The organism is Mesorhizobium sp. USDA 4132 (assembly GCF_056279545.1).
Window position 1 is genome coordinate 1931758 of record NZ_JBWCCP010000001.1, and the last position, 56016, is coordinate 1987773.

Sequence of the window (56016 nt, forward strand, 5' to 3'; positions counted from 1 at the left end):
GCGATCGAAATCATGAAGGGCCTGAAGCCCTATTTCGAGGAATACCACAAGCTGCGTTACACCAACGACGCGATCAAGGCGGCTGTCGAGCTTTCGGCGCGCTACATTTCCGACCGCAAGCTTCCGGACAAGGCGATCGACGTGATCGACGAGACCGGCGCGGCCCAGATGCTCTTGCCCGCTTCCAAGCGCCGCAAGCTGATCACCGAGAAGGAAATCGAGGTGACGATCGCCACGATGGCGCGGATCCCGGCAAAGACCGTCTCCAAGGATGACGAGATGGTTCTCGCCAACCTCGAAAAAGAGCTGCGTTCGGTTGTCTATGGCCAGGATGCGGCGATCGAAGCCCTGTCGACCGCGATCAAGCTTGCCCGTGCGGGCCTGCGCGAGCCGAACAAGCCGATTGGCTCCTACGTCTTTTCCGGCCCGACTGGCGTCGGCAAGACGGAGGTCGCCAAACAGCTTGCCGCCTCGCTCGGCGTCGAGATGCTGCGGTTCGACATGTCGGAATATATGGAGCGCCACACGGTCTCGCGGCTGCTCGGCGCACCTCCCGGTTATGTCGGCTTCGACCAGGGCGGTCTCCTGACCGATGGCGTCGACCAGCATCCGCACTCAGTGGTCCTGCTCGACGAAATCGAGAAGGCGCATCCGGATATCTACAATATCCTGCTGCAGGTCATGGACCATGGTTCATTGACCGACCACAACGGCAAGAAGATCGATTTCCGCAACGTCATCCTGATCATGACGACCAATGCGGGCGCGTCGGAAATGGCCAAGGCCGCCATCGGCTTCGGTTCGTCCAAGCGCACCGGCGAGGACGAAGAGGCGATCAACCGCCTGTTCACACCGGAATTCCGCAACCGCCTCGATGCGATCATCCAGTTCGCACCGCTGCCGACCGAGGTCATCCATCAGGTCGTTCAGAAGTTCGTCATGCAGCTCGAGACGCAGCTCTCGGAACGCAACGTCACCTTCGACCTGCATCAGGATGCAATCGCCTGGCTGGCGGAAAAGGGTTACGACGAGAAGATGGGTGCCCGCCCGCTCTCACGCGTCATCCAGGAATACATCAAGAAGCCGCTCGCCAACGAGATCCTGTTCGGCAAGCTGCGTAAGGGTGGTGTGGTCCGCGTCACTGTGGGCAAGGGCGAGGATGGCAAGGACAAGCTCATCCTCGACTCGATCTCCGAGGCGACCCCTGTGAAGCCGAAGCCGGAGGCCGAGGTGGAAGAGGCCGCCGAGGAAGCCGAAACCAAGGTCGTCAAGGCCAAGGCGCCGAAGAAGTCGGCGCAGAAGGACAAGGACGGCGGCCCGGCCAGGGCTCGCGCCATGGTCGATGCGGACGTGATCGCCTCGGATGACGCGCCCAAGACGCCGCCCCGCAAGGGCACCACGGTGCCGCGCGTGCCGAAGAGCAAATAACTCCTTCGGATGGAATTTTGGCGATGCCGGGCTTGTCCCGGCATCGCTGTTTTCATGACTGACCGTTTCCCATACCCGCCGGAATACTTATGTCTCCAGACAGTGACGATCGCAGCGCCCTATCCTGGTTTTTTACCGGCATGCGGGGCCTGCTTTCGCTTCCGGCCCTCATTCTTCTAACCTCGATCGTCGGCTTCAGCGCCTTTGCGCTGGAATCGGGCCTGACGCGTGGCGAGGCGGTGTTCATGTCGCTGGCGATCTGGGCGCTGCCGGCGCAGGTCATCCTGATCGGGACAATGGCGAGCGGCGCCAATATTGCCGCCTGCTTTCTCGCGGTGACGCTCTCCTCGATCCGCATGACGCCGATGGTCGCCTCGGTCGTCCCGGAGATGCGAACAAGGCGCACGCCGATCTGGCTGCTGCTGATCCTGTCGCATTTCATCGCCATCACGTCCTGGGTCTTCGCGATCACCACGCTTCGCAACGTGCCGCGCGAGCACCGGGCGATCTATTTCGCCGGTTTCGGCGTGACGCTGACGTTGACCGGCACACTGGTCGTCGCGGTCTTCTACGATATCGTTTCGGCCTTTCCGCCGGCCGTCGCGGGCGTACTCTTCTTCCTGACGCCCGTCTATTTCAACGCCTCCATCTGGGCGAGCGCGCGCCAGCCGGTGGTGCAGATAGCTTTCGTCATGGGGGTGATCCTCGGCCCGACGCTGGCGCTGGTGACCCCGCAATTCGACGTGCTGTGCGCTGGCCTTGGCGGCGGCACGGCCGCCTATCTGATCGACAGGGCACGCCGCAAGAAAAAGCGTGCCGGGCAGGAGACCAGGCGATGATTGCCGAATACTGGACCTTCATCGTCATCGCAGTCGCCGGTTTCCTGGCGACCGATATCTGGCGGTGGCTCGGGGTTTTTACCGGCAACCGGCTGAACGAAGACTCCGAAGCGCTTTATTGGGTGAGGGCGGTGGCGACCGCGCTGGTCATGGCCGTCACCGCAAAACTGATCGTTTTCCCGAACGGCACGCTCGCCGGTTCGCCGCTCTGGCTGCGGCTGGCGGCGGCCGGCATCGGTTTCGCCATCTTCCTGGCGACCGGTCGCAAGGTCTGGATCGGCGTTGCGGTGCCGATGACGCTGCTTGTCGCTGGTCTCTGGTGGGTTGGTTTCTGAAGCTTAATTGCCCAATTCGCCGATGATCTTCTCGGCATTCGCCGCGAGTACGTCGTTATTCTCCATCTGGCCCGAATGGGGTTTCAACGGCTGTCCCTCGTAGCGCGGGACGACGTGGAAATGCAGGTGGTAGACAGTCTGTCCGGCGGCCGGTTCGTTGAACTGGATGACCGTGATGCCGTCCGCCTCGAAAGCCTCCTTGGCAGCTCTGGCGAGCTTCTGCACCACCGGGATGACCTTCGAAAGCACGGCAGGATCGGCATCGAGAATGTTGCGCGATGGAGCTTTCGGGAGCACCAGCAGGTGACCGGGCGACTGCGGCATGACATCCATGAAGGCAAGGGTGTCGTCATCCTCGTAGACGCGGTGGCACGGGATCTCGCCGCGCAGGATTTTTCCGAAGATATTGTTGCTGTCGTAAGCCTGGCCGCTCATTGCGATGTCCTCTCCTTGTTTTGCCGGCCCGATCTTTCCGGCCCCTAATCCTGTTCTTGCTGGCGCTCGCCCTTGCGGAACGGGCTGTGCTCGGCAAGATATTCCGTCATCTGCTCCACGTCTTCGCGCTCGTGTTCCAGATAGTCGGCGATCGCGCGCCTCAGCCCCGCATGGGCGATATAGTGCATCGAATGGGTGGTGACAGGCAGGTAACCGCGCGCCAGCTTGTGTTCCCCTTGCGCGCCCGCTTCGACGCGCTTCAGGCCCTTGGCGAGCGCGAAATCGATCGCCTGGTGGTAACAGACCTCGAAATGCAGGAAGGGATGGTCCTCGACACAACCCCAGTGGCGGCCGTAGAGCGCGTCCCCGCCGATGAAATTGATCGCGCCGGCGACGTATTTTCCCTCGCGTTTGGCCATCACCAGCAGGATGTCCTCGGGCATACGCTCGCCGATCAGCGAATAGAATTTTCGCGTCAGGTAAGGCCGGCCCCATTTGCGACCGCCGGTGTCCATGTAGAATTCGAAGAACTGGTCCCAGATGTCCTCGGTGAGGTCCTTGCCGGTCAGCCAGTCGATCGAAATACCGTTTTCCAGGGCCGAGCGCCGTTCCTTCTTCAGGGCTTTGCGTTTGCGCGACGCGAGCGTTTCGAGGAAGGCGTCGTGGTTCTCGTAGCCTTCGTTGATGAAATGGAACTGCTTGTCGGTGCGGTGCAGGTAGTCCGCCTCTTCGAAAGCAGCGACCTGGTCTTCCGCGACGAAGGTCACATGTGCGGAAGAGATGCCGAGCTGGCGTGTCACCTCCTGGAGACCGGCCGCCAGCGTCAGTTCGGTCGAATCCCGGTCGTAACCTTCGCAGACGAGCAGGCGCGGCCCGCTCGCCGGCGTGAACGGCACGGTGCACTGCAGTTTCGGATAATAACGCCCGCCGGCGCGCTCGAACGCGTCGGCCCAGCCGTGGTCGAAGACGTATTCGCCCTGGCTATGGCTTTTCAGATAACCAGGAACCGCGCCGATCAGCGTGCCCTTGTCGTCTTCGAGGAGAAGATGATGGCCGAGCCAGCCGGTCTTGGCGGTAGCGGAGCCCGATTCCTCCAGCGCCGAGAGAAAGGCATGCGACAGGAACGGATTGTAGGGCGTTTCCGAAAAGGAGGACTTGGACGTGCCCGAAAGGCGCGACCAGCTTGGCGGGCTGATCGCGCAGAAGGATTTTTCGATGCGGATGGTGAGATTGCCGGTCATACTCTGCTTTACAGGGAGGGGGAGGAAACCTCCCGCGGATCAAAACCTTCGAAGGTCATCTGGTCAGCATATTTATAGGTATGTTCGCGGCCGTTTGCATCCCTTACGGTCCAGGTAATGACCGGAATTCCGGTCGCCCTCTGGGCTGTGATGAACGTGTTCGGCAGGTGGGGGTAGTGGTAGGAAATGAAGTCGAGGCCGAGCTGCATGGCCTCGTCGTGCTCGAAGAATTCCTCCGGCTTGTCGCCCATGGCGGTGAGGCCGAGTGGGTAGGGCGAACCGGCATTTTTTAGGTCGCGCAGGATGTGGTAGTCGAAGCTCATCAGCGCCACCTTGCCCTGATAACCTTCGAGGACCTCGAGCACCGCCTCGGCGAACCCGTCGTCGTCGCCGTCGCCTTTGCGTCCCTTGACCTCGATCACCAGAGGCACCTTGCCGGCGACGAGGGCAAGCATCTGCTTCAGCGTCGGCACCTTGTCCTTGGTCGCCCCGACCGAAAGCATGCCGAGTTCGACTGAGGTCTTTTCACGGATATCGCCCTTGATGCCGCAGAGCCGTTCGAGATCGTGATCGTGGAAGATCACCGGCACGCTGTCGGCGGCAAGCTGCACGTCGCATTCGATCGCAAAGCCGGCCTCGACAGCGCGGGAAAACGCCGACAGGGTGTTTTCCCAGACTTGGTGGTTCATATCGTGATAACCGCGATGGGCGACCGGAAGGTCCTTGATCCAGGTGGCGTCGGTCATGCTTCGATCTCGATAATGGCTTCGATTTCGACGGAGGCGTTGAACGGCAGCGCCGCCATGCCGACGGCAGCCCGCGCATGCTTGCCCGCGTCGCCGAGAACGTTGGCGATCAGGTTCGATGCGCCGTTGGTGACGATATGCTGTTCGAAGAAGCCGGGCGCCGAGGCGACGAAGCTCGAAAGCTTGACCACCCGCTTGATCCGGCCGAGATCGCCGCCCAATGCCGCTTTCGCCTGGGCGAGGATATTGATGGCGCAGAGTTCGGCCGCACGGCTCGCTGCCGGCACGTCGACACCCGCGCCGACAAGGCCGGTGACGGCCACCTTGCCGTTTTCATTCGGCAGCTGGCCGGAGATGAACAGCAGGTTGCCGGTAATCACGTAGGGCACGTAATTGGCGGCGGGTGCGGCCGCGACGGGGAGTTCGATCCCCAGTTCCTTCAGGCGGCCTTCGATGGCTTCGGTCATTTTCGACTCCCGTTTTGTTGTAAATTCTTCAAAAATCCTGCATCAAGGCCTTAGCTTGGTCAGATGGCGTTCTTATAACATCCCCGACTGAGTCCAACAGGAGAATGTGAATGTTGCGAATGAGCCTCGGGGTGATCCTTGCCGGCGGTCTGAGCCTTGCGGCTGCCACCTCCGCGGACGCGACGACCGACGGTGCCGCCCGGCTGCTCGTCCCGCATCGCGCCATTTACGACCTGAAGCTCAAGAATGCCTCTGAACGTTCGGGCATCGAAGGCATGTTCGGCCGCATGGTCTATGAGTTCACCGGCTCGGCCTGCACCGGTTTTTCCACCAATTTCCGGCTGGTCACCAAGATCGACACGGGCGAGGAGACGCGCCTCAGCGACCAGCAGACCACGACCTTCGAGGACATGGCCGCAAACCAGTTCCATTTCGAGACCAAGTCCTTCACCGACGAGCAGCTCGACAAGCAGCTGACCGGCGATGCGTCGATCGCCGACAAGGGCGTCAAGGTGGCAATTACCCAGCCCGACGGCCGCGAGATCGACCTGCCGGCGAGCGATTTCCCGACCAGCCATATGCTAGACGTCATCGCGAATGCCAAGCAGGGTAAGAACTTCTTCGAGGCGCGGGTCTTCGACGGTTCGGAAAACGGCGACCAGGCGCTCCTGACGACGACGGTGATCGGCAAGTCGCAGACGGTGCAGAAGGACGATGTGGATGCCGACAAGGCGGGCGAGTTCGCAAAGACGGCCTATTGGCCGGTGACGATCGCCTATTTCAACGAAAATGCCGCCGGCGATCCCACCCCGGTCTACAATATGTCGTTCAAGCTCTACGAAAACGGCATCACCCGTGATCTCACCATGGATTACGGCGACTTCGTGCTGTCCGGCAGCCTGGTCAAGCTGGAGCTCCTGAAGCCGCAGGATCCGTGCCCCGCGCCGACGAAATAGCCGTCCTCTGTCAATTGCGGTCACTGGCTGGCCCGCTGAGGCAATTTCCGGCAAAAGCACTTGCTTTTGCGGCAAATCGAATGTATGGCCAGCCGCATTCCACACGTAAGGCATGGGATTGTCCGGGAGAAATCCGGACTGTTCCGCCCGGTGGCATTCTCGAAGAGGGTGCTGTTCGCCTTGCGGAGGTTCAACCGGAAAAGGATAACAAGGCATGGCATTGCCCGATTTCTCTATGCGCCAGCTTCTCGAAGCAGGCGTTCACTTCGGCCACCAGACTCATCGCTGGAACCCGAAGATGAAGCCGTATATCTTCGGCGACCGTAACAACATCCACATCATCGACCTGGCCCAGACCGTCCCGATGCTGTCGCGCGCCCTTCAGGTCGTGTCCGACACCGTCGCCCGCGGCGGCCGCGTTCTGTTCGTCGGCACCAAGCGCCAGGCGTCTGAACTGATTGCCGACTCGGCCAAGCGTTCGGCCCAGTATTACGTCAACTCCCGCTGGCTCGGCGGCATGATGACCAACTGGAAGACCATTTCGAATTCGATCCAGCGCCTGCGCAAGCTCGATGAGATCCTGAATTCGGAACAGTCCGGCTATTCCAAGAAGGAACGCCTGAACCTCGAGCGCGAACGCGAAAAGCTGGACAAGGCTCTCGGCGGTATCCGCGACATGGGCGGCACTCCGGACCTGATGTTCATCATCGACACCAACAAGGAAAAGATCGCTATCGACGAAGCCAAGCGCCTGGGCATCCCGGTCGTTGCTATCATCGATTCGAACTGCGATCCGGACCTCATCGACTACCCGATCCCGGGCAATGACGACGCCTCGCGCGCCATCGCTCTCTACACCGACCTGATCGCCCGCGCTGCCATCGACGGCATCGCTCGCCAGCAGGGCGCTTCGGGCCGCGACATCGGTGCCTCTGCAGAAGCTCCGATCGAGCCGGCGCTCGAAGGCGAAGCAGAAGCAGAAGCTTAAAGCCCGGATGGAGCGGCCCGGCCGCTCCTCCTTTCTGAAATTCGATCGAGGCCAGAGATACCGATCCCTGGCCTTGGTCGTTTCAAGGCGAGCCGCCACCGCTTGGTCGTCGAGGCGATCGCTTTCGTGATGTCTTCATCACGCTGTCACACTTCCGGGTACATTCGTCCCAAAACTTTTGAGTCCGCCGACGTTTTTCCGGCGAGAAGCACTTGAACCGACAAGAGGCAAAACAATGGCTGAAATCACCGCTGCACTGGTAAAGGAACTGCGCGAAAAGTCCGGCGCAGGCATGATGGACTGCAAGAAGGCGCTGACCGAAACGAACGGCGACATCGAAGCGGCGATCGACTGGCTGCGTGCCAAGGGCATTTCCAAGGCCGACAAGAAGTCCGGCCGCACCGCGGCTGAAGGCCTGATCGGCATCGCGAGCGCCGGCCACAAGGCTGTCGTCATCGAGCTCAACTCGGAAACCGACTTCGTTGCCCGCAACGATGCCTTCCAGGACCTCGTCCGCGGCGTTGCAAGCGTCGCCCTGACGACCGACGGTTCCGTCGAAGCAATCTCGGCTGCCACCTATCCGGCTTCCGGCAAGCCGGTTGCCGACACCATCAAGGACGCGATCGCCACGATCGGCGAGAACATGACGCTGCGTCGCGCCGCCCTGCTGCAGGTCGAGCACGGCGTCGTTGCGACCTATGTCCATAACGCTGCCGGCGACGGCATCGGCAAGCTCGGCGTTCTGGTCGCCCTGAAGTCGGTCGGCGACAAGGAAGTCCTGAGTTCGATCGGCCGTCAGGTCGCCATGCACATTGCTGCCACCAACCCGCTCGCCATCCGCGCCGAAGAAGTCGATGCGGCTGTGGCTGAGCGCGAGCGCAACGTCTTCATCGAGCAGTCGCGCGCTTCCGGCAAGCCGGAAGCCATCATCGAAAAGATGGTCGACGGCCGCATGCGCAAGTTCTTCGAAGAAGTTGCCCTTCTGTCGCAGGCCTTCGTCGTCAACCCGGAAGTGACCGTCGGCCAGGCCGTCAAGGACGCTGAAAAGCTCGCCGGCGCTTCGATCGAAGTCGTCGGCATGGCCCGTCTTCTGCTTGGCGAAGGTGTCGAAAAGGAAGAAACGGATTTTGCCGCTGAAGTCGCGGCAGTCGCCAAAGGCTGATATTCGTTAGCTAAAGCTGTCGAAAGCGCAAGGGCACCGGTGACAAGCCGGTGCCCTTCGTGTATCCGCAACCCGTTTGACCCTCCGCATGCATTTCGATTTCAAGGAGCCTCCATGTCGCCTCAGCCCCTCTACAAGCGTGTCTTGCTCAAGGCCTCCGGTGAAGCTCTGATGGGCAGCCAGGGTTTCGGCATCGATGTCGCAGTTGCCGATCGAGTCGCCTCCGATATCGCCGAAGCGCGCGCCATGGGCGTCGATGTCGGCGTGGTCGTCGGCGGCGGTAATATCTTTCGCGGCGTCGCGGTCGCTTCCAAGGGTGGCGACCGGGTGACCGGCGACCATATGGGGATGCTCGGCACCGTGATCAACGCGCTGGCGCTCGCCACCTCGCTGCGCAAGCTGAACGTCGATACCGTGGTTCTGTCGGCGATCTCGATGCCGGAGATCTGCGAGAGCTTTTCGCAGCGCCAGGCGCTGCATCATATGGCGCAGGGCAGGGTGGTGATCTTCGCCGGCGGCACCGGCAATCCGTTCTTCACGACCGATTCGGCGGCAGCGCTACGCGCGGCCGAAATCGGTGCGGAGGCGATCTTCAAGGGCACCCAGGTGGACGGCATCTATTCGGCCGATCCCAAGAAGGACCCGACGGCGACCCGCTTCGAGACGCTGACGCACGGCGAAGTGCTCGAAAAGGGTCTGGCGGTGATGGACGTGGCGGCGGTGGCGCTCGCCCGCGAAAATTCCATCCCGATCATCGTTTTTTCGATCCATGAGAAGGGCGGCTTCGCTCAAATCTTGACCGGCGGCGGCCGCAAGACCATCGTAGCGGACAATTGAGGCGCGGCGTCGCGGGCCGCCCAGACAACATACGGGAGTAGACGGATGAGTGGAATCGACCTCAACGACATCAAGCGCCGCATGGAAGGCGCGATCAACGCCTTCAAAAGCGATATCGCCTCGCTGCGCACCGGCCGCGCCTCGGCCAATATTCTCGATCCGGTGATGGTCGAAGCCTATGGTTCGCGCGTGCCGCTCAACCAGGTGGCCAACATCACCGTGCCGGAAGCGCGCATGCTCGGCGTGTCCATCTGGGACAAGTCGATGGTCGGCGCCGTCGACCGGGCGATCCGCGAATCAAACCTCGGCCTCAACCCGATCGTCGATGGCCAGAGCCTGCGCATTCCGCTCCCCGAGCTCAATGAAGAGCGCCGCAAGTCGCTGGTCAAGGTCGCGCATGATTATGCGGAAAAGGCGAAGGTTGCTGTACGTCACGTCCGCCGCGATGGCATGGACGGCCTGAAAAAGGCCGAAAAGGACGGCGACATCGGCCAGGACGAAAGTCGCTCGCAGTCGGAAAAAGTGCAGAAGATGACGGATGATACGATTTCCGAAGTCGACCGCTTGCTTGGCGACAAGGAAAAGGAAATCATGCAGGTCTAATTTAGGCCTGGTTTGCCGCCATATTCCCGGCGGCCAAAGGAGCCGCATAGAATATGGTGAACCCCGAGCTTGCAATCATCCCTCAACACGTTGCCATCATCATGGATGGTAATGGACGCTGGGCCAACAAGCGCGGGCTTCCTCGTACGGTCGGACACAGCAAGGGCGTCGAAGCGGTTCGCGAAACGGTACGGGCTGCCGGCGATGCGGGCGTCAAATATCTGACGCTCTTTGCGTTTTCTTCGGAAAACTGGAGCAGGCCTGAAACCGAGGTGAGGGATCTCCTCGGTCTCCTCCGGCGCTTCATCCGCCAGGATCTGGCCGAACTGCACCGCGAGAACATCCGCATCCGGGTGATCGGCGAGCGCGAAAAACTGCGCAGCGACATCCTCCCGCTTCTTCTTGAAGCCGAGGAAACCACAAAGTTCAATACGTCGCTGACACTGATCATCGCCTTCAACTACGGTGCCCGCGATGAGATCGCCCGCGCCGTCGCGATGCTCGCGCGCGACGTCGAGGCCGGCATCCTCAAGGCATCCGAGATCGACCCGGACAAGATCAGCGCAAAGCTGGACACCGCCGGCATTCCCGATCCGGATCTCATCATCCGCACCAGCGGCGAGGAACGGCTTTCGAACTTTCTGCTGTGGCAGGCGGCCTATTCCGAACTTGTCTTCCTGCCGGACTACTGGCCGGATTTCGATCGGAAGCTCTTCCTCGACGCCCTGAAGATCTATGCCTCGCGCGACCGCCGCTTCGGTGGCCTATCGGACAAGACGATAGCGGTGGGCGGTTGATGAGCGCTGAACTGAAGCGCCGCATTGCATCCGCATTGGTTCTGGCGGTCGTGGTGCTGACGGCCACCTGGTATGGCGGCCTGACATTCCGCGTCGTGGCGGCCGTCATGGCGGTGCTGATCTATTACGAGTGGTCGACGATCACGCGGGCGGCCGAGCGCGATTTTCGTGCCAACGCCTTTGGCTGGCTCTCCATTGTTCTGATCGCCATTGATCTCGTCGCTGACGAAGGCGAGCTCTCTGTGCCGATTCTCGGCGGCGCGATGATCACCGCCATTCTTTTCGTGCTGCTGCGCAAGGGAAGCTGGTGGCTGCCGGGTGGCATCTTTTACGCAGGCTTGAGCGGTATCTCGCTCGCCGCTATCCGCGCCGAGGACCAGGCGGGGTTGGTCGCGACGCTTTTCATTTTCGCGGTCGTCTGGGCGACCGACATTCTCGCGTATTTCGTCGGCCGTGCCCTGCAGGGGCCAAAACTGGCGCCGCGGATTTCTCCCGGCAAGACCTGGTCGGGCGCGATCGGCGGCACCGTATCGGGCGTGATCGCAAGCTCGGCCCTGACGCTCGGCGTGTTTTCCCGGCTGTCGATCTGGACGGTGGCGATCGCATTTCTGCTCTCGGTCGCAAGCCAGATAGGCGACCTGTTCGAATCGTTCATCAAGCGCCGGTTTGGGGTGAAGGATTCCAGCCACCTCATCCCGGGGCATGGCGGCGTCATGGACCGCGTCGACGGCCTCGTTTTCGCCTGTTTCGCAGCGTTCCTGCTGACGCTTGTTTATGCGGCCACGACGGGCCATCTTGATATATCGGTTGCAGGCTTTCTCTTCGGCTTTTGAGGACTGGGCGACCGCTACAATGTTGAAACGGAAACTTTGATGGCCATCCTCAGCTTCTTCACCGGCTACATCATCCCCTTCGTGCTGGTCTTGTCCCTGCTCGTCTTCGTGCACGAGATGGGACACTATCTCGTCGGGCGCTGGTGCGGCATCCGGGTAACCGCCTTCTCGGTCGGCTTCGGCCCGGAACTCATAGGCTTCACCGATAGTCACGGCACCCGCTGGAAGATCTCGGCGATCCCGCTTGGCGGCTACGTCAAATTCTTTGGCGACGAGGATGCCGCGAGCATGCCTGATGCGAGCGGCCTTGCGGGCATGAGCGAGGAAGACAAAGCCAGGACTCTCGCAGGCGCCAAGCTTTGGAAGAGGGCCGCCACTGTTGCGGCCGGCCCGATCGCCAATTTCATTCTGGCAATCGCGATTTTCGCCGTCCTCTTCAGCGTCTATGGCAAGGTGGTCGCCGATCCGGTGGTTGCCGAGGTTCAGCCGAATAGCGCCGCCCTTGCCGCTGGCGTGCAGCCCGGCGATCGGCTCGTGGCTCTTGACGGGTCGCGCATCCGGACTTTCGACGACGTGCGGCGTTATGTCAGCATCAGACCGGAGACCCCGATCATCGTGACGGTCGAGCGCAACGGCCAGGATCTCGATCTGCCGATGGTGCCGAAGCGCTCCGAGGTGACCGACCAGTTCGGCAACAAGGTCGAGCTCGGCCTGATTGGCATCGTCACCAACGAACAGCGCGGCAATTTCCGCATCGAGACGTTCACGCCGCTGCAGGCCGTTGCCGAAGGCGTCACCGAGACCGGCCATATCGTCACCGGCACCTTCCGCTATATCGGAAATCTGGTGACCGGCCGGATGAAGGCCGACCAGCTCGGCGGGCCGGTCAGGGTCGCCCAGGCATCGGGGCAGATGGCGTCGCTCGGCTTTGCAGCAGTGGTCCAGCTGGCAGCCGTTCTTTCGGTCTCGATCGGGCTTTTGAACCTCATGCCTGTGCCAGTTCTGGACGGCGGCCATCTCGTCTTCTACGCAATCGAGGCCATCCGTGGCCGGCCGCTTGGCGCGGGAGCGCAGGAGATCGCCTTTCGTATCGGGCTTGCGATGGTTTTGAGCTTGATGGTGTTCGCGACCTTCAACGACATCAGCAATCTGATCGGCTGATGTCCTTCAAATCGTAAAAGAAACCGTTTATTCACCATGTTTCCAACAGTTGCGTGGCCATTGGGTCACGCAAGGGAAGTAAGTAAACAGAAATTAACGCGATGCCTTGCTTGTAGGTCAAAAGAAGGTAAAACGACACACGTGGCCGGAGTCGGGCACCACCCGCCGAGGGACAACGGGAAAAGGTAAGAATTGAAATGAAGGCTGGTTCAAAGTTTTTGAACGCAGTGTCGGCGTTTGCGCTGTCTGCTAGTGTTGTTGCATCGGGCGCAGGTGTACTGGTACTTGCTTCCGCACTTTCTGCCGAAGCGGCGGTTATCCGGAACGTTCAGGTCCGCGGCGCACAGCGCGCCGGCGAGGAGGCCGTCCGTTCCAACCTGACCATCCGTCCGGGTGTCAACTTCTCCAACAACGACATCGATGAATCGGTCCGCAAGCTCTATTCGACCGGCTATTTCTCGGATGTCAAAATCAGTGTTTCCGGCAGCACGCTCGTCGTGTCGGTGAGCGAAAATCAGCTCATCAATCAGGTCGTGTTCAACGGCAACCGCAAGATCACCGACGAGAAGCTTCAGGCCGTGGTGCAGACCCAGCCGCTCGGCCCGTATAATCAGGCCCTGATCGATGCGGATATCCAGCGTCTGCGCGAAGCCTATCGTGCGATCGGCCGCAGCGACGTCCAGATCACCACCCAGACCGCTGACGTCGGCCAGGGACGCGTCAATCTCGCCTTCGTCATCAACGAAGGCGACCGCACCAAGATCGCCGACATCAATTTCGTCGGCAATCAGGCTTATGGCGATGGCCGCCTGAAGTCGGTGATCGTCACCAAGGAATCCGGCCCGCTGTCCTTCCTGACCCGCAAGGACGTCTATAGCGAGGACAAGCTGCGCGCCGACGAAGAAGCGTTGCGCCAGTTCTATTACAATCACGGTTATCCGGACTTCCGCGTCATCTCGTCGGAAGCTGTGCTCGACGCATCGGGCAACAAGTACAATATCAGCTTCACGGTCGAGGAAGGCCAGCGTTACGAATACGGCAACGTCTCGGTCGAATCCACCGTCCAGGGGATCAGCAGCCAGGACCTCGAAGGTCTGGTTAAGACCCGTGCCGGCAACGTCTACGACGCCCGCGAAATCCAGAAGACCATGGAAGCGATCTCCAAGCGCGTCGCCGCGGCCGGTTATCCGTTCGCCCGCGTCACGCCGCGCGGCGACCGTAATATGCAAAACCACACGGTCGGTGTTTCCTACCTGGTCGACCAGGGCGAGCGCGCCTACGTCGAGCGTATCGAAATCCGTGGCAACACCCGCACGCGTGACTATGTCATCCGCCGCGAATTCGATTTCAGCGAAGGCGACGCCTTCAACCAGGAAATGATCTCGCGCGCCAAGCGTCGCCTTGAAGCGCTCGGTTACTTCACCTCAGTCAACATCTCGACTTCGCAGGGCTCGTCGCCCGATCGCGTCGTCATCGTTGTCGATGTCGAAGACCAGCCGACCGGTTCGTTCGGTATCGGTGCCGGTTACTCCGCTGGCGGCGACGGCTTCCTGCTCGAAGCTTCGATCGAAGAAAAGAACTTCCTCGGCCGTGGCCAGTTCATCCGCGTCGCAGTCGGCGGTGGTCTTGACGAAGCGCGCAGCTACAATCTTTCGTTCACCGAGCCCTACTTCCTCGGTTATCGTCTGGCGGCCGGTTTCGACCTCTTCAAGAGCAAGACCTCGTCGAACAGCTATTACGATTACAACGAGCAGGGCGTTACCCTGCGCGTTACGGCGCCGATCACCGAAGATCTGGCGACGACGTTCCGCTACACCTACAAGGAAATCGAGTACTCCAACGACGGTGCCTTCGGCGCTGACGGCGTTCCTGGCACCGTAGACGACAATCTTTCGTCGCCTTACATCTCGATGATCGACAACGGCAAGTTCGTTCAATCGTCGATTTCGCAGACGCTGACCTACAATACGCTCGACAGCCAGACGCTGCCGCGCGAAGGCATCTACGCGACGATCACGCATGAATATGCAGGTCTCGGTGGCGACTCCGACTTCTACAAGATTTCCGGTCGTGCCCGTTACTTCCAGCTCCTGTCGACCGAAGCTGACCTGATCGGCTCCATCGCAGTCGGCGCCGGCCATGTGGTTTCCACCGGCGACAATCTGCATGTCTTCGATCAGTTCACGATCGGCGGTCGTCAGGTCCGCGGCTTCGAGAACGACGGTATCGGTCCGCGTACGACTGATCACGGCGACGCGCTCGGTGGCACGACCTACTTTACGGCCTCTGCCGAAATGACGATGCCGATGCCGGCTGTTCCGGAAGACTTCGGTCTGCGTGCTGCTGTCTTTGCCGATGCCGGTACACTTTACGGCAACGATGTTCCGCTCGGCACCAGCACCGCGCAGGGCACCAGCATGAACTGGCGTGCTTCGGTCGGTGCGGGTATCATGTGGGCGTCGCCGTTCGGCAACATCCGCTTCGACTACGCGCATCCCGTCATGAAGGAAGACTTCGACGAAACCCAGGAATTCCGGTTCAGCATGGCGAACCAGTTCTGATCATCTCCGCTCGCGATTGCGGGCGGAAATCTGTTCTGGAGCTTTAGCTTTATGGACCACAATGAATTCTTTCCGCCCCATGATGGCGTGAGCCTGCGCGAGTTGGCCGCCCTTCTTGGGGCCGAATTGCTTGATGGCAGCGCCGGAGATCGGCTGATCCGTTCCGTTGCGCCGGTTGCGCGGGCCGGCGAAGGCGAGATCTGTTATATCCTGTCCCGGAAAAGCCGTCGCGAACTGGAAAGCTGCAAGGCTTCCGCGATTATTTGTGACACGGCGATCCGTTCCATCATCCCGGCCCATATCCCGGTTGTGCTGACCAAGACCCCGCACACGGCGTTTGCGCAGGCGGGTGCTATCCTGCATCCGATCGCGATGCGACCATCCCCGATCACCTCGTTTCCGCCCGGCATTTCGCCGGCCGCTTTCGTGGATCCAACCGCCAGGCTTGAACCCGGCGTCGAAGTCGAGCCCATGGCCGTGATCGGCGCGCGGGCGGAAATCGGCACCGGCACTCGTATCGGCGCCGGCAGCGTCATCGGCGCCGATGTCAAGATCGGCCGGGATTGCACGATCGCTGCGGGTGCGAGCGTGGTTGCAGCTCTCATCGGCAATGGCGTGATCATCCATAATGGCGTTCGCATCGGCCAGGATGGCTTCGGTTTTGCTCCGGGTCCGAGAGGCATGCTGAAAATCGTTCAGATCGGCCGCGTCATCATCCAGGACAATGTCGAGATCGGCGCCAACACGACCGTCGATCGCGGCGCCATGGATGATACGGTCATCGGCGAAGGCACTAAGATCGACAATCAGGTTCAGATCGCCCACAACGTCCGCATCGGCCGCCATTGCGGCATTGCGAGCGGCGCAGGTATTGCCGGTTCGACGCGGATCGGCGACGGAGTATTGATCGGTGGCGCATCCGGTATTAATGGACACATCTCGATTGGAGACGGCGTGCAGATCGCCGCGATGAGCGGTGTGGTGGGGGATATTCCCGCCGGGGCGCGTTATGGCGGCATTCCCGCCCGCCCGATGCCGGATTTCCTCCGCGATACCGCGGAAGTCTTGATGCGTTCGGACGAGCGGGCGAAACGCAGAGGAGAGAAGAAGAATGACTGATGAGACCAAGCCGGTGCTCGGCGCGGCCGATATTCAGGAAATCATGAAGCTGCTGCCGCACCGCTATCCTTTTCTCCTGGTCGATAAGATCGTCGAGATCGATGGCGATAATTCCGCGATCGGCATCAAGAACGTCACCGCCAACGAGCCGCATTTCACCGGGCATTTCCCGGAGCGGCCGATCATGCCGGGCGTGCTGCTGATTGAAGGCATGGCGCAGACCGCCGGCGCAATCTGCGCCAGGAAGGAAGGCGAGGGTGGCAATCTCGTCTACTTCATGACCATCGACAATGCCCGCTTCCGCAAGCCGGTCGTGCCGGGCGACCGGGTCGAGTTCCATGTCACCAAGCAGAAACAGCGCGGCAATATCTGGAAATTCCATTGTGACGCGAAGGTAGACGGCGTACTTGTTGCCGAAGCCGATATCGGCGCGATGATCCGGCGCAAGGAAGAAGAATGAAAAGCATTGCAGCTAGCGCACGCATCCATCCGTTAGCTTTGGTCGAGGACGGTGCCGTCATCGGCGAGAATGTCGTCGTCGGCCCGTTTTCGCATGTCGGTCCGCGTGTGGTGCTGAAGGATGGCGTCGAGCTGGTTTCGCATGCTGTGGTAAGCGGCCGTACCGAGATCGGCCGCAACTGCCGAATTTTCCCGATGGCGATCATCGGCGGCGTCTCCCAGAGCCTTCATGAGGCTGGCGAGGATTCGACGCTGACGGTTGGCGATAATTGTACCATGCGCGAAGGCGTGACGATGAATTGCGGCACGGTCGGCGGCGGTGGCAAGACCGTCGTTGGCAACAACTGCCTGTTCCTCGCCAATTCGCACGTGGCGCATGACTGTCAGCTCGGCAACGACATCATTATGTCGAACAATGTCATGCTCGCGGGTCATGTCCATGTGGCTGATCGGGCGATCCTCGGTGGCGGCTGCGCGGTGCATCAGTTCACCCGCATCGGCCGCCAGGCTTTCATCGGCGGGCTAACGGCCGTCAATTACGACGTCATCCCGTATGGCATGCTGAACGGCAATCCCGGCGTGCTCGGTGGTCTCAACGTGGTCGGCATGACCCGCGCCGGCATTGAACGGGCGACCATCCATGTCGTCCGCCGCGCCTTCAAGCAGATCTTCGAGGGCGAGAGCAACATCCGCGCCAACGCAGCGGCGATCCGTAACGACTACGCCGATTGCAAGGAAGCGATGGAAATCCTTGATTTTATCGCGGCCGATAGCGATCGCGCCATTTCCTCGACGTTCCGCGGCAAGGGCTGACCCGCGATGGCCGGCCTCCCGAGCCTTGCGCCGAAGGGCCGGCTGGCGATCATCGCCGGGAAGGGCTTTTTACCGCTCTATGTAGCAAAAGCCGCGCAGCAAGCCGGTGAAGCGCCGCTCATTCTCGCGCTCGCCAATGAATCCGATCACAGCTTTGATGGTTTCGAGGCGGTTTCCGTCGGCGTCGGCGATCTTGCCGCAATCGAGCGCCTGTTTCGCGACAAGGGCGTCACCCGCGTCATCCTCTCGGGAGGTGTGGCGCGAAGACCTGACTGGCGCGACATCCATCCAACCTTCCGCACCATCCTGAAAGTCCCCTCCGTGGTTCGCACGCTGCTGTCCGGCGGTGACGATTCAGTGCTCCAGATGGTCATCAAGCTCATCGAGGCGATGGGCTGCGAGGTGCTGGGCGCCCACGACATCGTCCCCGGCCTGCTCGCCAAGACCGGACCGCTCGGTGCTCATACGCCATCCGATGATGATCGCCGCGACATCGATCGTGCGTCCGAAGCCGCCAAGCGTCTCGGCGAACTCGATATCGGCCAGGGCGCCGTCAGCGTCGGTGGACGTGTTGTGGCGCTCGAGGGCGTCGAGGGCACGGACCGGATGCTCGAACGGGTGACGGCATTGCGCGCCGAGGGCCGCATTTCGGCCCGCCGCAAAGGCGTGCTCGTCAAGCTTTGCAAACCGCAACAGGATATGCGCGCCGACCTGCCGACGATCGGCCCGTCGACCGTCGAGAATGTCATCCGGGCCGGGCTCGCGGGCATCGCCGTGGAGGCGGGGCGCGCACTTGTGCTGGAAGAAGCGAAGATGATTGCCGCGGCCGATGCTGCCGGTATTTTCGTCTGCGGTATCGATCCCGGTCTGCCGCAAGGAGGATTGTGATGGTCAAGACCTTGAAGGTTGGCGTCATCGCCGGCGAAGTATCCGGCGATCTCCTCGGCGGCGATCTGATTACGGCCTTGAAGGCAGCTTGTGGCGGCGAGGTCGAACTCATCGGGGTCGGCGGCGAGGCGCTCGAAGCGCAGGGCCTCAATCCGCTCTTCGATTTTTCGGAGCTGTCGATCATGGGGTTTACCCAGGTGATCGCCCGCCTGCCGAACCTGGTCAAGCGGATCAATCAGACGGTGGCGGCCATCGTTGCTGCAAAGCCGGATGTGCTGATCATCATCGACAGTCCTGATTTCACCCATCGCGTCGCCAAGAAGGTAAGGGCCGCTCTGCCGGACCTGCCGATCGTCGATTATGTCTGCCCGAGCGTCTGGGCATGGAAGGAATACCGCGCCAAGGCGATGCTCGCCTATGTCGATCATGTCCTGGCTGTGCTGCCGTTCGAGCCCGAGGCCATGAAGCGTCTCGGCGGACCCGAAACAACATTCGTCGGTCACCGCCTGACCGCCGATCCGTCGCTCCTCAAGGTCCGCGGTATCCGTGCCGAACGCCCCGTAAAGGCGCAGGGCGAACAGAGGACGATCATGCTGTTGCCGGGCTCCCGGTCGGCGGAGATCAAGGCGCTACTGCCGATCTTCGGCGAGGCGGCCCGCGAGTTCGTCGCCCGCAACGGACCGACCCGCTTCGTGTTGCCGACGGTTGCCCGCCAGGAAAAGCTGGTGCGCGAGATCGTTGCCGGTTTCGAGGTCAAGCCGGAGATCACCGCTGATACGGACGGCAAATGGGCGGCATTCGCCGAAGCCGATGCGGCGCTTGCAGCCTCGGGCACGGTTATCTTGGAACTCGGTCTTGCCGGGATTCCACTGGTCTCGGCCTATAAGACCGACTGGCTGATCACCATGCTCGCAAAACGCATCAAGACCTGGTCCGGCGCCCTGCCGAACCTCATCGCCGACTATGTCGTCGTGCCGGAATACGTCAACGAGGTGGTGCGGCCGGCAAGCCTGTGCCGCTGGGCCGAGCGCTTGTCCTCCGACACGATGCAGCGTCGCGCCATGATCGAAGGTTTCGATCTTACGTGGGAGCGCCTGCAGGTGCCCGTGCCGCCGGGCGAGGCGGCCGCCGGCATCGTTCTCCAGGTTATGGACACCAAAAAACCCGGCCATTTCTGACCGGGTTTTTATTTGGTTGTGATTGCCGATTAACGCTTGGAAACCGGGATGTAGTCGCGCTGCGCTTCGCCGGTATAGAGCTGACGCGGGCGGCCGATGCGCTGCTGCGGATCTTCGATCATTTCGGCCCACTGGGCGATCCAGCCGACGGTGCGGGCGAGAGCGAAGAGCACGGTGAACATGGTGGTGGGGAAGCCCATCGCCTTCAGCGTGATGCCCGAATAGAAGTCGATATTCGGGTAGAGCTTCTTCTCGATGAAGTACTCGTCGGTGAGCGCGATGCGTTCCAGTTCCATCGCGACCTGCAGGAGCGGATCATCCTTGTGGCCAAGTTCGCCGAGCACTTCATGCGTGGTCTTCTGCATGATCTTGGCGCGCGGATCGTAGTTCTTGTAGACGCGGTGACCGAAGCCCATCAGGCGGAACGGATCGTTCTTGTCCTTGGCGCGGGCGATATATTCCGGGATCTTGTCGACCGTGCCGATTTCCGTCAGCATGTTGAGCGCAGCTTCGTTGGCGCCGCCGTGGGCCGGGCCCCAGAGGCAGGCAATGCCGGCCGCGATGCAGGCGAACGGGTTGGCGCCCGAGGAACCGGCGAGGCGGACCGTCGAGGTCGAAGCGTTCTGCTCGTGGTCAGCATGCAGGATGAAGATGCGGTCCATGGCGCGCGACAGCACCGGATTGACCACATACTCCTCGCACGGAACCGCAAAGCACATGCGCAGGAAGTTCGACGCATAGTCCAGGTTGTTCTGCGGATAAACAAAGGGCTGGCCGATATGGTACTTGTAGGCCATCGCGGCAAGCGTCGGCATCTTGGCGATCATGCGCAGCGAAGCGACCATGCGCTGATGCGGATCGGTGATGTCGGTGGAGTCGTGATAGAAGGCAGACAGCGCCCCGACACAGCCGCACATGACGGCCATCGGATGGGCGTCGCGGCGGAAGCCGGTGAAGAAGCGGCTCATCTGTTCATGGACCATCGTGTGGTGGGTCACGCGATAGTCGAAGTCCTTCTTCTGGGCAGCGGTCGGCAGTTCCCCGTAAAGCAGCAGGTAGCAGGTTTCCAGGAAGTCGCCGTGCTCGGCGAGCTGTTCGATCGGATAACCGCGATGCAGCAGGATGCCGGCGTCGCCATCGATATAGGTGATCTTGGATTCGCAAGACGCCGTCGAGGTGAAGCCGGGGTCGTAGGTGAAGGTGCCGGTGTGCTTGTAGAGAGCGCCGATATCGACCACATCGGGACCTATGGTCCCCGACTTGACCGGCAGATCGACTTGTCTGTCACCGATTACCAGATTTGCGCTTGTTTCCGTCATGCTGATCCTCCAACCTTTTGGCGGCATGGCGCCCTAAAAGCGCCACAAGAATTAAGCGTCCACCAGTTTAGCTATATGATCCTAAAGCTGATGCCAAGCTGTCGTGACGGCATTTTGTGCAGCGCGAAAAATTATTGAGCAACAGCTTTTGCTTGGATGTCCAACTTCCTGTTGCATGCCCTTTCGGCGGCTCGGAATTCCCGATATTTAACCGCCAGTTGACGACCGAAGAATAAGCGCGCAGGTTGTATTGCCGCATGTCTGGCGGTGGGGCGGACAGAGCGTTTCATGCCGGAGGAAAATGCATTTCCGACGCATGCCAAGGCAGGGAAACTGATATCCCGGCCGCCGGACCCCCGCATAAACACAAGCGCTCCCGACTCGGGCAAGCTCCGAAATCTGGCCGAGCTTTTCCCCGCGATCGAGCGCCGCCCGCCGGTCCATACGCTGGACGAGGGCTTTCGCCGCTCCGCGAGCCGGCGCCTCGATCGGTTGCTACGCCGTCTCCCGGTCATGCTGGAAGAGGAGACGGTCTATGGCCATGGCTTCCTTTTCCTGCCGGTCGTCGTCGGGGCAGGGGCCGTCTGCTGGTTCGCACTGCCCCATAACCCTGCGTTCTGGCCGTTTTTCCTCGTTTTTTGCGTATGTACGATCTTCGTCATCGTCTCGCGCCACCGCTCCGGCACGATCCATCTCTTGCCGCTCGGTGTCGCGCTCTTTCTGGGCGGCATGATGCTGGCACAGTTCGAGACGTGGCGGCGGTCCACCGTCGTTCTCGATACGCCGGTGACAACCGAACTTGCCGGCGTGGTCGAGCGCAGGGAGATCGATGCCCAGGGCCGTTGGCGCTATGTCGTCCTTATCGACCGGACATCCAATCCGGAAGTCAGGCGCCCGCCGGAGCGTGTATCGCTGCTTGCAAGGTCTCGACATGAGCCCGCCCAGATCGGCGAGACGATCAGCGGCCGCGCGCGCCTTTCACCACCCTCCGGACCTGCACTGCCTGGCCTCAACGACTTTGCCTTCTCCTCCTATTTCGACGGCATCGGCGCGGTCGGATTTTTCTATGGAGCGCCGAAAAAACAGGCTGCCGGTCCGTCGACCCGGAGCTGGATTGCCGACATCGAAAGCCGGCTTTTCGATCTCCGCAGCGCAATCGCCACCCGTATCCGCGAGACCGTGCCGGGAGATTCCGGCGCCTTTGCCGCGGCAATCGTGACGGACGAACGCCGGGCGATCTCCAAGGGAACGACCGAAGCTTTACGGCTTTCGGGATTAGCCCATATCGTCGCCATTTCCGGACTGAACATGGCGCTCGCCGCCGGTATCTTCTTCGTCGGCGTGCGGACCGTGCTCGCGGTCTTTATGGGCTTCGGCCACGCCTATCCGGTGAAGAAGATCGCCGCACTCGGCGCTCTGATAATGGTCACCGCCTATTACCTGATCTCCGGTTTCGGCGTTTCGGCCGAGCGGGCCTACATCATGATGGCAATCATGCTGGTTGCCGTCCTCTTCGACCGACCGTCGATCAGCCTGCACAATGTGGCGCTGTCCGCGCTCGTCATCATCGCCATGTCGCCCTCGGAAATGCTCGGGCCGAGCTTCCAGATGTCGTTTGCCGCCACCGTTGCCCTGGTCGCCGGTTACGCGCTCTGGAAACAGAGGGCCGAGGGCCGCGATCCTCAGCCTCTGCCGTTCCGTCACCGCATGGTGATGCCGATCCTGGCATCGTGGAATTTCGCAGCCGGCGTCTTCGTCACCTCGCTGATCGGCGGCGTTTCGACCGCGATGTTTTCGGTCGAGCATTTTCATCGCATCGCCACCTATGGCCTCGCCGCAAACCTCGCAGCCATGCCGATCATCTCCTTCGTGGTGATGCCGGCCGGTCTGGTCGGCATGCTGCTGATGCCCTTCGGCCTCGACGCTCCCTTCATGAAGCTCATGGGCCTTGGCCTGGAAGCGGTGATCGCCATTGCCGGGCACGTGGCTGCCTGGGGTGGCGATGTCGGGATAGGCCGCCAGCATCCATGGTTCCTGACGGTCTCAACGGCAGGCTTCCTGCTGCTGACCCTGCTCAGGACGAAGCTAAGGCTGATCGGTCCGCCGCTGATGGTGACCGCTCTGCTGCTTTCCTGGCATGAGCGATCGACGCCTCTGGCGGATATATTGGTCTCGGAAGACGGGACAATGGTGGCGCTCGTAAACGGGGAACGGGTTTCCACCAACCGCACCCGCCCGCCTGATTTCATCTACGACCAGTGGAAGAGGGCGCTTCTGCTCGGCGACCCGACCAAACCGGACATGTCGCCGGCCAGGGACAAGCCGCCCGACCGCAAACCAGCAGGCGCAAAAAACGATAAGCGCCGCGAGTTGACCTCGGCGGAACTCGAAACAGTGAGGTTGCGAATAAGCCAGGTGACTTCCGACCGCTTCACCTGCGAGCCTAAGGCCTGGTGCGCCGCAAGCACGGGCAATGCCATCATCGTGGCCGTAGAAGACGGCCGTTATGCTGGCGCTGCCTGCGACGCCGCCGATCTTGTCATCGCCCCGCGGGCACGCTTCGACCGATGCCGGTCCGGCGGACTGATGATCAATGGCACGACGCTCAGAAAGACCGGCGCGCTGGAGATTTCGCTGAACGACACGGGCGACATGCGACGCTGGCAGGTCCGTGCCGCAATGGCGGCCGAGGACCGGCCCTGGACTAGGCACCGCCACTACGATTGGCGAAGCCAGAGTTTCGACAACGCGTTGCCGGAACCGCTCCGGCAGCTGATCAGTGATAACGGCGGATGAGGCCGACGAGCTTGCCCTGGATCTTCACCCGGTCAGGCCCGAAAATGCGGGTCTCGTAGGCGGGGTTGGCGGCTTCGAGCGCGATCGAGGCGCCGCGGCGGCGAAAACGCTTCAGCGTCGCTTCCTCATCGTCCACCAGCGCCACGATGATGTCGCCGGGATTGGCCGTCGTGCCGTTGCGAATGATCACGGTGTCGCCATCGAGAATGCCTGCCTCGATCATCGAATCGCCCTTGACCTCCAGCGCGTAATGCTCGCCGGAGCCGAGCATCTCGGCCGGCACGGAGATGTCGTGCGTGTTGTTCTGGATCGCCGAGATCGGCACGCCGGCGGCGATGCGGCCCATGACGGGAACGGTCGTGGCGTTCGACGAGCCATCGTTGGCCGCGAGTTTCTGAGGTGCTGCGGCCGGCTGCGGTTTGCCGAGGCTGCCCTCGATGACGCTGGGCGAAAAACCGCGCCGCGGCTGAATGCTCGGCGAATAGGCTTCCGGGAGCTTGATGACTTCCAGCGCGCGGGCCCGGTTCGGCAGGCGGCGGATGAAGCCGCGCTCCTCGAGCGCCGTGATCAGACGATGGATTCCGGACTTGGACGCAAGGTCGAGCGCGTCCTTCATTTCGTCGAATGACGGCGGGATACCGGATTCTTTCATGCGTTCGTGAATGAACAGAAGCAATTCCTGTTGTTTGCGCGTGAGCATCTTTTGGCACCCTCAGAGTCGGAAACAAATCCAGAACGGACACTATATGTTCCATATGTGTTCCGCAAGTCCCTAAATTTCTGTGAAGTATGATGATTTTTTCTTCATAGATGCGTGCCAGATATCTGGTGTCACACCACTTGCGCGGCGCCAGCCCGCTGCCAAAGTAGCTTTGCGATTCCAATTCAGGGGGCCCTCGCGTGAACGCAAGACCGATCGATCATCTCGTGCTGCCGGTGGCGGGACTTACCGCTGCGCGTTCCCGGCTCACGGAGCTCGGTTTTACAGTTGCGCCGGATGCTTTTCATCCTTTCGGCACCGCCAATGCTTGCGTATTCTTCTCGGATGGGACCTACCTGGAGCCGCTGGCTCTTACCAACCGACGCCATGCGGGTGTCGCGGCAAAGCGCGGCAACGTTTTCACCGCCCGCGATCTCGCCTTCCGCAAGACGTCCAACCGGCAGGGCTTTTCCGCTCTCGTTGTCGCGACCCGCGATGCGATGGCCGATCATGCGCGTTTCAAGATGCGCGGCGTTTCGGCAGGCGACGTGCTGGAATTTTCCCGCGGCATGATCCTGGCCGACGGTTCCGAGACGCAGGCGAGCTTCCGGCTGGCATTCGCCGGCGATGACCGCGCGCCCGAGTTCTTCCTGTTTTCCTGCCAGCGCATCAACCCGCTGCCTGCCGACCGCGAGCTGGAGCGGCATGCCAATACCGTTATCGGCCTGAGCGAAATCATCCTGTCGGCCCCGACACCTGCCGATTTCGCTCCGCTGGTCGAACAGGTGCTGCTGACCAAGGCCGCGCCGGAGGCTGCACCGCTCCAGCTTGCCGCGGCCAATGCCCGCATCCGGATCCTGCAGGATCGGGAGCTCGAGGCGGAATTTGCGCTTCAGCCGACCCCGGGCGCCGAAGGACTGCGCGGCCGGGCGGTCATCTTCAAAACCGCCGATCTTGCCGTGACAGAGATCACCCTTGCTGCTAATGACGTCGCATTCGTCCGCCGGGAGGGCCGTGTTCTCGTCTCGGCGGCGCCCGGCCAGGGTGTTTTGTTCGGCTTCGAGGAATAGATCATGGAAGTTACCGCAAACTCCAGCGTCTCCGTCGGCGAAGGAGGCGGCAAGGTGGTTTTCGCGCAGAACGCAAAACTGTCGCTGATCGCCGGTCCCTGCCAGATGGAAAGCCGCGACCACGCCTTCATGATGGCAGGCGCGTTGAAGGAACTCTGCAGCAAGCTCGGCATCGGCCTCGTCTACAAGTCCTCCTACGACAAGGCCAACCGCACGTCGATTTCCGGCAAGCGCGGCATCGGGCTCGAAGAGTCGATGGAAATCTTCGCTGACCTGAAGCAGGAGTTCGGCTTTCCGGTTCTGACCGACATTCATACGGAAGAACAATGCGCTGTCGTCGCAAAGACGGTGGACATCCTGCAGATCCCGGCTTTCCTGTCACGCCAGACGGACTTGCTTGTCGCCGCTGCCAAGACCGGCCGCGTCGTCAACGTCAAGAAGGGTCAGTTCCTGGCACCCTGGGACATGAAGAACGTGCTCGGCAAAATCACCGCGAGCGGCAATCCCAACGTATTGCTGTGCGAACGCGGCGCCTCCTTCGGCTACAATACACTCGTTTCCGACATGCGTTCATTGCCGATCATGGCGTCCATGGGGGCTCCGGTGATCTTCGACGCGACGCATTCTGTGCAGCAGCCTGGCGGGCAGGGAGGCTCTACCGGAGGAGACCGCAGCATGGTGCCGGTCCTTGCACGGGCAGCGGTTGCCGTCGGCATTGCGGGCCTGTTCATCGAAACTCACGAGGATCCGGACAATGCTCCCTCGGACGGCCCGAACATGGTGCATCTGAAGGACATGCCGCAGCTCCTCGAAAAGCTGCTTGCCCTCGACGCCGTCGCCAAGGCGGCTTGAGCGCGTCCACAAAAAGCGCGCAAACTGCTTCGATTGTAATTTTCGTGTCATTGATTATGAGACATTTTCAGTGACCTCGTGACGTCAAGTCCAAACCCAGGGAGAGACCCTTGACCGCCATCACCGATATCATCGCCCGCGAAATTCTCGACAGCCGCGGCAATCCGACCGTCGAGGTGGATGTCTATCTGGAAGACGGTTCGATGGGCCGTGCGGCCGTTCCGTCGGGCGCCTCCACCGGCGCTCATGAAGCCGTCGAACTGCGCGACGGCGGCAAGCGCTACCACGGCAAGGGCGTCGAAAAGGCGGTCGAAGCCGTCAACACCGAGATCTTCGATGCGATCGGCGGTTTCGATGCCGAGAGCCAGATCCATATCGACAAGACGATGATCGCGCTCGACGGCACGCCGAACAAGTCCCGCCTCGGCGCCAATGCCATCCTCGGCGTCTCGCTCGCCGTTGCAAAAGCTGCCGCCGAAACATCCGGCCTGCCGCTCTACCGTTATGTCGGCGGCCCGAACGCGCATGTCCTGCCGGTTCCGATGATGAACATCATCAACGGCGGCGCTCATGCCGACAACCCGATCGACTTCCAGGAATTCATGATCATGCCGGTCGGCGCTGACACGCTGAAGGACGCCGTGCGCATGGGCTCGGAGATCTTCCACGTCCTGCGGAAGGAACTGGCGGCCCAGGGTCACAACACCAATGTCGGCGACGAAGGTGGTTTCGCACCGGGCCTGAAGAGCGCGCCGGAAGCCCTCGATTTCATCATGAAGTCGGTCGAGAAGGCCGGCTATACCCCAGGCGACGACGTCTGCCTGGCGCTCGACTGCGCCTCGACCGAATTCTTCAAGAACGGCAAATATGAAATGGAAGGCGAGGGCCGCACGCTCGAGCCGGAAGCCATGGCCGATTACCTCGCCGAGCTTGCAGCAAAATACCCAATCATTTCGATCGAAGACGGCATGGCCGAAGACGATTGGGCCGGCTGGAAGTACCTGACCGACAAGATCGGCGCCAAGTGCCAGCTCGTCGGCGACGATCTGTTCGTCACCAACTCGTCGCGCCTGCGCGATGGCATCAGGCAGGGCGTCGCCAATTCGATCCTGGTCAAGGTCAATCAGATCGGCTCGCTGTCGGAAACGCTCGATGCCGTCGAGACTGCCCACAAGGCGGCCTACACCGCCGTCATGTCGCACCGCTCGGGCGAAACCGAAGACTCGACGATCGCCGATCTCGCCGTCGCCACCAATTGCGGACAGATCAAGACCGGCTCGCTGTCGCGCTCCGACCGGCTTGCCAAGTACAACCAGCTTATCCGCATCGAGGAAATGCTCGGTCCGCAGGCCGTTTATGCCGGCCGCAGCGTCCTGAAGGCCTGACAGCCTCCCAGGTTCGACATTTTCATGGAAGCCCGCGCCGAAAGACGCGGGCTTTTTTCGGACTCGATTCTGGTCAACGATTGCTTAAGCAAGTTCTGCGAATTTGAAGCTCTGTTTCGGATCGATTTGAGATCCCGTAAGCGTGGCAAGGCGTTAGAGCGGTATGTGGACAAAGCATCATAAGAAAAGAAAATTCGGCCGTTTTGTTCTTCCCGCCATCACAGTCGCGTTTCTTTGCTACTTCGGCTATCATTCCATCCATGGCGATCTCGGGCTGATCGCCACGGAGGAATTCGAACGTCAGCGGCAGGCGCGTGCAGGCGAGCTCGCAAAGTTGACCGCTCGGCGCGAGACGCTGGAGCGGCAGGTTCAGCTGATGAGCGATGGTTCGCTCGACAAGGATATGCTTGACGAGATCGCCCGTTATCAGCTGAACGTCTCGCGCGGCGACGAAATCGTCATCTTCAACAACTACTTCTAAATTAACCGAAATCCAGTTAATTTCATATTTCTGTAACCTTTTCATAGTGTTGCACGGAATGTGAGCCATGCGTTTATGGCATTGCTGGGGCAGCTTTTCTTGCCTATGGTACGCCCCGAAACCAGAGTGGGAATCTGGCGATATACGTCAGAGCGTAATCTCGCTCTCAACGCAGAACTCAAAGGGAGGGATGAATGGCGCCGACAAAAACCGCGTCTGTATCCGGCCGCAAACCAGCGGCAAAGTCTGCAATCAAATCAGCCTCGAAATCCTCCGCCAAGGAGTTTACGGGCAAAAACACCCCGGATTTCGGCAAGGATCAGGATCTTCACGCCTATCGTGAGATGCTGATGATCCGCCGTTTCGAGGAAAAGGCCGGCCAGCTCTACGGCATGGGCTTCATCGGTGGTTTCTGTCACCTCTATATCGGCCAGGAAGCTGTCGTCGTCGGCATGCAGATGGCGCAGCAGGAGGGTGACCAGGTTATCACCGCCTATCGCGACCATGGGCATATGCTGGCAACCGGCATGAGCGCGCGTGGCGTCATGGCGGAGCTGACCGGACGCAAGGGCGGCTATTCCAGGGGGAAGGGCGGCTCGATGCACATGTTCTCCAAGGAAAAGCATTTCTACGGCGGCCACGGCATCGTCGGCGCCCAGGTTTCGCTCGGAACCGGTCTCGCCTTCGCCAACAGGTATCGTGGTAACGACAGCGTCTCGGTCGCCTATTTCGGCGATGGCGCGGCCAACCAGGGCCAGGTCTACGAGAGCTTCAACATGGCGGCCCTCTGGAAGCTGCCGATCGTCTATATCGTCGAGAACAACCGTTATGCGATGGGCACCTCGACGGCCCGTGCGACGGCGCAGTCGAACTACTCGCTGCGTGGTTCCGGCTTCGGCATCCCCGGCATCCAGGTCGACGGCATGGACGTTCGTGCCGTGAAGGCCGCCGGCGACGAGGCGCTCGAGCACTGCCGCTCCGGCAAGGGCCCGATCATTCTCGAAATGCTCACCTACCGTTATCGCGGCCACTCCATGTCCGACCCGGCGAAATATCGCTCCAAGGACGAAGTGCAGAAGATGCGCTCCGAGCACGACCCGATCGAGCAGGTGCGCCTGCGCCTCATCGAAAAAGGCTGGGCGACCGAAGACGAGCTGAAGGCGATCGACAAGGATATCCGCGACGTCGTTTCGGATAGCGCCGATTTCGCCCAGGCCGATCCGGAGCCGGATCCGTCCGAGCTCTACACCGACATTCTGCTCTGATCGCGGGGAGGGAACCCAATGCCAATCGATATCCTGATGCCCGCCCTTTCTCCGACCATGGAGGAAGGCACGCTCAGCAAGTGGCTGAAAAAAGAGGGTGACAAGGTCACCTCCGGCGACGTGATTGCCGAAATCGAGACCGACAAGGCGACCATGGAAGTGGAAGCCGTCGATGAAGGCGTGATCGGCAAGCTGCTGGTCGAGGCCGGCACCGAAAACGTCAAGGTCAACACCAAGATCGCCGTGCTCCTGCAGGACGGCGAGAGCGCTGATTCGATCGGCTCCGCGGCTCCTGCCAAGGAGGCGCCGAAGGCGGCTCCGCAGGTCGAACAGGAAGAAAAGCCGACCGCGACCGGTTCGGCATCCGCCCCGGTCCCGGCCCAGCCGAAGGTCGAGGCCGCTGCCGATCCGGATATCCCGGCCGGTACCGAAATGGTCATGACCACCGTTCGCGAAGCACTGCGCGACGCGATGGCCGAGGAAATGCGCCGCGACGAGAACGTCTTCGTCATGGGTGAGGAAGTCGCCGAATACCAGGGTGCCTACAAGATCACCCAAGGCCTGCTGCAGGAATTCGGGGCTCGCCGCGTGGTCGATACGCCCATCACCGAACACGGCTTTGCCGGCGTCGGCGTCGGTGCCGCCATGGCGGGCCTGAAGCCGATCGTCGAGTTCATGACCTTCAACTTCGCCATGCAGGCGATCGACCAGATCATCAATTCGGCCGCCAAGACGCTCTACATGTCCGGCGGCCAGATGGGGGCGCCGATCGTGTTCCGCGGCCCGAACGGTGCCGCCGCCCGCGTCGGCGCGCAGCACAGCCAGGACTATGCCTCCTGGTACAGTCAGATCCCGGGCCTCAAGGTCGTCATGCCGTACACGGCTGCCGACGCCAAGGGCCTGCTGAAAGCTGCCATCCGCGATCCGAACCCGGTCGTCTTCCTGGAAAACGAAATCCTCTACGGCCAGTCCTTCGAAGTGCCGAAGCTCGATGATTTCGTCCTGCCGATCGGTAAGGCGCGCATCCACCGCAAGGGCAAGGACGTCACCGTCGTCTCCTTCGGCATCGGCATGTCCTATGCCGTGAAGGCTGTCGCCGAACTGGAAAAGGAAGGCATCGACGTCGAGCTGATCGATCTGCGCACGCTGCGCCCGATGGACCTTCCGACGGTCATCGAGTCGGTCAAGAAGACCGGCCGTCTCGTCACGGTCGAGGAGGGTTATCCGCAGAACTCGATCGGTACTGAAATCGCCACCCGCGTCATGCAGCAGGCCTTCGATTATCTCGATGCGCCGATCCTGACGATCGCCGGCAAGGATGTTCCGATGCCTTATGCGGCCAATCTCGAAAAGCTGGCGCTGCCGAATGTCGGCGAAGTCGTCCAGGCGGTGAAAACCGTCTGCTACAAATAAGGGGAGGATGTTTCGATGCCGATCAACATCACCATGCCTGCCCTGTCTCCGACCATGGAAGAGGGCAATCTTTCCAAGTGGCTCGTCAAGGAAGGCGACAAGGTCAAGTCCGGCGACGTGCTCGCCGAGATCGAGACCGACAAGGCGACCATGGAAGTCGAATCCGTCGATGAGGGCACCGTTGCCAAGCTGGTCGTTGCGGCCGGCACCGAGGGCGTCAAGGTCAATGCGCTGATCGCGATCCTTGCCGCAGATGGCGAGGATGTCTCGGCCGCCGCTGCCGGCGGTGGTGCTTCTCCGGCTCCGAAGGCCGAGGCTGCGCCCGCCCCGAAGGCGGAAGCCGCTCCGGCTCAAAAGGCGTCCGAACCGGCGCCTGCTGTCGCGGCACCGGCTCTGGCGTCTTCGGGTGATGCAAGGCCCTTTTCTTCGCCGCTCGCCCGTCGCCTCGCCAAGGAAGCCGGCCTCGACCTTTCCGCCGTGTCGGGTTCCGGCCCGCACGGCCGTGTCGTCAAGGCCGATATCGAAAAGGCTGTCGCTTCCGGTGGTGCCAAGCCTGCACCGGCTGCCGCTCCACAGGCTGCTGCCGCACCGGCCATGGCCAAGGGTCCGGCGGACGATACCGTCCTGAAGCTTTTCCCCGAGGGTTCGTACGAGCTTCTGCCGCATGACGGCATGCGCAAGACGATCGCCTCGCGCCTCACCGAGTCGAGCCAGACGGTTCCGTCCTACTTCGTCTCGATGGATTGCGAGCTCGACGCACTGATGAAGCTGCGCGCCGAGATCAACAAGTCTTCGCCGATGAAGAAGACCGACAAGGGCGATGTTCCCGCCTTCAAGCTGTCGGTCAACGACTTCATCATCAAGGCGATGGCGCTCGCTCTGCGCGATGTCCCGATGGCCAATGCTTCCTGGACCTCGACGGCCCGCGTGCTGCACAAGCATGCAGACGTCGGCGTGGCCGTATCCATCCCGGACGGGCTGATCACCCCGATCGTCCGCAAGGCCGAAACGAAGACGCTGTCCGTCATCTCCAACGAGGTGAAGGATCTTGCGAGACGCGCCCGCGACAAGAAGCTGAAGCCGGAAGAATACCAGGGCGGCACGACATCCGTGTCCAACCTCGGCATGTTCGGCGTCTCCAATTTCACCTCGATCGTCAACCTGCCGCAGGCCTCGATCGTCTCGATCGGCGCAGGCGTCGAGAAGCCGATCGTGAAGAACGGCGAGATCAAGGTGGGCACGGTGATGACCGCAACCTTCGCCTTCGACCACCGCGTCATCGACGGCGCGCTCGGTGCGGAACTCGCGTCCGCCTTCAAGCGCTACATCGAAAACCCGATGGCGATGCTGGTGTAGTCCGGTATTTCCCTCCCCTTGCGGGGAGGGTGTCCGCAAGGGAGGGGTATCGGAGGTGCGTCCATGAAAACCGTTCTCTGCTATGGTGATTCATTGACCTGGGGTACGGATGTCGCAACCGGCGGCCGCCATGCCTTCGAAGATCGCTGGCCGAGCGTGCTGCAGGCAGCGCTCGGTCCCGCGGTCAATGTGGTGGCTGAGGGTCTTGGCGGCCGTACCACCGCCTATGACGACGGGCTTGCCGATTGCGATCGCAACGGTGCGCGGCTGCTGCCGACCGTCCTTCATAGCCATGGTCCGCTCGAGCTGGTGATCATCATGCTCGGCACCAACGACCTGAAGCCGATCATCCACGGCACGGCCATGGGCGCGCGCCAAGGCGTGAAGAAGCTGGTCAGCCTCGTGCGCTTCCACGACTGGGGCCGGGAATGCGACACGCCGGAAATCCTCATCGTGTCGCCGCCGACGCTCTGCGACACCGCAAACCCAATGACCGGAGCGCTGTTTCGGGGAGGCATCGAGCAGTCTTCGATGCTCGCATCGCTCTATCGGGACCTCGCGGACGAACTAGGCTGCGGTTTCTTCGATGCGGGATCGGTGGCGAAAACGACGCCGATCGACGGCGTGCATCTCGATGCAGAAAATACCCGCGCGATCGGACGCGGCCTTGAGCCGATCGTCCGGATGATGCTGGGTCTCTAGAAGAAGATTTCCCGAGGCGGGCCGCCTGGAGCTGGCTCCCCAATGAGAAGGCAGGAAAGCAATGGCTCAATCCTACGACGTCATCGTTATCGGTTCCGGTCCCGGCGGTTATATCGCCGCCATCCGGGCATCCCAGCTCGGGCTGAAGGTCGCCGTCGTCGAACGCGAGCACCTCGCCGGCATCTGCTCCAACTGGGGCTGCATTCCGACCAAGGCGCTTCTTCGCTCGGCCGACGTGATGCACACCGCGACCCACGCCAAGGACTACGGCCTGACGCTGGAAGGCACGATCAAGCCGGACGTCAAGGCGATCGTCGACCGCTCGCGGGGCATCGCCCACCGCATGAACAACGGCGTCGGCTTCCTGTTCAAGAAGAACAAGGTCGACATCATCTGGGGCGAGGCGAAGCTTTCGAAACCCGGCGAGATCGTCGTGTCGAAGACCACCAAGAAGCCGGTCGAGCCGATCGGTCCGATCCCCAAGAACACGCTCGGCGAGGGCACCTATACCGCCAAGCACATCATCATCGCGACAGGCGCCCGCCCGCGGGCGCTGCCGGGCATCGAGCCGGACGGCAAGCTGATCTGGACCTATTTCGAGGCGATGAAGCCGGAAGAGATGCCAAAGTCGCTGCTGGTCATGGGGTCAGGCGCCATCGGCATCGAGTTCGCCAGCTTCTACCGCACCATGGGCGTCGAGGTCACCGTCGTCGAGATCATGAGCCAGGTCATGCCGGTCGAGGATGCGGACATCTCGGCGCTTGCCAAGAAGCAGTTCGAGCGCCAGGGCATGAAGATCCTGCTCGAGGCCAAGGTTGCCAAGGTTGTGAAGGGCGCCAACTCGGTCACTGCGACGATCGAGCTCAAGGACGGCAAGACGCAGGAGATCACCGCCGACCGGATGATCTCGGCCGTCGGCGTCCAGGCCAATATCGAAGGCATCGGCCTTGAGGCAGTCGGCGTGAAGACCGACCGCGGCTTCATCGTGATCGACGGTTACGGCAAGACCAACGTGCCCGGCCTCTATGCGATCGGCGACGTCGCCGGTCCGCCGCTGCTCGCCCACAAGGCCGAGCATGAAGCGGTCATCTGCGTCGAAAAGATCGCCGGCCTGCCGAACGTCCATCCGATGGACAAGCTGAAGATCCCCGGCTGCACCTACTGCAACCCGCAGGTCGCCTCCGTCGGCCTCACCGAAGCCAAGGCTAAGGCCGAAGGCCGCGACATCCGCGTCGGCCGTTTTCCGTTCGTCGCCAACGGCAAGGCGATCGCGCTCGGCGAGGACCAGGGTCTGGTCAAGACCATCTTCGACAAAAAGACCGGCGAACTGATCGGCGCCCACATGGTCGGTGCCGAAGTCACCGAACTGATCCAGGGCTTCGTCGTCGCCATGAACCTGGAGACGACGGAAGAGGAACTGATGCACACGATCTTCCCGCATCCGACCATTTCCGAGACGATGAAGGAAAGCGTGCTTGACGCCTACGGCCGGGCGCTGAATGCCTGACGAGATCGCCCTGCCGGGGATTGTTCCACGGCCGGGCGGCGCCCATATGAGTGTCTCTGGAACGGGAGCGTAGCATGCAGGTAGGTTGGATTGCGGCGATCATCATCGGCGGCCTGGCGGGTTGGCTCGCCGGCAAGCTGATGGATGTCCGTTTCGGCATTTTCATGAACATCGTCATCGGCATTGTCGGCGCGGTGCTGGCCAACGGCATCTTCAACAGGTTCAACATCCATGTTGCAGACGGATGGCTGGGTTACCTGGTTGCAGGTTTCATCGGCTCCTGCATTTTGCTATTTCTTGCCAAACTCGTCAGGCGCTGACGAACCCCGCGATACAGGCGGTTGAAAGCAGGTTCTTATGGTCACCATCCTCGACACGATCGCATCCGGCGATGAAAAGCGCGTCCGTCATCCGGAAAAGGCCCACCGACCGGACCAGGAAGTCATGCGCAAGCCCGAATGGATCCGCGTCCGGGCGCCGGTCTCCAAGGGCTACCAAGAAACCCGCGCGATCGTGAAGGAAAACAAGCTGGTGACGGTCTGCGAGGAAGCGGGCTGCCCCAATATCGGCGAGTGCTGGGACAAGAAGCACGCCACCTTCATGATCATGGGCGAGATCTGCACCCGCGCCTGCGCCTTCTGCAATGTCGCGACCGGCAAGCCGAACGCGCTCGATATGGAAGAGCCCGAAAACGTCGCCAAGGCCGTCAAGCAGATGGGTCTTAGCCATGTGGTCATCACCTCCGTCGACCGCGACGACCTGGCCGACGGCGGCGCCGAGCATTTCGAGAAGGTGATCTGGGCGATCCGCGCCGCGTCGCCGGCAACCACCATCGAGATCCTGACGCCAGACTTCCTGAAGAAGCCCGGTGCGCTGGAGCGCGTCGTCGCCGCCAAGCCGGATGTGTTCAACCACAACATGGAAACCGTGCCGGGCAACTATCTGACGGTGCGCCCCGGAGCCCGTTATTTCCACTCCGTCCGGCTGCTGCAGCGGGTGAAGGAGCTGGATCCGACCATGTTCACCAAGTCGGGCATCATGGTGGGGCTCGGCGAGGAGCGCAACGAAGTGCTGCAGCTGATGGACGACCTGCGCACGGCCGACGTCGATTTCCTGACGATCGGCCAGTATCTGCAGCCGACCCGCAAGCACCACAAGGTAGAAAGCTTCGTCACGCCCGAGGAGTTCAAGTCCTACGAGACGGTGGCCTATGCCAAGGGTTTCCTGATGGTGTCTTCGAGCCCGCTGACCCGGTCTTCGCATCACGCCGGGGATGATTTCGCTCGCCTCAGGGCTGCACGCGAGAGGAAAGTCCTGGCCGCCGCCGAGTAGGGCGGCGAGCCGGTCGTAAGCCTTATTCGGCTGCCTGAACCTTTTCGTGCTTGTCTTGGCCGCGTCGGCGTTCGCGCAGCGTGAAACGATGTCCGCGTGCTTCGCTCTTCGCCATTTCAATAAGATAGACCAGCATGGGAAGCTGGTTCATGTCTGCAAGCTGCTTTGCGGATTCGAGCAGCTTTATCATCTGCGAGAAATCGTCCATGGATGCTTCTTTCGGGTGCGCCCGGTCTGCTATCGGTTGATTATGCCATTGTACGCTGGCTTGCGACTCTGGATCACTACAACCGGATGAATCCTACATTACATCTTATCAATCTGAATGCCATCTGACATCGACAAATGACCGATGGTTGAACCCGTCACTCTGACATCCGTGTCAAAGCTCCGTCACAATCGCATTCGGCGACCTCTATAGCGCCGTCTGCCCGACATTGAAATCCTCCTGTCATCATCGGCGTCTACCGCCAGTCACGATGCAGCGAGCCTGATTCACGGGAGATCATCATGGATATGGAATCTGGCGTGAATGCGATCCGTTACGTGGGAATTGCCGAAGCAGCAGACAAGGTCTCCAATGCCGACAGAATTCTGGTCATCGGCTGTTCCGGCGGTGGCAAATCGACGCTGGCCCAGAAGGTCGCCCGTCGTTTCGAGCTCACTTACATCTCGATCGACCGCGATGTGCTCTGGTTGCCGGGCTGGGTGCAGCGGGACAAGCCCGAACAGCACCGCCTCATCGTCGAGCTGGCCGCCGGCGAACGCTGATCATGGATGGCACCAATACCTCCACTTTCGACATTCGCGTACCGCGCAGCGATCTGGTCATCTGGGTGCGCATGCCGCGCTGGCTATGCGTCTGGGGAATTCTCAGCCGCCGGATCATGAACAGGGGAGGCACCCGTCCGGAAATGGCGCCCGGTTGCCCGGAGAAGATGGAATGGCAATTCTTCCGCTTCGTCTGGACCTGGGAGAAGGTCTATGGCCCGCGCGTGGCTGCCGGGTTGACGGCATACGCGGGCGACAGGCCGGTTCTGGTGTTGAAATCCCGTCGCGAAATGCGCGATCTTCTTGATCTTATCGGAGCGGGCGCTTAACTCGGGATCATGCCAAAGTTCGAAATCCGCCGTCCCGTGAAGCACAGCGCCGAAAAGATGTACGCGCTTGTCGCCGATGTCGAAAAATATCCGCAGTTCCTGCCGCTCTGCGAAGCGCTGGCCGTGCGTTCCTCCAAGGAGCGCGATGGCAAGACGCTGCTCGTGGCCGACATGACCGTCGGCTACAAGGCGATCCGCGAGACCTTCACCACCCAGGTCCTGCTCAATCCGGCCGAGCGGATCATCGATGTGAAATATATCGAGGGGCCGTTCAAGTATCTCGACAACCGCTGGAGCTTCGAGCCGGCGGCGGCCGGCTCGCCGAATGCAGGCCCAGAGGGGTGCGTCGTGCATTTCTACATCGATTACGAGTTCAAGAGCATGATCCTCGGCGCCCTGATGGGCTCGATGTTCGACCGCGCCTTCCGCATGTTCGCCGAAGCCTTCGAAAAGCGGGCCGACAAAATCTACGCCTGAGCGGCCACCTCGGCCAGCATTTCCAGCGCGGTTCTGACGGTCGCCAGCCTGACCTCGGCGCGGCCGATATCGCCGTAGCGCATTTCCCGATGCTGGACTTTGCCCGAACGGCTTTTCGCCGCCAGATGCACCAGCCCGACGGGTTTTTCCGCCGATCCGCCGCCGGGTCCCGCTATGCCGGTCACCGCAACCGCCACGGCGGCCTTTGAGCGATAGAGCGCCCCATGCACCATCTGCAGTGCCGTTTCCTTCGAGACCGCGCCATGCGTCGCGAGCGTGGCGTCTGTCACCCCGAGCATGTCCATCTTCGCCTGGTTCGTATAGGTGACGAAACCGCGGTCGACGACGGCGGACGAGCCGGAAATCTCCGTCAGCGCCCCGGCGATCAGCCCGCCCGTGCAGGATTCGGCGGTCGCGACCATTTTTCCGCGCGCGCTGAAATCCGTGATGATCCGCCTGGCCTGGTCCTCGATATCGGCGGGAAACAGGCTCATGCGGCGTCTCCGCGATAAATGACGGTCGCCGTGGCGATCGCCGCAATGCCCTCGCGGCGACCGATGAAGCCGATCTTCTCGTTGGTGGTTGCCTTGACCGAGCAGCGGTCGAGCGAAATGCCGAGAATCGCGGAGAGGGTTTCGCGCATCGCCTGGCGGTGCGGTGCGATCTTCGGCGCTTCCGCGATCAGCGAGATATCGGCGTTCATGATCGTGCCGCCATGCTCGCGGACGATCTTCGCCGCATGGTCGAGGAAGATCTTCGACGGCGCACCGCGCCACTGCATGTCGGAAGGAGGAAAGTGGTCGCCGATATCGCCGGCGCCGCAGGTGGCAAGCAGCGCATCGGTCAGCGCATGCAGCGCGACATCCGCATCCGAATGGCCGCTGAGCTTCTGGTCGTGGGGAATGAACACGCCGCAGAGCGTCACGCCGTCGCCAGGTTCCAGCTGGTGCACGTCGTAACCGTTGCCGGTGCGGACATCGGGGAGGGTGGCCGGGAACAGGCTCTGCGAGAGTTTTTCGTCGGCCATGGCGATATCCCGCTTGACGGTGAGTTTGATATTGTCGACCGATCCTTCGACCAGGGTCACCGGCAGGCCGGCCCATTCGGCGATCGAGGCGTCGTCAGTGAAATCCTCGCGGCGCAGTGCGGCCGCTTTTTCGTGGGCGGTGCGGATTTCGGAGAGAAGAAAGCTCTGCGGCGTCTGCGCGGCGTAGAGGCCGGAGCGTGGCACGGTCTCGTGCACCAGCCCGTCGGAACCGCTGCGCTTCAGCGTGTCGCTGACGGGAATGGCCGGCAGCACGCCGTCCTGCCCCTCGTCGAGCGCCTGCGCCACACGCTCGAGCACGCCGTGATCGACGAAGGGACGCGCCGCATCGTGGATCATCACATGGGTGGCCTCGGTGCCGGAGAGGGCGCGCAGGCCCTCATAAACCGAGCGCTGCCGGGTTTCGCCGCCGAACGTGGTGATCACCCCTGCCGCCCCCTGGACGTCGGCCGTTGCCGCCGCAAACAACGCCTCGTCGTCCGGGTGGATGACGACCACGATCGGGCCGCTTCGACGCCACGTCAGAAATCGTTCGAGCGTATGGGCGATGACCGGTCTGTCGCCGATCCGCCGGTACTGCTTGGGACCGTCCTGCAGAGAGCCTGCTCGTTCCCCGCGGCCTGCGGCGACGATGACGATACCGATTGTCATGGAACCGATTGTCATGGCTTTGTCGTCCTCGACCCGTAACTCGTTTTGGATTGACAGGCGCAGAACTATAGGACCAAAAGCCTGAATTCCAGCATGCCGCTCAAAAATAACGCAGTTCCGGAATTGCTCTTGGCAAACGCCCGAGACATGAATAAAAATAGTGCAACTATCTCATGTGCCCGAAAGATCATCATTTGAGTTTCCAAGATCTTGCTAAGCCTTTTCAGATCGGGCCTGTCGCCATTCGCAATCGCGTCGTCCTGGCGCCGATGTCCGGCGTCACCGATCTGCCGTTCAGGCAGCTTGCCTGGCGTTATGGCGCCGGGCTGGTCGTGACGGAAATGGTTGCCAGCGGTGAGCTCATTCTGAACCGCGGCGAATCGTGGGCGCGGCTGAAGGGCGCCGGCATCTCGCCGCATATGGTCCAGCTCGCCGGCCGCGAAGCGAAGCCGATGGCGGAAGCCGCGAAAATCGCTGCCGATAACGGCGCCGATATCATCGACATCAACATGGGGTGTCCGGCCAAGAAGGTGACGGGCGGTTATTCCGGCTCGGCGCTGATGCGCGATCCGGACCACGCCCTGTCCATGATCGAGGCGACGGTCAACGCCGTCACCGTGCCCGTGACACTGAAGATGCGGCTCGGCTGGGACGAAAATTCCATCAACGCGCCGGAGATCGCCCGCCGCGCCGAACAGGCCGGCGTCCGGCTGGTGACCATCCACGGCCGCACCCGCATGCAGTTCTACGAGGGCAGGGCGGACTGGGATGCGATCCGCGCGGTGCGCGACGCGATCTCCATTCCGCTGATCGCCAATGGCGATGTCGAATCGCCCGAGGACGCTCAAGCTATCCTGGCGCGCTCGGGCGCCGATGCGGTCATGGTCGGCCGCGGCGCGCAGGGGCGGCCCTGGCATGTCGGCTGGCTCGCCGGTCATGCGGGGCCTACAAGGTCGGAAATCCCCGGCCTGGTCGTCGAACACTACGAGGCGATGCTGGAGCTTTACGGCCGCGAGGCCGGCCTCCGGCATGCGCGAAAACAGCTCGGCTGGTATCTCGACCGTTATGCGGCCGGCCTGCCGGTCGAAGAAAAGGCCGCCATCATGATTTCGAAAGACCCGGCCGATGTCTCGCGCCGGATGACAGCAGCGCTCGGTGGGCAACCCGTCGACGCTCAGAAGGAGGCCGCATGAGCAAGTCCCAGGCGCAGGATGCCGCGATCGGCAATGCGCTCGCCATGGCGGTCCTCAATTCGGTGCAGAACCCCGTGATCCTGGTCGATGCGGCGGGCAAGGTCGCGTTCGCAAACTGGGAGGCGGAGGCCTTCTTCGGCGCCAGCGCCGCCCATCTCGCCAAGAACAGGATCTCCACCTTCATCCCCTTCGGCAGCCCGTTGCTTGCCCTGATCGACCAGGTGCGCGAGCGCAAGGCGCCGGTCAACGAGTACCGCGTCGACCTGTCGTCGCCCCGCCTCGGCCAGGATAAACTGGTCGACCTCTATGTCGCGCCTGTCGTCAGCGAGCCGGGCTCGGTGGTCGTCGTCTTCCAGGAACGCTCCATGGCCGACAAGATCGACCGCCAGCTCACTCATCGCGCCGCCGCTCGTTCGGTGACGGGTTTGGCCTCCATGCTGGCGCACGAGATCAAGAACCCGCTGTCGGGCATCCGCGGCGCCGCCCAGCTTCTGGAAAGCGTCGTCCCCGACGACGACCGCGCGCTGACCCAGCTGATCTGCGACGAGACCGACCGTATCGTCTCGCTGGTCGACCGCATGGAAGTCTTCTCCGACGAACGTCCGGTCGATCGCATAGCCCTCAACATTCATTCTGTCCTCGATCACGTGAAGGCGGTCGCCAAGGCCGGCTTTGCCCGCAAGATCAAGATTTCCGAAATGTACGATCCGTCGCTGCCGCCGGTCTTTGCCAACCGCGACCAGCTGGTGCAGGTTTTCCTCAACCTCATCAAGAACGCCGCCGAAGCCGTCGGTGACCAGCCGGACGGCGAAATCATGCTGACGACCGCCTATCGCCCGGGCATCAAGCTCTCGGTCGCCGGCACGCGGGACAAGATTTCCCTGCCGCTCGAATTCTGCGTCATCGACAACGGACCCGGCGTTCCGACCGATCTCGTGCCGCATCTCTTCGATCCCTTCATCACCACCAAGACGAACGGCTCCGGCTTGGGCTTGGCCCTGGTCGCCAAGATCATCGGTGGCCATGGCGGCATAGTCGAATGCGACAGCCAGGCGCGCCGGACGATATTCCGTGTTCTGATGCCCATGCACAAGGAAGAGGCCATGGACGGCCGCGCCTTGAACTCCACAGGAAACGTAAAATGACTGCCACGATCCTTGTCGCCGACGACGACGCGGCCATCCGCACCGTTCTGAACCAGGCCTTGACCAGGGCGGGCTACGAAGTGCGCATCACCTCCAATGCCGCCACCCTGTGGCGCTGGATCTCTGCCGGCGAGGGCGATCTCGTCGTCACCGACGTGATCATGCCCGATGAGAACGCCTTCGACCTGCTGCCGCGCATCAAGAAGGCGCGGCCCGATCTGCCGGTGCTGGTCATGAGTGCCCAGAACACCTTCATGACCGCCATCAAGGCCTCCGAAAAGGGTGCCTACGATTACCTGCCGAAACCGTTCGACCTGACCGAGCTGATCGCCATCATCGGCCGGGCACTTGCCGAACCGAAGCGCAAGCCCGCCCGCCTCGACGACGACATGCAGGACGGCATGCCGCTGGTCGGCCGCTCCGCTGCCATGCAGGAAATCTACCGCGTGCTGGCGCGGCTGATGCAGACCGACCTGACGCTGATGATCACCGGCGAGTCCGGCACCGGCAAGGAACTCGTCGCCCGCGCGCTCCACGATTACGGCAAGCGCCGCAACGGTCCGTTCGTGGCGATCAACATGGCCGCCATTCCGCGCGACCTGATCGAATCGGAACTCTTCGGGCATGAGAAAGGTGCTTTTACCGGCGCCCAGAACCGCTCCACCGGCCGCTTCGAGCAGGCCGAGGGCGGTACGCTTTTCCTCGACGAGATCGGCGACATGCCGATGGACGCCCAGACGCGCCTTTTGCGCGTCCTGCAGCAGGGCGAATACACCACCGTCGGCGGCCGCACGCCGATCCGTACCGACGTGCGCATCGTCGCGGCGACCAACAAGGACCTGAAGCACCTCATCAACCAGGGCCTGTTCCGCGAGGACCTCTATTACCGCTTGAACGTCGTGCCGCTGCGCCTGCCTCCCTTGCGCGACCGCGCCGAGGACATTCCCGATCTCGTTCGCCATTTCATGCAGATGGCCGAAAAGGAGGGGCTCGACGGCAAGCGTTTCGACACCGAGGCGCTGGATCTCATGAAGGCCTATGCCTGGCCGGGCAACGTGCGAGAGCTGGAAAACCTGGTCCGCCGCCTGATGGCGCTATATCCGCAGGAGGTCATGAGCCGCGAGATCATCGAATCGGAGCTGCGCTCGGATGTTCCCGACAGCCCGATCGATAAAATGGGCACGCGCAACGGTTCGCTCACCATCGCGCAAGCCGTCGAAGAAAACATGCGCACCTATTTCGCGAGCTTCGGCGACAACCTGCCGCCGCCAGGCCTCTACGATCGCGTCCTGACGGAGCTGGAATATCCGCTGATCCTGGCGGCACTGACGGCCACCCGCGGCAACCAGATCAAGGCGGCCGATCTCCTCGGCCTCAATCGCAACACCCTGCGAAAGAAGATCCGGGAACTGGGTGTCTCAGTCTATCGCAGCTCTCGTGGCGCCTGATGCGTTAGTTTGTTCCCAGCTGCTTGACACCTTCCGCTCATCGTTGCATTTTCGCCACATTGCGTTGCTTAAAGGTCACGCAGGGTTTGGTGAATGCTCGACGGAGTGGCGGCCGTCGAGGGGGTAGGCCGGCCCTTCTTCTGGAAAGTGGCTGTCGCTTCGCTCGGTCTGACCGGGTTGAAATGATCTCCCGCGAGGGTTTTGGGGATCGGAGTGGATTCGATGACGGAAGGCGTAACAGCGCCGATGGCCGAAGACGAGCCAGCGGTGTCAGTGCAGGATCGGCGCGCGTCCTTCGCGCTCCCCGGCCTTCTGCTCGCCGGCGGAGCCTTGATCTGTGCGTCGGTGACACTGTTCATCCTGCTCGGCCTGACCCCGATCGCCCCGACCACGAATGTGGTGATCGCGTCGGCTGCGCTGAATTCGCTTTTCATCCTCTGCCTGATGTATCTGATCGGCCGCGAGATCGTCCGGCTGGTGAAGGCGCGCAACCGCGGCCGCGCCGCGGCCCGCCTGCATGTCCGCATCGTCGTGCTCTTCTCGATCGTGGCGATCACCCCGGCGGTTCTGGTCGCGATCTTCGCCAGCCTCACGCTCAATGTCGGCCTCGACCGCTGGTTCTCGCTGCGCACCCAGTCGATCGTGCAGTCCTCCCAGGACGTTGCCCGTGCCTATATGCTCGAGAATGCCAGCTATCTTCAGGGCCAGACGGTTTCGATGTCGAACGACCTCGAGCGCAACCGGCCGATGTTCTATCTCGACCGTACCGGTTTCGTGGAGCTGATGACCCGCCAGGCGCGCGGCCGCGGCATGCTCGGCGCCTTCCTGGTGCGCGAGGACGGCCAGGCGATCGTTCAGGCCGATATCAAGACCGAAAAGCCGCTGCCGGCGATCCCGGCGGATGCGCTGAAGACCGCGGCGGCCGGCCAGCCGACCTTGATCCCGCCTGGTGTCACCAACCTTGTCGGCGCCGTCATCAAGCTCGATGCCATTCCGGGCTCCTATCTCTATACGATCCGCGCCGTTGATCCGAAGGTCATCTCGGCCATGCGGCTGATGGAGGAGAACACCGCCGAATACCAGGCTATGGAGGCCGGCCGCACATCGTTGCAGATCGCCTTTGCGGTGCTCTACCTCGGTTTCGCGCTGATCGTCCTGCTCGCGGCGATCTGGACGGCGATCGCGGTCGCCGACCGCATCGTCCGCCCGATCCGGCTGCTGATCAGCGCCGCCGACAGCGTGGCGACCGGCAATCTCAACGTCGTCGTGCCGGTGCGCGCCGCCGATGGCGACGTCGGCAGCCTGTCGCGTACCTTCAACAAGATGATTTCCGAAATACGCAGCCAGCGCGACGAGATCCTTGAAGCCAAGGACGAGGTCGACGACCGCCGCCGCTTCATCGAGGCGGTGCTGTCCGGCGTCACCGCTGCCGTTATCGGTGTCGAGGAAGACCGCCGTATCACCATCGTCAATCCGTCGGCGGAACATCTCCTGGACGTTCCCGCCGAAAAGCTGATGGGCGAGAAGCTGGAGGATGTCGCGCCCGAGATCGACCACGTCCTCACCGAGGCGCGCAGCAGAGCCCGCGGCGAATTCCGCAAACAGGTGAACCTGATGCGTGGCGGCAAGGAGCGGACGCTTTCGGTTCAGGTCACGCGCGAGGAACAGCGCGCCGCGCACGACAGCTATGTGGTGACGCTCGACGATATCACCGATCTCGTCATCGCCCAGCGCTCCACCGCCTGGGCGGATGTCGCCCGCCGCATCGCCCATGAAATCAAGAACCCGCTTACCCCGATCCAGCTTTCCGCCGAGCGCCTCAAGCGTCGCTACGGCAAGCAGATCGCCGAGGACGACCGCGCCGTCTTCGACCAGTGTACCGACACGATCGTGCGCCAGGTCGGCGATATCGGCCGCATGGTCGACGAATTCTCGTCCTTTGCCCGCATGCCGAAACCCGCCAAGGAAGAAGCCGATCTGCGCGATATCCTGCGCGACGCGATCTTCCTGCGCGAGATGGGCACCACCCATGTCGATTTCATCCGCGAGCTCGGCGAGGAGCCGCTGAAGGGCATGTTCGATACGCGCATGCTCGGCCAGGCTTTCGGCAATCTCATCAAGAATGCCGTCGAGGCGATCGAGGCGGTGCCGAGCGATCAGGAACGCGACGGTCGCAAGGTCAAGGTGCGCTCGGTCTACGATGCGGAGCGCGACACCTATGTGGTCGACATCATTGACAATGGCAGCGGCCTGCCGAGCGAAAATCGACACCGCATCCTCGAGCCATACATGACCATGCGCGACAAGGGCACGGGATTGGGGCTCGCGATCGTCAAGAAGATCATCGAAGAACACGGCGGGCAGCTCGAATTGCACGATGCCCCCGCCGATTTCGATCATGGCAAGGGCGCCATGATCAGGGTGCTGCTGCCGCATCTGGAGCAGGTGGCGGTGCCGGGAACGGATAATAACAAGGAATTGGCTTATGGCGTCTGATATTCTGGTCGTAGATGACGAGGCGGATATCCGCGATATCGTTTCAGGTATTTTGTCCGATGAGGGCCATGAAACCCGCACGGCCCACGACAGCGACAGCGCGCTGGCAGCGATATCCGATCGCGTGCCGCGGCTGATCTTCCTGGATATCTGGATGCAGGGCTCCAGGCTCGACGGCCTGGCGCTGCTCGACGAAGTCAAGAGCCGGCATCCCGAATTGCCCGTTGTGATGATCTCCGGCCACGGCAATGTCGAGACGGCTGTCTCTGCCATAAAGCGCGGCGCCTTCGACTTCATCGAAAAGCCGTTCAAGGCCGACCGTCTGATCCTGATCGCCGAGCGGGCACTCGAAAACTCCAAGCTGAAGCGCGAGGTGACCGAGCTCAAGAAGCGCACCGGCGATGCCGCCGAGCTGGTCGGTACCTCGGTTGCCGTCTCGCAGCTCCGCCAGACGATCGAGAAGGTCGCCCCCACCAACAGCCGCGTGATGATCCTCGGCCCTTCCGGCTCCGGCAAGGAACTGGTGGCGCGGATGATCCACAAGCGATCGTCGCGCGTCGCCGGTCCGTTTGTGGCGCTGAACGCGGCGACGATCACGCCCGATCGCATGGAGGTCGCTCTGTTCGGCACCGAAGGCGCTCCCGGCCAGGCGCGCAAGATCGGCGCTCTGGAAGAGGCCCATCGTGGCATCCTCTATCTCGACGAAGTCGGCGAAATGCCGCGCGAGACGCAGAACAAGATCCTTCGCGTATTGGTCGATCAGCAGTTCGAGCGCGTCGGCGGTTCCAAGCGCGTCAAGGTGGATGTCCGCATCATCTCCTCGACCTGCTACAATCTCGAAAGCCTGATCGCCGACGGCTCGTTCCGCGAAGATCTCTACCACCGGCTGGCCGTCGTGCCGGTCAAGGTGCCGGCGCTCGCCGAACGCCGCGAGGACATTCCTTTCCTGGTCGACATGTTCATGCGCCAGATTTCCGAGCAGGCTGGCATCCGCCCCCGCAAGATCGGCGAGGACGCCATGGCTGTCTTGCAGGCCCACGACTGGCCGGGCAATATCCGCCAGCTCCGCAACAATATCGAGCGGCTGATGATCCTTGCCCGCTCCGACGGCCCGGATTCGCCGATTTCCGCCGACATGCTGCCAACCGACCTCGGCGACATGTTGCCGAAGGTGTCGGCCAAGGGCGACTACCACATCATGACGCTGCCGCTGCGCGAAGCCCGCGAAATGTTCGAGCGCGATTATCTGATCGCCCAGATCAACCGGTTCGGCGGCAATATTTCGCGCACCGCGGAATTCGTCGGCATGGAACGCTCGGCACTGCACCGCAAGCTCAAGTCGCTCGGTGTGTAGCCGATGCCGGTATGTAACCCATGAAAGTGATCATATGCGGCGCGGGGCAGGTGGGCTACGGCATCGCCGAACGGCTGTCGCAGGAGGACAATGACGTCTCCGTCATCGATACCTCGGCGACCCTGATCACCGCGATCACCGAGACCCTCGACGTCAAGGGCTATGTCGGCCACGGCGCCCATCCGGACGTGCTGGAAAAGGCCGGCGCCAAAGACGCCGACATGATCATCGCGGTGACCCTCTACGACGAGGTCAACATCGTCGCCTGCGAGGTCGCGCAGGCGCTCTTCTCCGTGCCCACCAAGATCGCCCGCATCCGCGCCCAGAACTATCTGAAGCCGGAATATGCCGATCTGTTCAGCCGCCAGAACATGTCGATCGACGTGACGATCTCGCCGGAGATCGAGGTCGGCAAGATGGTGCTGCGGCGCATCTCCTTTCCCGGCGCCACCGATGTCGTCCGCTTCGCCGAGGATCACATCGCCATGGTGGCGATCGAGTGCATGGAGGATTGCCCGGTCGTCGCCACGCCCCTGCATCAGCTTTCCGACCTCTTCCCCGACCTGATGGCGACGGTAGTCGGCATCTTCAGGAACGGCGTTCTGACCGTCGCCCGCTCTGCCGATGAGCTCGAGGTCGGCGACCTTGCCTATGTCATCTGCCAGCGCGAACACATTCGTCGCACGCTCGGCCTGTTCGGACACGAGGAGCAGGAGGCACGCCGCATCATCATCGCCGGCGGCGGCAATATTGGCTATTACGTCGCCCGCACCATCGAGGAACACCAGCCGAGGACGCGGCTGAAGATCATCGAGAGCGACCGGGACAAGGCGATGGTGGTTTCCGAGCAGCTGCGCAATACGATCGTGCTGCACGGCTCGGCGCTCGACCAGAATATTCTCACCCAGGCGGATATCCAGGATACCGACCTGATCGTGATGCTGACCAACAACGACCAGATCAACATCCTCGGCGCGGTCATGGCGAAATCGCTCGGCTGCAAGTCGAACCTGGTGCTGATCAACTCCACGTCTTTCCATCAGGTCACCGACGCGCTCGGCATCGATGCGCAGATCAATCCGCGCGCCGTGACGATCTCCCGCGTCCTGCAGCATGTCCGCAAGGGCCGCATCCGCTCGGTCTATGCGGTGCAGAATGGTGCTGCCGAGATCATTGAGGCCGAGGCGCTCGAAACCTCGCCGCTGGTCGGCCGGGCTTTCCGCGAGCTCGACCTGCCGGACGGCGTCCGTATCGGCGCCATCTATCGCGGCGAGGCGGTGATCCGCCCGAACGGCGACACCAGGATCAAGGCGCGCGACCGGGTGGTGCTGTTTGCCGCCGCCGAAGCCGTGCGCCATGTGGAGCAGCTTTTCCGCGTTTCCATCCAGTATTTCTAACCAGCATTTGCGACAAGCGCAGGGGATATCGATGTCGAGAATTGCCTATGTGAACGGACAATATGTTCGCCATTCCGAAGCCGCGGTGCATGTGGAGGATCGCGGTTTCCAGTTCGCGGACGGCGTCTACGAGGTCTGCGAAGTGCGTCACGGCATGATCGTCGACTTGACTCGCCACCTGAACCGCCTCGACCGGTCGCTGAGCGAACTCAGGATGGCATCGCCAATGAGCCGCGCAGCGCTCACCTTCGTCATCCGTGAAGTGCTCCGCCGCAACCGGGTCAAGAACGGCATCTTCTACATGCAGGTGACCCGCGGTGCCGCCCGCCGCGACCATTACTTCCCGGCAGACGGCACGCCGCCGACCATCACCATCACCGCCAAGAGCACCGATCCCTCGGCCGCCGCCAAGAAATATGCAAACGGCATCAAGGTCATCACGCTGCCCGAGAACCGCTGGGACCGCGTCGACATCAAGACGGTCGGCCTGCTACCGAACGTGCTCGCCAAGCAGCAGGCGAAGGAAGCCGGTGCCCAGGACGCCATCTTCATCGACCGCAACGGCATCGTCATGGAAGGCGCGTCCTCCAATGTCTGGATCGTCACGCCGGATGGCGAGCTCGTCACCCGCCCGGCCGAACACGGCATCCTGAAGGGAATCACCCGCACGACGCTCATCGACGTCGCAAGGAAGCTCGATCTCAAGGTCGTCGAGCGCGAGTTCAGGACGGAAGAGATGCTGGCCGCCCGCGAGGTGTTTTTCACCTCCGCCACCGGGATCTGCGTGCCGATCGTCGAAATCGACGGAAAACCCGTCGCCAACGGCCATCCGGGCACTGTGTCGTCAAGTATTCGCGACACCTTTTTCGACGTTGCGGAAAAGACGGCGATTTGATAGTCAAACATCGGGGAAGGGAAGCACGGGGCGCTTTCCGGTCGCCTCTTATCAAGCTTGATCATGATCCCGGCTATTGGCCGGCAAAAAAGAAAGAAGCGGCGCTATGGCGGAACGTTCTCAGAACCTGCAGGATTTATTTCTCAATACCGTTCGCAAGCAGAAGATTTCCCTGACGATTTTCCTGATCAACGGGGTCAAGCTGACAGGTGTCGTGACCTCTTTCGACAACTTCTGCGTCCTGCTTCGCCGTGACGGCCATTCTCAGCTCGTGTATAAGCACGCGATCTCGACCATCATGCCGGGCCAGCCCATGCAGATGTTCGAAACCGAAGAGAACGCCGCCTAACAGGACAGAACAGATTTCAAATCGCGATACTTCCAACGAATCCATGGTCCCGGAGGCTGAAAAGCGCCGGGACGACATGCGTGCGCTCGTCATTGTGCCGGTCCTCAAGCAAGCACGGTCGAAGGCCGGGCAGGGCGACTCAAGTCAGGCACCTGCACCGCAGCGTTCTAACGAAGCCCGCCTCGAAGAGGCGATCGGCTTGGCACGAGCGATCGACCTGGAGATCGTTCAGGGCCTGATCGTGCCGATCAGCCAGCCGCGTCCGGGAACGCTGATGGGCAGCGGCAAGATCGAGGAAATCAAGGCGCTGCTCGACGAGCACGACGCCGGCCTCGTCATCGTCGACCATCCGCTGACCCCGGTGCAGCAGCGCAATCTCGAAAAGGAATGGCAGGCCAAGGTCATCGACCGGACGGGCCTGATCCTCGAAATCTTCGGCCGCCGCGCCTCCACCAAGGAAGGCACGCTGCAGGTCGACCTGGCGCACCTGAATTACCAGAAGGGCCGTCTGGTCCGCAGCTGGACCCACCTTGAACGCCAGCGCGGTGGCGCCGGTTTCATGGGCGGCCCCGGCGAAACCCAGATCGAAGCCGACCGCCGGCTGCTGCAGGAGCGCATCGTCAAGCTGGAGCGCGAGCTCGAACAGGTCGTGCGCACCCGCCAGCTTCACCGCGCCAAACGCCGCAAGGTGCCGCACCCGATCGTGGCGCTGGTCGGTTATACCAACGCCGGCAAGTCGACGCTGTTCAACCGCATCACCGGTGCCGGCGTGCTCGCCGAAGACATGCTGTTTGCCACCCTCGATCCGACGCTGCGCCGCATGAAGCTGCCGCATGGCCGCACGGTCATCCTCTCCGATACGGTCGGTTTCATCTCCAACCTGCCGACCCACCTGGTCGCTGCCTTCCGCGCCACGCTGGAAGAGGTGCTGGAAGCCGATCTCGTCCTGCATGTGCGCGACATGTCCGACCCGGACAATGCCGCGCAGGCCAGCGACGTGATGCGCATCCTTGCCGATCTCGGCATCGACGAGAAGGAAGCAGCCGCTCGCATCATCGAGGTCTGGAACAAGATCGACCGGCTTGATCCGGAGGCCCACGAGGCAATCGCCGAACGCGCCGTCGGCCGCGAGAACGTCATGGCGGTCTCGGCGATCACGGGCGAGGGCGTCGAGCCCCTGATGGACGAGATTTCGAAACGCCTTTCCGGCGTGCTCACCGAAACCTCGATCACCATCCCGCCTGAAAAGCTGGCCATCGTCTCCTGGGTCTACGGCAACGCCGTCGTCGACGGCCGCGAGGACAACGAGGACGGTTCGGTGACCCTGGATGTCCGCATGTCCGAAGCCGAGGCTGCCGAGTTCGAGCGCAAGCTCGGCAATGGTCCAAAAGCGGACAAGGAAGACTGGGAACGATAGGAAGCCCGGTTACGTGACTTGGCACCGGGCGGCAGCGCCATGATGTTGCCCGTTTTTTGCGGTGCAACATCAGCCGACGAGGACGGCCACGATTCCCGCAGTTCTCATTCACGGGCCGGCAACAAGGGTGGCGTAATGATACAGAGTCAGCCGCACGAAGAGACCGGAAAACATCTGGACTATCTCGACGGATGGCGAGGTATTGCGGTCATCTTCGTGATTGTCGGCCATTTCTGGCTGGATGATTTCAAGCCCGGGTTCAGTACATTCGGTGTAGACCTGTTCTTTGTCTTGTCCGGCCGGTTGATGTCCGAAATCCTGTTCGTCAAGCGGGCAGAATTGCCGACCTTCTTCTTCAGGCGTTTCTCACGCATCTATCCGGCTCTCTTCGCGTTCGTGGTCATCACCACGCTTGCTTTCCAGGGTAGCGAGATCTCGCACGGCCCTGTCGCCGCATTGCTGGCGCTGACGTTCACGATCAACTACGCCATGGTCTATACCCATCCGGTGGCGTTGCTTGATCACCTGTGGTCGCTGTGCGTCGAGGAACATGCCTATATCCTCCTGGCAGGCATCGCCTTCCTGTCCCGCCGCAGACTGTTTCCGGTCGCCGCTCTGGTCATCGCGCTCAGCATTGCGGCCATGCTGAACGGCATCATCCGCACCGAGCTCGGCGCAAGCGTCCTTTATACCCACTGGCGCAGCGACGTCTCTGTCGCGGGCATATTTATGGCCGGCGGTCTCTGGCTGTTCCTGCGCAACCGCCAGGCCCCCTGGTGGGTCTCGCCGCTGGCGCTGCTGATTGCGGTCGTGGCGAAGGGGATGCCCTTTCAGGTCGTCTCCTTTGGCCTGTCGACCGCCATGCTGGCACTGTCGATCACCACGATCGACAGCGCGGCGCCGGTCTTCCGCAAAATCCTGTCCGCCAAGGTGCTCACCTATGCGGGCCTGTGGTCCTTCTCGCTTTATCTGTGGCAGCAGCCTTTCTACAAACTCTATCGCGAGGGAGCGGCTCCAACTCCGTTGTTGCTGCTGGCTGCCGTGCTTGTCGCGCTCGTCAGCTTCTACCTCGTGGAAAAACCCTCCCGAACAGCGCTCAATCGCTTTTTCCAGAACCGCATGGAGAAAGTCGTCACCGCTGGCCGACCGGCATAGAGAGCATCCCCGGAAAACAGCGGCTCAATAGATCCTCGGAACCAGCCTGTATCTCACGCGCTCGCAATAAGCGGCATAGCCCTGCAATTCGGCCCGCAGATGTCTTTCCTCGTCGATCAGGCGGGCGACCAGCCCGCCGACGATAAACACCACGAGTACCAGTCCCCAGAGGGAACCGAGTGCAAGCGGGGCGCCTGCGAAAAGAAGGAGGGCGGAACTGTACATCGGATGTCTCACAAGACCGTAGAGGCCTTCGGAGACGACCCTTTGGCCCGGTTGAACATCCACGGTCGCAGAGGCATAGGAGTTCTGCCGGAAGACGGCGAGACAGCCCGCAAACCCAAGGGCGGTCAGGATGTTTCCGACGATGACGAGTGCAACCGGCATGGACGACCACGAGAAGCGGTAATCCAGAGCGGAGACCACATAGAGCGCCATGATCACCACGCTGTTATACGCCTGGATGCGCTTCTGCGCCGGCTGCGTCTCCGAACCCGGCCCGGCACTCAGCCGTTTCTCGGCAAGTTCGGGGCTGTGCGTCACCACATACCAGCCGGTCCCGATCGTCCAGGCGGTGAAGTTCGCCAGGTAGAGCCAAGCCTGCCAGTAATTCAATGTGCCCGCGCAAGCAAATATCAGGATTGCCAGGAAGGCGATGAAGATTGCGGTAACTTTGGTCGTTCTGACGCCGAGCCGATTGCTGTGCTCCTGCATGTCACTATCCAGATCTGATGAGCGAGATCTAAATAATCCTCTGCCCGTGACGATCAAGAGGTCGGCCCGGACTGTCAGTCGAGCTTCCGTTCGATCGCCTTGGAGGCCTGCCAGAGTTCTTCCATGCGTTCCAGCGTGGCAGCCTCCAGCGTCTCAGTCGATTGTTGAAGAGATGTTTCTATATAATTGAAGCGTCGCCTGAATTTCGTATTGGTGCCGCGTAAGGCCTCTTCCGGATCGGCCTTCACATGCCGGCCGATATTGACCAGCGCGAAGATCAGATCGCCGAATTCGTCGGTGACCTTGTCCTGGCGTCCGTCACGCAGAGCCTCGCGCAGTTCACCGATTTCCTCCTCGATCTTGTCGAGGATCGGTTCGGCCGCCGACCAGTCGAAGCCGACCTTTGCCGCCCGCTGCTGCAGCTTCAGCGCCTCCGTCAGCGCCGGCTGGGCGCGGTGAACGCTTCCAAGGTATCCGAGCTTGAAATCCTCGGTAATGCCGCGCCGCGCCCGCCGTTCGGCCCGCTCGCGCTTTTCTTCCGTCTTGATGTCGTCCCATTGCAGTTTCACCGCATCCGGCGTCGCCGCGTCGGAGACAGCGAAGACGTGCGGATGCCGGCGGATCATCTTTTTGGTGATCGCCTGGACGACGTCGCCGAAAGAGAATTCGCCGGCTTCCTCGGCCATGCGGGCGTGGAAGACGACCTGCAGCAGCAGGTCGCCCAGTTCCTCGCAGAGATCGTCCATGTCGTTGCGCTCGATCGCATCAGCGACCTCATAGGCTTCCTCGATCGTATAAGGCTTGATGGTCGAAAAATTCTGTTCGAGGTCCCAGGGGCAGCCGGTAACGGGTGTCCTGAGCGCCGCCATGATCTCGATCAGCCGCGAAATATCCTTCGATGCTTCCATCATCTTGTCCTTTAATGCCGGATGTCAGGCGAGCGGTATGGTGTTTGGGGCAGCCGGTAACGGGTGTCCTGAGCGCCGCCATGATCTCGATCAGCCGCGAAATATCCTTCGATGCTTCCATCATCTTGTCCTTTAATGCCGGATGTCAGGCGAGCGGTATGGTGTTTTTGTCCTTGCTGGACTGGTAGACGCCGGAAAGCCCGTCATATCGGGCTTTGATCCGGCTGGTCTGGGTCTTGAGGCCGGCACGGAGCGGCTCGCCTTCGCTCTCGACCAGGTCGGCAATTGCGTAGGAATGCCAGAAGGCGTTGCTGCGCCGATAACCGCCGGGCTCCAGGCCGAAAACCTCTTTGAGGATTTTCAGGTCATGCGGGATGGCGAAGGCGTCGCGCGAATCCTCATGGCTGAAAAAATAATAGAAATTGTCGAAACCGGCCCAAGTGATCGCCGACATGCACATCGTGCACGGTTCGTGAGTCGAGAGGAAAATCAGATCTTTGGTGGGAAGATCTCGTGTAGTTTCATAAAAACGCTTCAGCGTGTGCACTTCGCCATGCCAGAGCGGATTTTCGAGCTCGTTATTAGTCTCTGCAATCACCAGCGACAGGTCTGATTTCTTGAGGATCGCCGCGCCGAAAACCTTGTTGCCGGCTGCAACGCCCTTTTCAGTCAAGGGCAGGATATCGTTTTCGATGACGTCGAGAAGGCGGGCGGCAATTGTCATGGGAACTCTTTATCGCAAGGTGTCTAGGCAGTTTATGGCGCGCAACAAGCCGATCGGGGCAAAAAACACTTTAGTCTACAGAAATACTGGAGAAATATCGTTTGCGGTGGCTTTTGCTCAAGAACCGGTTGATCGTAAAACAGAAATACCGGCTCGCAATCCAGTTTGCATATCCATTCCTTCAATTCCGATGCGTTATTGTGGATATTGCTGACATATGATTCAGGATACCCGCATGTCACCAAGCCAACAACGCCTGTCGGTCTTCCCGGCTTTCTTCCGCGTCAGCGGACGGAGCGTTGTCGTGTTCGGCAATGGTGACGAAGCCTATGCCAAGGCCCGGCTGTTGCGCAACACCGACGCAGAGATCGTCGCTTATGTCTCCGCACCTGATGCGGACTATGCCGGCTGGCTGGCCGCTCAGGGTATCGACACCATTCATTCGGATTTTTCGCCGGATCAGCTCGCAGATCAGGTCAAGGGCGCGGTGATGGTGTTTGCCGCCACCGGCGACGCCGCACTGGATCGTGCGATCGTCATTGCCGCCCGCGCTGAAAAAATTCCCGCCAACGCGGTCGATCAGCCCGATTTCTGCGATTTCTACACGCCGGCCCTGGTCAACCGAGCGCCGGTCGCCATTGCCATCGGTACGGAAGGTGCCGGCCCGGTTCTCGCCCAGATGATCCGCGCCCGCATCGACCAGATGCTGTCGCCGTCGCTCGGTGCCCTGGCGCGGCTCGCCGCGGAATATCGCGATGCCGCCGAACGTCTGGTGCCGCGCGGGGTATCGCGCCGCATCTTCTGGCGCCGTTTCTTTTCCGCCGATGTCGCCAGCGCCGTCGATGCCAACGATATTGCCACCGCCCGCCGCTCGGCCAATGCGCTTCTGTCGAACACCGGTCGCGCCGCGGGCCATGTCTGGCTGGTCGGCGCCGGCCCGGGCGCCGAAGATCTTTTGACGCTGCGCGCCCAGCGCGTGCTGATGGAAGCCGATGCGATCGTCTTTGACGCGCTGGTGCCGCAGGCGATCGTCGACATGGGCCGCCGCGACGCCGAGCGCCTGTCGGTCGGCAAGCGCAAGAACTGCCATTCGAAATCCCAGGATGAGATCAACAAGCTGCTGGTCGGGCTCGGCCGTGAAGGCAAGCGCGTCGTCCGCCTCAAGTCCGGTGATCCGCTGGTCTATGGCCGCGCCGGCGAGGAAATGGCGGCACTTCGCGACGCGGGTGTCACTTACGAGATCGTACCGGGCATCACCTCGGCCTTTGCCGCTGCCGCCGATTTCGAGTTGCCGCTGACGCTGCGCGGCGTCGCCTCGTCGCTGATCTTCACCACAGGCCATGACCTCACCGGCGACGTCCTGCCCGACTGGGCAAGCCTTGCGATCTCGGGCGCGACGATCGCCGTCTACATGGGCCGCACGGTTGCCGCCTCCGTCGCCGAACGCCTGATGGGCGCCGGCCTTGCCCCGGAAACCACCGTGGCCGTGATCGAGAATGCCAGCCGCGCCGACCGCCGGCTTTT

General features: G+C 61.7%; 53 protein-coding genes and 1 pseudogene (2 of these 54 cut by a window edge). 42 read left to right on the forward strand and 12 right to left on the reverse strand.

Translation table 11 applies throughout. The features are described from left to right. The 3 genes from clpA to ACZ9IU_RS10105 form a co-directional block, all read left to right on the forward strand. Nucleotides 1–1428, forward strand: partial view of an ATP-dependent Clp protease ATP-binding subunit ClpA gene (clpA, locus tag ACZ9IU_RS10095; protein ID WP_038542581.1) — the 3' portion only. 1104 nt of this gene lie to the left of the window's left edge; only the last 1428 of its 2532 coding nucleotides appear in the window; its start codon lies off the left edge, out of view; its stop codon occupies nucleotides 1426–1428. Between the two features lie 89 nt (nucleotides 1429–1517). Next, entirely contained in the window at nucleotides 1518–2267 is a 750-nt protein-coding gene (locus ACZ9IU_RS10100; RefSeq protein ID WP_038542583.1) for an AzlC family ABC transporter permease, read from the forward strand. Continuing rightward, entirely contained in the window at nucleotides 2264–2602 is a 339-nt protein-coding gene (locus tag ACZ9IU_RS10105; protein WP_038542585.1) for an AzlD domain-containing protein, read from the forward strand. Before ACZ9IU_RS10100 ends, ACZ9IU_RS10105 begins: the two co-directional genes overlap by 4 nt. 3 nt (nucleotides 2603–2605) lie before the next feature. Here ACZ9IU_RS10105 and ACZ9IU_RS10110 read toward each other — a convergent pair whose 3' ends face one another. Genes ACZ9IU_RS10110 through ACZ9IU_RS10125 form a run of 4 tightly spaced genes read right to left on the reverse strand, consistent with a single transcriptional unit; the run spans nucleotide 2606 to nucleotide 5491 of the window. Further along, entirely contained in the window at nucleotides 2606–3037 is a 432-nt protein-coding gene (locus ACZ9IU_RS10110) for an HIT family protein (RefSeq protein WP_038542587.1), read from the reverse strand. Between the two features lie 44 nt (nucleotides 3038–3081). Beyond that, nucleotides 3082–4278: a GNAT family N-acetyltransferase gene (locus ACZ9IU_RS10115; protein ID WP_038542589.1), complete on the reverse strand. Its 1197-nt coding sequence runs from the start codon at nucleotides 4276–4278 to the stop codon at nucleotides 3082–3084. An 8-nt stretch (nucleotides 4279–4286) separates the two neighbouring features. Then, nucleotides 4287–5024, reverse strand: coding sequence for a glycerophosphodiester phosphodiesterase family protein (locus ACZ9IU_RS10120; RefSeq protein ID WP_038542591.1), 738 nt, complete (start codon nucleotides 5022–5024; stop codon nucleotides 4287–4289). Then, nucleotides 5021–5491 carry a RidA family protein gene (locus ACZ9IU_RS10125; protein WP_038542594.1) on the reverse strand — a complete coding sequence of 157 codons (471 nt, stop codon included), beginning with the start codon at nucleotides 5489–5491 and terminating at the stop codon, nucleotides 5021–5023. The genes ACZ9IU_RS10120 and ACZ9IU_RS10125 overlap by 4 nt, the downstream gene beginning before the upstream one ends. Nucleotides 5492–5601: 110 nt before the next feature. Here ACZ9IU_RS10125 and ACZ9IU_RS10130 point away from each other — a divergent pair, with 110 nt between their 5' ends. From ACZ9IU_RS10130 to lpxB, 14 genes are all read left to right on the forward strand, one after another. Continuing rightward, nucleotides 5602–6447 (forward strand): cell envelope integrity EipB family protein, encoded by an 846-nt coding sequence (locus ACZ9IU_RS10130; RefSeq protein ID WP_038542596.1) that lies wholly within the window; start codon nucleotides 5602–5604, stop codon nucleotides 6445–6447. Between the two features lie 214 nt (nucleotides 6448–6661). Continuing rightward, complete coding sequence (rpsB, locus tag ACZ9IU_RS10135; RefSeq protein WP_007758342.1) at nucleotides 6662–7435, forward strand: 30S ribosomal protein S2; 774 nt, start codon at nucleotides 6662–6664, stop codon at nucleotides 7433–7435. Between the two features lie 235 nt (nucleotides 7436–7670). Further along, the gene (gene tsf / locus ACZ9IU_RS10140) at nucleotides 7671–8597 is read left to right on the forward strand and encodes a translation elongation factor Ts (RefSeq protein WP_038542598.1); all 927 of its coding nucleotides are present in this window, start codon (nucleotides 7671–7673) and stop codon (nucleotides 8595–8597) included. A 114-nt stretch (nucleotides 8598–8711) separates the two neighbouring features. Continuing rightward, entirely contained in the window at nucleotides 8712–9434 is a 723-nt protein-coding gene (pyrH, locus tag ACZ9IU_RS10145; RefSeq protein ID WP_038542600.1) for a UMP kinase, read from the forward strand. Nucleotides 9435–9479: 45 nt separating this feature from the next. After that, the gene (gene frr / locus ACZ9IU_RS10150; RefSeq protein ID WP_038542602.1) at nucleotides 9480–10037 is read left to right on the forward strand and encodes a ribosome recycling factor; all 558 of its coding nucleotides are present in this window, start codon (nucleotides 9480–9482) and stop codon (nucleotides 10035–10037) included. Nucleotides 10038–10090: 53 nt separating this feature from the next. Next, nucleotides 10091–10834, forward strand: a complete 744-nt coding sequence (locus tag ACZ9IU_RS10155) for an isoprenyl transferase (protein ID WP_038542604.1) — start codon at nucleotides 10091–10093, stop codon at nucleotides 10832–10834. Beyond that, complete coding sequence (locus ACZ9IU_RS10160; RefSeq protein WP_038542606.1) at nucleotides 10834–11667, forward strand: phosphatidate cytidylyltransferase; 834 nt, start codon at nucleotides 10834–10836, stop codon at nucleotides 11665–11667. The genes ACZ9IU_RS10155 and ACZ9IU_RS10160 overlap by 1 nt, the downstream gene beginning before the upstream one ends. A 39-nt stretch (nucleotides 11668–11706) precedes the next feature. Further along, on the forward strand, nucleotides 11707–12828 hold the full coding sequence (gene rseP / locus ACZ9IU_RS10165; RefSeq protein ID WP_038542608.1) for an RIP metalloprotease RseP: 1122 nt from the start codon (nucleotides 11707–11709) through the stop codon (nucleotides 12826–12828). 197 nt (nucleotides 12829–13025) lie between these two features. Further along, the gene (bamA, locus tag ACZ9IU_RS10170; RefSeq protein WP_038542610.1) at nucleotides 13026–15389 is read left to right on the forward strand and encodes an outer membrane protein assembly factor BamA; all 2364 of its coding nucleotides are present in this window, start codon (nucleotides 13026–13028) and stop codon (nucleotides 15387–15389) included. Nucleotides 15390–15440: 51 nt separating this feature from the next. After that, on the forward strand, nucleotides 15441–16508 hold the full coding sequence (gene lpxD / locus ACZ9IU_RS10175; RefSeq protein WP_038542611.1) for a UDP-3-O-(3-hydroxymyristoyl)glucosamine N-acyltransferase: 1068 nt from the start codon (nucleotides 15441–15443) through the stop codon (nucleotides 16506–16508). Next, nucleotides 16501–16968, forward strand: a complete 468-nt coding sequence (fabZ, locus tag ACZ9IU_RS10180) for a 3-hydroxyacyl-ACP dehydratase FabZ (RefSeq protein WP_038542613.1) — start codon at nucleotides 16501–16503, stop codon at nucleotides 16966–16968. The genes lpxD and fabZ overlap by 8 nt, the downstream gene beginning before the upstream one ends. After that, nucleotides 16965–17780 carry an acyl-ACP--UDP-N-acetylglucosamine O-acyltransferase gene (gene lpxA / locus ACZ9IU_RS10185; protein ID WP_038542615.1) on the forward strand — a complete coding sequence of 272 codons (816 nt, stop codon included), beginning with the start codon at nucleotides 16965–16967 and terminating at the stop codon, nucleotides 17778–17780. Before fabZ ends, lpxA begins: the two co-directional genes overlap by 4 nt. A 6-nt stretch (nucleotides 17781–17786) precedes the next feature. After that, nucleotides 17787–18668 carry an LpxI family protein gene (locus ACZ9IU_RS10190; protein ID WP_038542617.1) on the forward strand — a complete coding sequence of 294 codons (882 nt, stop codon included), beginning with the start codon at nucleotides 17787–17789 and terminating at the stop codon, nucleotides 18666–18668. Next, nucleotides 18668–19846, forward strand: a complete 1179-nt coding sequence (gene lpxB / locus ACZ9IU_RS10195; protein ID WP_038542620.1) for a lipid-A-disaccharide synthase — start codon at nucleotides 18668–18670, stop codon at nucleotides 19844–19846. Before ACZ9IU_RS10190 ends, lpxB begins: the two co-directional genes overlap by 1 nt. Before the next feature lie 29 nt (nucleotides 19847–19875). Here lpxB and gltA read toward each other — a convergent pair whose 3' ends face one another. Continuing rightward, a complete protein-coding gene (gene gltA, locus ACZ9IU_RS10200) occupies nucleotides 19876–21165 on the reverse strand; it encodes a citrate synthase (RefSeq protein WP_038542622.1) in 1290 nt (429 codons plus the stop codon). A gap of 288 nt (nucleotides 21166–21453) precedes the next feature. Between gltA and ACZ9IU_RS10205 the strand changes: the two genes are divergently transcribed. Continuing rightward, on the forward strand, nucleotides 21454–23961 hold the full coding sequence (locus ACZ9IU_RS10205) for a ComEC/Rec2 family competence protein (RefSeq protein ID WP_080719151.1): 2508 nt from the start codon (nucleotides 21454–21456) through the stop codon (nucleotides 23959–23961). Here ACZ9IU_RS10205 and lexA read toward each other — a convergent pair. Further along, the gene (gene lexA, locus ACZ9IU_RS10210) at nucleotides 23942–24661 is read right to left on the reverse strand and encodes a transcriptional repressor LexA (RefSeq protein ID WP_038542624.1); all 720 of its coding nucleotides are present in this window, start codon (nucleotides 24659–24661) and stop codon (nucleotides 23942–23944) included. The genes ACZ9IU_RS10205 and lexA overlap by 20 nt on opposite strands. A 200-nt stretch (nucleotides 24662–24861) precedes the next feature. On the opposite strand from lexA, the gene ACZ9IU_RS10215 reads away from it, so the two are divergent. The 11 genes from ACZ9IU_RS10215 to lipA all read left to right on the forward strand — a co-directional run bounded on the left by ACZ9IU_RS10215 (nucleotide 24862) and on the right by lipA (nucleotide 36024). Next, nucleotides 24862–25731, forward strand: a complete 870-nt coding sequence (locus ACZ9IU_RS10215; protein WP_038542626.1) for a VOC family protein — start codon at nucleotides 24862–24864, stop codon at nucleotides 25729–25731. Nucleotides 25732–25734: 3 nt separating this feature from the next. Further along, on the forward strand, nucleotides 25735–26583 hold the full coding sequence (gene kdsA, locus ACZ9IU_RS10220; RefSeq protein ID WP_038542628.1) for a 3-deoxy-8-phosphooctulonate synthase: 849 nt from the start codon (nucleotides 25735–25737) through the stop codon (nucleotides 26581–26583). A 110-nt stretch (nucleotides 26584–26693) separates the two neighbouring features. After that, nucleotides 26694–27968: a phosphopyruvate hydratase gene (gene eno / locus ACZ9IU_RS10225; RefSeq protein WP_038542630.1), complete on the forward strand. Its 1275-nt coding sequence runs from the start codon at nucleotides 26694–26696 to the stop codon at nucleotides 27966–27968. 163 nt (nucleotides 27969–28131) lie between these two features. Then, nucleotides 28132–28449 carry an FtsB family cell division protein gene (locus ACZ9IU_RS10230; protein WP_038542632.1) on the forward strand — a complete coding sequence of 106 codons (318 nt, stop codon included), beginning with the start codon at nucleotides 28132–28134 and terminating at the stop codon, nucleotides 28447–28449. A 194-nt stretch (nucleotides 28450–28643) separates the two neighbouring features. Further along, a complete protein-coding gene (gene pdhA / locus ACZ9IU_RS10235) occupies nucleotides 28644–29714 on the forward strand; it encodes a pyruvate dehydrogenase (acetyl-transferring) E1 component subunit alpha (RefSeq protein ID WP_038542635.1) in 1071 nt (356 codons plus the stop codon). A gap of 18 nt (nucleotides 29715–29732) precedes the next feature. After that, nucleotides 29733–31127 (forward strand): pyruvate dehydrogenase complex E1 component subunit beta, encoded by a 1395-nt coding sequence (locus ACZ9IU_RS10240; RefSeq protein WP_038542637.1) that lies wholly within the window; start codon nucleotides 29733–29735, stop codon nucleotides 31125–31127. Between the two features lie 15 nt (nucleotides 31128–31142). Then, complete coding sequence (locus ACZ9IU_RS10245; protein ID WP_038542640.1) at nucleotides 31143–32483, forward strand: pyruvate dehydrogenase complex dihydrolipoamide acetyltransferase; 1341 nt, start codon at nucleotides 31143–31145, stop codon at nucleotides 32481–32483. Nucleotides 32484–32546: 63 nt separating this feature from the next. Further along, entirely contained in the window at nucleotides 32547–33185 is a 639-nt protein-coding gene (locus ACZ9IU_RS10250) for an SGNH/GDSL hydrolase family protein (protein WP_038542641.1), read from the forward strand. 61 nt (nucleotides 33186–33246) lie between these two features. Then, complete coding sequence (gene lpdA / locus ACZ9IU_RS10255) at nucleotides 33247–34692, forward strand: dihydrolipoyl dehydrogenase (RefSeq protein ID WP_038542643.1); 1446 nt, start codon at nucleotides 33247–33249, stop codon at nucleotides 34690–34692. 74 nt (nucleotides 34693–34766) lie between these two features. Next, entirely contained in the window at nucleotides 34767–35012 is a 246-nt protein-coding gene (locus ACZ9IU_RS10260) for a GlsB/YeaQ/YmgE family stress response membrane protein (protein ID WP_038542645.1), read from the forward strand. 37 nt (nucleotides 35013–35049) lie between these two features. Continuing rightward, nucleotides 35050–36024 carry a lipoyl synthase gene (gene lipA / locus ACZ9IU_RS10265; RefSeq protein WP_038542647.1) on the forward strand — a complete coding sequence of 325 codons (975 nt, stop codon included), beginning with the start codon at nucleotides 35050–35052 and terminating at the stop codon, nucleotides 36022–36024. Nucleotides 36025–36046: 22 nt separating this feature from the next. On the opposite strand, the gene ACZ9IU_RS10270 is transcribed toward lipA, so the two are convergent. Further along, nucleotides 36047–36232: a hypothetical protein gene (locus tag ACZ9IU_RS10270; RefSeq protein WP_007758868.1), complete on the reverse strand. Its 186-nt coding sequence runs from the start codon at nucleotides 36230–36232 to the stop codon at nucleotides 36047–36049. A gap of 302 nt (nucleotides 36233–36534) precedes the next feature. On the opposite strand from ACZ9IU_RS10270, the pseudogene ACZ9IU_RS10275 reads away from it, so the two are divergent. Together ACZ9IU_RS10275 and ACZ9IU_RS10280 are read left to right on the forward strand one after the other, a co-directional pair. Continuing rightward, nucleotides 36535–37124 (forward strand): annotated as a pseudogene (locus ACZ9IU_RS10275) (P-loop NTPase family protein). 9 nt (nucleotides 37125–37133) lie between these two features. Continuing rightward, the gene (locus ACZ9IU_RS10280; RefSeq protein WP_038542652.1) at nucleotides 37134–37601 is read left to right on the forward strand and encodes a type II toxin-antitoxin system RatA family toxin; all 468 of its coding nucleotides are present in this window, start codon (nucleotides 37134–37136) and stop codon (nucleotides 37599–37601) included. Here ACZ9IU_RS10280 and ACZ9IU_RS10285 read toward each other — a convergent pair. Further along, nucleotides 37592–38095, reverse strand: coding sequence for a CinA family protein (locus ACZ9IU_RS10285; protein ID WP_038542654.1), 504 nt, complete (start codon nucleotides 38093–38095; stop codon nucleotides 37592–37594). The genes ACZ9IU_RS10280 and ACZ9IU_RS10285 overlap by 10 nt on opposite strands. Then, nucleotides 38092–39312: a bifunctional 2-C-methyl-D-erythritol 4-phosphate cytidylyltransferase/2-C-methyl-D-erythritol 2,4-cyclodiphosphate synthase gene (locus ACZ9IU_RS10290; protein ID WP_038542656.1), complete on the reverse strand. Its 1221-nt coding sequence runs from the start codon at nucleotides 39310–39312 to the stop codon at nucleotides 38092–38094. Before ACZ9IU_RS10290 ends, ACZ9IU_RS10285 begins: the two co-directional genes overlap by 4 nt. Nucleotides 39313–39470: 158 nt before the next feature. Between ACZ9IU_RS10290 and dusB the strand changes: the two genes are divergently transcribed. From dusB to ACZ9IU_RS10340, 10 genes are all read left to right on the forward strand, one after another. Beyond that, nucleotides 39471–40490, forward strand: coding sequence for a tRNA dihydrouridine synthase DusB (dusB, locus tag ACZ9IU_RS10295; protein WP_038542658.1), 1020 nt, complete (start codon nucleotides 39471–39473; stop codon nucleotides 40488–40490). Then, nucleotides 40487–41635, forward strand: a complete 1149-nt coding sequence (locus ACZ9IU_RS10300; RefSeq protein ID WP_038542660.1) for a two-component system sensor histidine kinase NtrB — start codon at nucleotides 40487–40489, stop codon at nucleotides 41633–41635. The genes dusB and ACZ9IU_RS10300 overlap by 4 nt, the downstream gene beginning before the upstream one ends. Then, on the forward strand, nucleotides 41632–43083 hold the full coding sequence (gene ntrC / locus ACZ9IU_RS10305) for a nitrogen regulation protein NR(I) (protein ID WP_038542662.1): 1452 nt from the start codon (nucleotides 41632–41634) through the stop codon (nucleotides 43081–43083). The genes ACZ9IU_RS10300 and ntrC overlap by 4 nt, the downstream gene beginning before the upstream one ends. Before the next feature lie 222 nt (nucleotides 43084–43305). Then, nucleotides 43306–45579 (forward strand): sensor histidine kinase NtrY-like, encoded by a 2274-nt coding sequence (locus ACZ9IU_RS10310; RefSeq protein ID WP_038549124.1) that lies wholly within the window; start codon nucleotides 43306–43308, stop codon nucleotides 45577–45579. Next, nucleotides 45569–46933 (forward strand): nitrogen assimilation response regulator NtrX, encoded by a 1365-nt coding sequence (ntrX, locus tag ACZ9IU_RS10315; RefSeq protein ID WP_038542664.1) that lies wholly within the window; start codon nucleotides 45569–45571, stop codon nucleotides 46931–46933. The genes ACZ9IU_RS10310 and ntrX overlap by 11 nt, the downstream gene beginning before the upstream one ends. Nucleotides 46934–46953: 20 nt before the next feature. Beyond that, a complete protein-coding gene (gene trkA / locus ACZ9IU_RS10320; protein WP_038542666.1) occupies nucleotides 46954–48330 on the forward strand; it encodes a Trk system potassium transporter TrkA in 1377 nt (458 codons plus the stop codon). A gap of 31 nt (nucleotides 48331–48361) precedes the next feature. Further along, on the forward strand, nucleotides 48362–49225 hold the full coding sequence (locus ACZ9IU_RS10325; protein ID WP_038542668.1) for a D-amino-acid transaminase: 864 nt from the start codon (nucleotides 48362–48364) through the stop codon (nucleotides 49223–49225). A 106-nt stretch (nucleotides 49226–49331) separates the two neighbouring features. After that, entirely contained in the window at nucleotides 49332–49574 is a 243-nt protein-coding gene (hfq, locus tag ACZ9IU_RS10330; RefSeq protein WP_007757453.1) for an RNA chaperone Hfq, read from the forward strand. Nucleotides 49575–49617: 43 nt separating this feature from the next. Beyond that, nucleotides 49618–50991 (forward strand): GTPase HflX, encoded by a 1374-nt coding sequence (gene hflX / locus ACZ9IU_RS10335; protein WP_157885118.1) that lies wholly within the window; start codon nucleotides 49618–49620, stop codon nucleotides 50989–50991. 135 nt (nucleotides 50992–51126) lie between these two features. Continuing rightward, nucleotides 51127–52146: an acyltransferase family protein gene (locus tag ACZ9IU_RS10340; RefSeq protein ID WP_065814795.1), complete on the forward strand. Its 1020-nt coding sequence runs from the start codon at nucleotides 51127–51129 to the stop codon at nucleotides 52144–52146. Nucleotides 52147–52170: 24 nt separating this feature from the next. Here the strand turns inward: ACZ9IU_RS10340 and ACZ9IU_RS10345 are convergent, their stop codons facing one another. From ACZ9IU_RS10345 to ACZ9IU_RS10355, 3 genes are all read right to left on the reverse strand, one after another. Further along, a complete protein-coding gene (locus tag ACZ9IU_RS10345; RefSeq protein WP_038542671.1) occupies nucleotides 52171–52860 on the reverse strand; it encodes a methyltransferase family protein in 690 nt (229 codons plus the stop codon). 74 nt (nucleotides 52861–52934) lie between these two features. After that, nucleotides 52935–53768: a nucleoside triphosphate pyrophosphohydrolase gene (gene mazG, locus ACZ9IU_RS10350; protein WP_038549130.1), complete on the reverse strand. Its 834-nt coding sequence runs from the start codon at nucleotides 53766–53768 to the stop codon at nucleotides 52935–52937. Between the two features lie 145 nt (nucleotides 53769–53913). Continuing rightward, nucleotides 53914–54492: a deaminase gene (locus ACZ9IU_RS10355; RefSeq protein WP_038542672.1), complete on the reverse strand. Its 579-nt coding sequence runs from the start codon at nucleotides 54490–54492 to the stop codon at nucleotides 53914–53916. A gap of 235 nt (nucleotides 54493–54727) precedes the next feature. On the opposite strand from ACZ9IU_RS10355, the gene cysG reads away from it, so the two are divergent. Beyond that, nucleotides 54728–56016 carry the 5' portion of a siroheme synthase CysG gene (gene cysG, locus ACZ9IU_RS10360; protein WP_038542674.1) on the forward strand. The gene runs 166 nt beyond the window's last position, so 1289 of the gene's 1455 nt are visible here — the first part of the coding sequence; the start codon lies at nucleotides 54728–54730; the stop codon falls past the right edge of the window.

What these genes read in the sequence shown, in the direction of transcription:
- ACZ9IU_RS10100 (WP_038542583.1), top strand. Translation starts at nt 1,518, where the DNA reads ATGTCTCCAGACAGTGACGATCGCAGCGCCCTATCCTGGTTTTTTACC.
- ACZ9IU_RS10105 (WP_038542585.1), top strand. Translation starts at nt 2,264, where the DNA reads ATGATTGCCGAATACTGGACCTTCATCGTCATCGCAGTCGCCGGTTTC.
- ACZ9IU_RS10110 (WP_038542587.1), bottom strand. Translation starts at nt 3,037, where the DNA reads ATGAGCGGCCAGGCTTACGACAGCAACAATATCTTCGGAAAAATCCTG.
- ACZ9IU_RS10115 (WP_038542589.1), bottom strand. Translation starts at nt 4,278, where the DNA reads ATGACCGGCAATCTCACCATCCGCATCGAAAAATCCTTCTGCGCGATC.
- ACZ9IU_RS10120 (WP_038542591.1), bottom strand. Translation starts at nt 5,024, where the DNA reads ATGACCGACGCCACCTGGATCAAGGACCTTCCGGTCGCCCATCGCGGT.
- ACZ9IU_RS10125 (WP_038542594.1), bottom strand. Translation starts at nt 5,491, where the DNA reads ATGACCGAAGCCATCGAAGGCCGCCTGAAGGAACTGGGGATCGAACTC.
- ACZ9IU_RS10130 (WP_038542596.1), top strand. Translation starts at nt 5,602, where the DNA reads ATGTTGCGAATGAGCCTCGGGGTGATCCTTGCCGGCGGTCTGAGCCTT.
- rpsB (WP_007758342.1), top strand. Translation starts at nt 6,662, where the DNA reads ATGGCATTGCCCGATTTCTCTATGCGCCAGCTTCTCGAAGCAGGCGTT.
- tsf (WP_038542598.1), top strand. Translation starts at nt 7,671, where the DNA reads ATGGCTGAAATCACCGCTGCACTGGTAAAGGAACTGCGCGAAAAGTCC.
- pyrH (WP_038542600.1), top strand. Translation starts at nt 8,712, where the DNA reads ATGTCGCCTCAGCCCCTCTACAAGCGTGTCTTGCTCAAGGCCTCCGGT.
- frr (WP_038542602.1), top strand. Translation starts at nt 9,480, where the DNA reads ATGAGTGGAATCGACCTCAACGACATCAAGCGCCGCATGGAAGGCGCG.
- ACZ9IU_RS10155 (WP_038542604.1), top strand. Translation starts at nt 10,091, where the DNA reads ATGGTGAACCCCGAGCTTGCAATCATCCCTCAACACGTTGCCATCATC.
- ACZ9IU_RS10160 (WP_038542606.1), top strand. Translation starts at nt 10,834, where the DNA reads ATGAGCGCTGAACTGAAGCGCCGCATTGCATCCGCATTGGTTCTGGCG.
- rseP (WP_038542608.1), top strand. Translation starts at nt 11,707, where the DNA reads ATGGCCATCCTCAGCTTCTTCACCGGCTACATCATCCCCTTCGTGCTG.
- bamA (WP_038542610.1), top strand. Translation starts at nt 13,026, where the DNA reads ATGAAGGCTGGTTCAAAGTTTTTGAACGCAGTGTCGGCGTTTGCGCTG.
- lpxD (WP_038542611.1), top strand. Translation starts at nt 15,441, where the DNA reads ATGGACCACAATGAATTCTTTCCGCCCCATGATGGCGTGAGCCTGCGC.
- fabZ (WP_038542613.1), top strand. Translation starts at nt 16,501, where the DNA reads ATGACTGATGAGACCAAGCCGGTGCTCGGCGCGGCCGATATTCAGGAA.
- lpxA (WP_038542615.1), top strand. Translation starts at nt 16,965, where the DNA reads ATGAAAAGCATTGCAGCTAGCGCACGCATCCATCCGTTAGCTTTGGTC.
- ACZ9IU_RS10190 (WP_038542617.1), top strand. Translation starts at nt 17,787, where the DNA reads ATGGCCGGCCTCCCGAGCCTTGCGCCGAAGGGCCGGCTGGCGATCATC.
- lpxB (WP_038542620.1), top strand. Translation starts at nt 18,668, where the DNA reads ATGGTCAAGACCTTGAAGGTTGGCGTCATCGCCGGCGAAGTATCCGGC.
- gltA (WP_038542622.1), bottom strand. Translation starts at nt 21,165, where the DNA reads ATGACGGAAACAAGCGCAAATCTGGTAATCGGTGACAGACAAGTCGAT.
- ACZ9IU_RS10205 (WP_080719151.1), top strand. Translation starts at nt 21,454, where the DNA reads ATGCCGGAGGAAAATGCATTTCCGACGCATGCCAAGGCAGGGAAACTG.
- lexA (WP_038542624.1), bottom strand. Translation starts at nt 24,661, where the DNA reads ATGCTCACGCGCAAACAACAGGAATTGCTTCTGTTCATTCACGAACGC.
- kdsA (WP_038542628.1), top strand. Translation starts at nt 25,735, where the DNA reads ATGGAAGTTACCGCAAACTCCAGCGTCTCCGTCGGCGAAGGAGGCGGC.
- ACZ9IU_RS10230 (WP_038542632.1), top strand. Translation starts at nt 28,132, where the DNA reads ATGTGGACAAAGCATCATAAGAAAAGAAAATTCGGCCGTTTTGTTCTT.
- pdhA (WP_038542635.1), top strand. Translation starts at nt 28,644, where the DNA reads ATGGCGCCGACAAAAACCGCGTCTGTATCCGGCCGCAAACCAGCGGCA.
- ACZ9IU_RS10240 (WP_038542637.1), top strand. Translation starts at nt 29,733, where the DNA reads ATGCCAATCGATATCCTGATGCCCGCCCTTTCTCCGACCATGGAGGAA.
- ACZ9IU_RS10245 (WP_038542640.1), top strand. Translation starts at nt 31,143, where the DNA reads ATGCCGATCAACATCACCATGCCTGCCCTGTCTCCGACCATGGAAGAG.
- ACZ9IU_RS10250 (WP_038542641.1), top strand. Translation starts at nt 32,547, where the DNA reads ATGAAAACCGTTCTCTGCTATGGTGATTCATTGACCTGGGGTACGGAT.
- lpdA (WP_038542643.1), top strand. Translation starts at nt 33,247, where the DNA reads ATGGCTCAATCCTACGACGTCATCGTTATCGGTTCCGGTCCCGGCGGT.
- ACZ9IU_RS10260 (WP_038542645.1), top strand. Translation starts at nt 34,767, where the DNA reads ATGCAGGTAGGTTGGATTGCGGCGATCATCATCGGCGGCCTGGCGGGT.
- lipA (WP_038542647.1), top strand. Translation starts at nt 35,050, where the DNA reads ATGGTCACCATCCTCGACACGATCGCATCCGGCGATGAAAAGCGCGTC.
- ACZ9IU_RS10270 (WP_007758868.1), bottom strand. Translation starts at nt 36,232, where the DNA reads ATGGACGATTTCTCGCAGATGATAAAGCTGCTCGAATCCGCAAAGCAG.
- ACZ9IU_RS10280 (WP_038542652.1), top strand. Translation starts at nt 37,134, where the DNA reads ATGCCAAAGTTCGAAATCCGCCGTCCCGTGAAGCACAGCGCCGAAAAG.
- ACZ9IU_RS10285 (WP_038542654.1), bottom strand. Translation starts at nt 38,095, where the DNA reads ATGAGCCTGTTTCCCGCCGATATCGAGGACCAGGCCAGGCGGATCATC.
- ACZ9IU_RS10290 (WP_038542656.1), bottom strand. Translation starts at nt 39,312, where the DNA reads ATGACAATCGGTTCCATGACAATCGGTATCGTCATCGTCGCCGCAGGC.
- dusB (WP_038542658.1), top strand. Translation starts at nt 39,471, where the DNA reads ATGTGCCCGAAAGATCATCATTTGAGTTTCCAAGATCTTGCTAAGCCT.
- ACZ9IU_RS10300 (WP_038542660.1), top strand. Translation starts at nt 40,487, where the DNA reads ATGAGCAAGTCCCAGGCGCAGGATGCCGCGATCGGCAATGCGCTCGCC.
- ntrC (WP_038542662.1), top strand. Translation starts at nt 41,632, where the DNA reads ATGACTGCCACGATCCTTGTCGCCGACGACGACGCGGCCATCCGCACC.
- ACZ9IU_RS10310 (WP_038549124.1), top strand. Translation starts at nt 43,306, where the DNA reads ATGACGGAAGGCGTAACAGCGCCGATGGCCGAAGACGAGCCAGCGGTG.
- ntrX (WP_038542664.1), top strand. Translation starts at nt 45,569, where the DNA reads ATGGCGTCTGATATTCTGGTCGTAGATGACGAGGCGGATATCCGCGAT.
- trkA (WP_038542666.1), top strand. Translation starts at nt 46,954, where the DNA reads ATGAAAGTGATCATATGCGGCGCGGGGCAGGTGGGCTACGGCATCGCC.
- ACZ9IU_RS10325 (WP_038542668.1), top strand. Translation starts at nt 48,362, where the DNA reads ATGTCGAGAATTGCCTATGTGAACGGACAATATGTTCGCCATTCCGAA.
- hfq (WP_007757453.1), top strand. Translation starts at nt 49,332, where the DNA reads ATGGCGGAACGTTCTCAGAACCTGCAGGATTTATTTCTCAATACCGTT.
- hflX (WP_157885118.1), top strand. Translation starts at nt 49,618, where the DNA reads ATGGTCCCGGAGGCTGAAAAGCGCCGGGACGACATGCGTGCGCTCGTC.
- ACZ9IU_RS10340 (WP_065814795.1), top strand. Translation starts at nt 51,127, where the DNA reads ATGATACAGAGTCAGCCGCACGAAGAGACCGGAAAACATCTGGACTAT.
- ACZ9IU_RS10345 (WP_038542671.1), bottom strand. Translation starts at nt 52,860, where the DNA reads ATGCAGGAGCACAGCAATCGGCTCGGCGTCAGAACGACCAAAGTTACC.
- mazG (WP_038549130.1), bottom strand. Translation starts at nt 53,768, where the DNA reads ATGGAAGCATCGAAGGATATTTCGCGGCTGATCGAGATCATGGCGGCG.
- ACZ9IU_RS10355 (WP_038542672.1), bottom strand. Translation starts at nt 54,492, where the DNA reads ATGACAATTGCCGCCCGCCTTCTCGACGTCATCGAAAACGATATCCTG.